Here is a 57,364-nt window from a genome sequence, read left to right as displayed (position 1 = left end):
GCGACAGCTACAAGCTGAACTATCGCGGTTTCGAGCAGGCGCCGAGCACCGCGTCGCAAACCGCGTGGGCGCTGCTTGGCCTGATGGCGGCCGGCGAGGTGAACAACCCGGCGGTGGCGCGTGGCATCGACTACCTGATCGCCGAGCAGAACGAAGAAGGCTTGTGGGACGAGACGCGCTTCACGGCGACGGGCTTCCCGCGCGTGTTCTACCTGCGCTACCACGGCTATCGCAAGTTCTTCCCGCTGTGGGCGCTTGCCCGCTATCGCAACCTGAAGCGCGACAACACCACGCGCGTGACGGTCGGGCTGTAACGCGTGGCGCCGCAATCCACCGGCTCGTTGCCCGTCATCGCCGTGACGGGGATGGCGTTCGAGGCGCGCATCGCACGCGGCGACGGCGTCGAAGCCGTCTTTGCCGCACGGGCCGACCGGCTCGAACGCGCGCTGACCGAGGCGACCGCACGCGGTTGCGCAGGCATCGTGAGCTTCGGCACGGCGGGTGGGCTCGCGCCCGACCTGGCGCCCGGCGCGCTCGTGGTCGCGAGCGCGATCGACGGGCCGTTCGGCCGCGTCGAGACCGACGCGGGCTGGAGCGCGCGGCTCGTCGCCGCGCTGCACGACACGCCCGTCTGGGCGCGCGTCACGCGCGGCACGATCGCGGCCGTCGGCGCACCGGTCATCAGCGAGCAGGACAAGACGTCGCTGCATCGCGCGAAGGACGCGCTCGCCGTCGACATGGAGTCGCATATCGCGGCGGCTTTCGCGGCGGCGCGCGGCGTACCGTTCGCGGTGTGCCGCGCGATCGTCGATCCGGCGTGGCGCACGTTGCCGCGCGCGGCGACGGCCGGCCTGCGCGATGACGGCAGCACGGCGATCCTGCCGATCCTGCGTGAACTGCTGAAGCAGCCGTCGCAGCTCGGCCCGCTGCTGCAGGTCGCGAGCGATGCGCGCGCGGCGCGCACGACGCTGATCCAGGCACGACACGCGTTCGAGCGTGCCGGTGCGATGCGGATCGCCTGAGCGACACGCGTCGCCTGTCTCGCCCTTCTCTCCCGTTTTCCGTTTCTCGCGGACAAAAAAAGAGCGCTGCATCTGAACTGCAGCGCTCTTTGTCTTTGCGGCGACGGCCGTTGCAGCGTTACTGCTGCACGGCCGGAGCGCTCGCAGGCGTCGCTGGTGCGGCCGCCGATGCCGCAGCCGGTGCAGCGGCCGAAGCAGCAGCAGGCGCACTCGCCGGCATCGCGTTGTCCGCGCCCGGATCGTCGTACTGCGGCAATCCCGGCGTGGCCGGTGCGTTGTTCGGCGTGGCGCCCGATGCGCCGCCCGCATCGCCCGGATCCTCGTAGTTCGGCAACCCCGGCACGGCAGGCGTTCCGGCCGGCACGGCGCCCGATTCACCCGGTTCGTTGTAGGTCGGCACCGTGGCCGACGACGACTGGCTGCGATACGTCAGCGACTTGCGCTGCTGCAGATACGCGTCGCGCACGAACGAATACGGATCGAGCGCGGCCTGCTTCAGCAGGTCGGTCGCGCCGAGCAGGTCCGAACGCGCGCTGATGAACTGCGCGATGTACATCGGGTTGCGCGCGGCCGGCTCGATGTAGTTCAGCAGGTTGAAGCGCACGTCCACCGCGCGGCCGACGCCGTCGCGGATCGTGCTCGGCCCGAACACGGGCAGCACGAGATACGGGCCGGACGGCATGCCCCAGCGCGCCATCGTCAGCCCGAAATCCTGGTGGTGCTTCGGCAACCCGGCCGGTGTCGCGATGTCGATCAGGCCGGCGACGCCGAACAGCGAGTTCATCGCCACGCGCATCAGATCCTGCGTCGCATCGGTGATGCGCAACTGCAGCAGGTTGTTGGCCATGTTGCCGAGATCGCCGAGGTTCGAGAAGAAGTTGCTGATCGCGGTGCGCACGGGCGTCGGCGTGACCTTCTGGTACCCCTTCGCGATCGGCTGGGCGATGTTCGTGTCGACGGTGTCGTTGAACTTGTACATCGCCCGGTTCATCGGCTCGAGCGGGTCGTTGGGGTTGCGGTTCGGTCCCGTCGCGCAGCCGGTCAGCGCCGCGCTGGCGGCAACGGTCGCCGCAATGATTCGCACCTTATTCATTGATTCCTTGCGATTGGTTCTTGGCGCGTTTGACGCGCGGTTTGCCCATCAGGACGGGCTGGAACACCACGGCGCCTATCAGCGTGCAGGTCAGGGCCAGCGCGAGCAGCTTGCCCATGCTCGACGTGCCCGGGTGGTGCGACAGCCACAGGCTGCCGAATGCGGTCGCCGTCGTCGCGGCGCTGAACAGGACGGCATGCGTGAGGCTCGAGTGCAGCAACCCGGTTTGCCCCGCGCGCCACGCCATCACGAAATACACCTTGAACGCGACGCCGACGCCGAGCATCAGCGGCAGCGCGATGATGTTCGCGAAGTTGAGCGACATGCCGAGCACGACGCACAGCTCGAGCGTCACGACGCCCGACACGAGCAGCGGCACCAGCGTGCGCAGCACGTCGCCGAAGCGGCGCAGCGTGACCCACAGCAGGACCGTGATCGAGATGATCGACCACAGCGCCGCATGCAGGAACGCGTTGATGATCGTGTCGGCCGAATGCAGGATCGAGATCGGCCCGCCGGTCGTGCCGGGTTCCGCGGCTTTCACAGCCTTCGCGAAGCGGCGCAGCATCGTGTCGTCGCCCGGGTCGACGCCCTTCGGCACCTTCGGCGAGATCTGCACGAGCGCATGGCCGTCCGGCGCGACCCAGTCACGCACGAGCTGCGGCGGCAGCGATTCGCGCGTGACGTCCTGCGGCTGCAGCAGCGACGCGAGCTGGTTGAGCGCGATGCGCAGCGTATCGGAGAACGCGCGTTCGGCGCGGTCGCGCGTCGCGGCATCCGCGGCGGCGAGCTTCGCGAGCGACGCCGACAGGTGCTGCGCGGCGGCCGCGCCCGGGCCCGGGTGATCTTCGGCCGCGTAGCTCAGCAGGTCCGACACGCGCTTGAGCGCGGCGACGCGCTGCGCGTCGGTCGCGGGCGGCGCGGGCGGCTGCGTCAGCGCGGGCAGCAGGTCGCTCGCGGCCGCGGCGATCGCCGCGCGCTTGGCCGGCTGGTCGGCGGGGATGAAGGTCGACAGCGTGGTCGTGCGGCCGACTTCGGGCAGCGCGTCGAGGCGCTTCGCGGCCGCATCGGCCTGCGCGAGCGACGGCGCGAGCAGCGTGACGTCGTTGACGGCGGCTTCCGGCGAATCCTTCAGGGCGAGCAGCGTCGCCATCGATTCGCTGTTCGGGTCCTTCAGGTGCAGCGGGTTGAAGTCGAAGCGCAGGAACGCGAGCAGCGGCAGCGCGCCGATCACGACCACGAGCGTGCCGATCAGGATCGGCTTGCGATGGCGGTCGAGGTAATCGTCGACCGGCGCGAGCCACGGGAAGCCCGGCGTCTTCGATTCGCCCGGCGGCGCGAACAGGCGCAGCAACGCGGGCAGCAGCGTGATCGTGGTGAGCAGCGCGACGAACATCCCGACGCCCGCGATCAGGCCGAGCTCGGACACGCCGCGATAGGCGGTGGGGATGAACGAGAAGAAGCTCGCCGCGACGGCCGCGGTGGCCAGCGCGAGCGGCATGCCCATCGAGTGCGCGGCGCCGATCAGCGCGTGGTCGATGCGCGGATCGCGGAAGCGCTCCTCGCGGTACTTCACGCCGTACTGGATCGAGAAATCGACGCCGAGGCCGACGAACAGCACCATGAACGCGACCGAGATCATGTTCAGCGAGCCGACCATCGCCAGGCCGAGCGCGGCGGTCACGACGAGGCCGACGAACAGCGTGACGAGCACCGAGCCGATCATCCGCTTCGAGCGCAGCGCGAGCCACAGGATCACGAGCACGGCGAGCAGCGTGAAGACGCCGTTGAGCGCCGCGCCGTCCTCGACCGACGCGAATTCGTCGTCGGCGAGCGGCTGTTCGCCGGTCAGGCGCACGACCGCGCCGTAGCGCTTCTCGAGGTCGATCGAACGGGCCGCGTCGCGGATCACCTGGCTGGTTTCCGCGCCGGCCTTCAGCGCGCCGTAGTTGACCACGGGCTGCACGGTGACGAACGCGCGCGCGGGCTGCCGCGCGGCATCGTTGTCGACCAGCGCGCGCCACGAGAACGCGGCCGGCTTGCCGGCCAGCACGTCGTCGACCGTCGCGGCGCTGCGGGCGAGCAGCTTCGCCATCGTCGGCAGCTTCACCTGGCCGGTCAGCAGCGGCTGGCCGAGCGTGGTGGAGAGCGTCGTGGCGAGCCCGGTCAGGCTCGGGTTCTTCGCGAGTTCGTTGACGAGCGGGCGCGCGCTCGCGAGCTGCGCGGTCGTATCGGTGACTTCCTGCGGCGACAGGAACAGCAGCCCGTTGTGCTCGAAGAACGGCCCGCCGCCGGGCTCGGCGACCTGGCCGATGCGGCCGGCGGCGGCATCCTTCTGCAGCGCGTCGGTCAGCGCCTGCGCGGCGGCATTCGCGAATTCGGGCGCGGGTGCCTCGACGACCGCGAGGATCGTGCCGTTGCGTTGCGGGAACGCTGTGTCGACGGCGTGGCCGAGCGCGGCAAATTGCGGTTCCGCATCGACGAGCTTGCTGATGTCGGTGTTGATCTTGAAATGCTGCGCGACATAGACGCCGCTGAGCGCGGCGATGACGAGCGACAGCACGACGACCCAGACGGGCCGGCGTACCGACCATGCAACGAGTCGGACGATGAGAGATGTCACCATGTGGCGGTGGGGAGCGGCTGGAAAGGGCAAAGTAGCCAAGTATACCGGCGCAGCGTGGCGGCGGTCGTGACGTTGGGGGTTACGAGAACGGAAGGAGATTTGTTCGCGACGGCGGAATCGATGCCGGTGGCCGGCCGGTTTGTAAGGGGATATTTACATAAACGGCGCCGCGCTGCTTCGACGCGCCGCCGCGAGCCTGTGACAAAGGATCTGAAAGGTAACAGTCGGTCACGGCGGCGCACCGAGGCGTCGGGCCCGGTATACTTTGCTCCGTCGGCCGGTGCAATGAACCGGTCGTTTTTTCTCATCGAGCGATATTCGTATGAAACGTCATCTGTTTGCTTTCGTCGCGGCGGCCGCCGTGTCGGTTTCCGCTTTCGCGCAGAGCGCGCCGGTCGATATCGTCCGCAACGCGGTCGAGGGCACCGTCAACGCGATGAAGGCCGATCCGGCCGCACGCGGCGGTGACATGGCGAAGGTCTCGGCAGTCGTCGAGCAGCGCTTCCTGCCCGCGACCAACTTCGAGCGCACGACCCGCATCGCGGTCGGTGACGCGTGGAAGCAGGCCACGCCGCAACAGCAGCAGGAGCTGTACAAGCAGTTCAGGCTGCTGATGACGCGCACCTACGCCGCGTCGCTCGCGCAGCTCGGCAGCCAGGACGCGAAGTTCTCGTTCAAGGCGGGCGGCGCGTCGGGCGCCGACGCGCTCGTCCAGTCGACGGTCACGACGCCGGGCGACAGCCAGTCGGTCGGCTATCGTCTCGGCAAGGTCGGCAACGACTGGAAGATCTACGACATCGACATGTCGGGCGCGTGGCTGATCCAGGTCTACCAGGGCCAGTTCAAGAGCCAGCTCGCATCGGGCGGCATCGATGGCCTGATCGCATATCTGCAGAAGCACAATTCGCGGACGAACTGACGGCCGCTGAGCGATCCGGATTCCGGATGCACGAAGGGCGCCCTCGGGCGCCCTTTTTCATGGCTGTGCGCTGGCGGCGCGTTACGCGCCGACGCCGAGCATCCGCAGGCAATCGTCGACCACCGCATCGACGAACGCGGCACGATCCGCTTCCGGCGCCGCGATGATGTGATCGGTCGCACCATGCACGCCCGCATAGATCAGCAGCGCGGTGACCTGCGGGTGCACGAGCCGCCAGGTGCCGGCCCGCGCGCCGCCGTCGAGAATCGCGCCGAGCTGGTCGAGGATCGCGTTCTTGTCGGCATTCGCGCGATCGTGGTGATGGTGGTTCGTGTAGACGATGTCGTGCGTGCGGTAGGTCGCCGCGTAGGTTTCGATGTTGGCGCGGATCCACGCGCGCAGGCGCGCGAGCCAGTCGTCGGCGTCGCACGCGTCCACCGCGTGCTGCAAACGGTCGAGGAACGACGCCGTGTAGCGCTGCGCGAGCGCGGCGAGCATGTCGGACTTCGATTCGAAGTAGTGATAGAACGTGCCTTTCGCGACCTGCGCGTGCTCGACGATCTCGCTGATGGTCGTCGCTTCCACGCCCTGCGCGAGGAACAGCGTCTCGGCCGCCGCCATCAGTTCCTCGAGGCGCACTTCCGCCGGCTTCGTGCGCGGCTTGCCTGCCGGCGTGTCGTGTTTCACTGTCCTGAGTCCTGCCTTGGTCCTGTCCGTCATCGCGCGGCTCGACCCCCGTTCATGCAAAGCCCGCAGTTTAGGCCAGCGTCCTGCTCACGGCCAACGCAATCCATTGACCGACGGTCGGTCGATATATATGATGAGAATCATTCTCATCTCGATGCCCGTCAAGGGCTGACCACCATGCCTCGCTACCGTCGCGCCGCACTCGTCCTGGCCGCCTGTCTCGGCACCTTTCTCGCCACGCTCGACATCAGCATCGTCAACGTCGCGTTGCCGACGCTGCAGACGGCGCTCGATACCGATATCGGCGGCCTCCAGTGGGTCGTCAATGCGTATGCGCTGGCGCTGTCCGCGTTCATGCTGTCGGCCGGGCCGCTCGGCGATCGCTACGGGCACAAGCGTGTTTGGCTCGCCAGCGTCGTCCTGTTCACGGTGGGATCGGTGGTCTGCGCATGCGCAGGCAGCATCGAGCCGCTGCTGATCGGGCGAGCGATCCAGGGGCTTGCCGGTGCGTTGCTGATACCGGGCGCGATGCCGATCCTCACGCATGCGTTTCCCGATGCGCGCGAGCGTGCTCGCGCGATCGGCGGGTGGTCCGCGTTTAGTGCGCTCGCGCTGATCCTCGGGCCGCTGGTGGGCGGCCTGCTCGTCGAGCATGGCGGATGGCAGAACATCTTCCTCGTCAACGTGCCGATCGGCATCGTGACCGTGCTGCTCGGCGCATGGGGCATTCCGGAGCGCCGGCATCCGCAGCATGCGGCGTTCGATCCGCTCGGCCAGGCATTGAGCGTGATCTGGCTCGGGTTGCTCACGTACGGGCTGATCGGCATCGGCGAAGCCGGCGCGTGGCACGCGAAAGTGCTCGCGCCGCTGGCGGGCGCCGCGGTGGCGTTCGTCGTGTTCGTGCGAGTCGAGACGCGTGTCGAGCGGCCGCTGCTGCCGGTCTGGCTGTTTCGCGACCGGCGGCTGGTGCGCGCCAATCTCGCGTCGTTCGTGCTCGGGTTCTCGGGGTACAGCAGCCTGTTCTTCCTGTCGCTGTTCCTGCAGCAGGCGCAGGGGCGCACGCCTGCCGAGGCCGGCTGGCAACTGATGCCGCAGTTCGTGATGACGGCGATCACGTCGATGCTGTTCGGGCGCATCGCGGCGCGTATTCCGTTGCATGCGCTGATGGTGGCCGGGTACGGCCTGATCGGCGCGATGCTCGCGGTCATGGCCGGCTTCGGTGCGGGCACGCCATATGGGCCGGTCGGTGTCGCGCTGGCGGTGCTCGGCGTCGGCATGGGGCTCGCGGTGCCCGCGACCGGCATGACCGTGATGGAACTGGCGCCGGCCGAACGCGCGGGCATGGCGTCGGCGACGATGAACGCGTTGCGCCAGACGGGGATGAGCATGGGCATCGCGGTGCTCGGCAGCATGATGAGCGTCGGTGCGCTGCACCGGATGACGGCCGCGATGCTGGTGGCCGGCAGCGCGCAAGCGGATACGCTCGCGCGACAGGCGGTGATGGAGCATGTGTTTGCGGCAGGGCAGCCGGCGCTGCTCGGTGCGTATCGGGATGCGATGGCGCACGGGTTTTCGATCGCGGTTTTGTGTTCCGGGATCCTTAGTATTGTGGTTGCGGCGATGCTGATGGTGCGGCGTGAAACGGAGAAGCAGCCGGGACGCGCGGCGGCGTGCGTGACGTCGTCACAGCCGGAGTGATGTGGCGTGCCGGCAGATCGAGCCTGTCGCAGCGGATCGAGGCGTCAGCTGAATGGCCCTACCGTCGCCGATGCTCGACCGCGAACTTGATCAGCTCGGCCTGCCCTTCTATCTCCAGCTTGCGCTTCAGATTGAGCCGGTGCGTCTCGACCGTGCGCACCGACAGCCCCGTCTGCTGCGCGATCTGCTTGCTCGACAGCCCTTCCGCCAGCGCGTCGAGGATGTCGCGTTCGCGCGGCGTCAACCGGTCGAGCGGCGACGCGGTCGCGCTCGCGTGGATCATCCGCGCGGCGAGCCCCTCGCTGAAGAACGTCTGGCCGGCCAGCACCGCGCCGATCGCACGCACGATCTCGCTCGCGGGCGAATCCTTCAGCAGGTAGCCGCTCGCGCCGGCACGCACGGCCTGCGTCACGTATTCGATGTTGTCGTGCATCGACAGCATCAGCACGCGGATGCCCGGAAAGCGCTCGTGGAACACGCCCGCGAGCGTGATGCCGTTCATCCCGTTCATGCCGACGTCCATCAGCGCGAGATCGGGTTCGAGCGACGCGGCAAGCGCGAGCGCCTCGTCGGCGTTGCCGGCTTCGCCGACCACGGACAGGTCGGCCGCTTCGAGCCGCATCCGCAAGCCGTCGCGCACGAGCGGGTGATCGTCGACGAGCAGCAGTCGGGCGACGGGCCGGGCAGTGTCGGGGGCGCTCATGCGTGAAAGTCTCCTGTGATGGGGCGCGTCATGACGCGGCGTCGGGCAGCGGCACGCGCGCGGCGACGATCGTGTGGCCGACCTGCGACGTGATCGTCAGCATGCCGCCGAGCGCGTCGAGGCGCTCGCGCATGTTGCGCAGGCCGATGCCGCGGCGCGCGTCGGCCTGCGAGCGTTCGGCGTCGAAGCCGCAGCCGTTGTCGGCGATGGTCAGCACGACGGATTGCGCACCGACGTCGAGCGTGACGGCCGCGCGCGACGCCTGCGCATGATGCACGATGTTGCTGAGCGCTTCCTGGGCGATCCGGAACAGCGCGGTGTTGACGGCTTCGGGCAGGGGCTGGGCGCCGCTGTGCGCGACCTGCGTATAGCCGATGTCGATGCCGCTTTCGGCGCCGAGCTCGCGCACCAGTTGCTCGAGCGCGGCCGCGAGGCCGAGGTCGTCGAGCATGGACGGACGCAACGCATGCGAGATGCGCCGCACTTCGCGCAGCGTGTCGCCGAGCCGTCCGACGCCCGATGCCAGCGCCTGCTCGGCTTCGGGCAGGCGGGCCGTGCCGCGTTCGAAGCGGGCGAGCGCGGATTCGAGCATCAGCTTCGCGGACACCATCATCTGGCTGATCCCGTCATGCAGCTCGCGCGACAGCCGCGCCCGCTCCTGCTCCTGCGATTCGACGACACGCTGCGCGAGCAGCTTGAGCTTCGCGTCGGCGCTGCGCGACTCGCTGACGTTCAGCACCAGCGCGCACACGACGATCGCCGCCGCGCCGGTGAGCGCGATCGCGGTCAGCCAGCTCATCGTGCGCTCGATGTTCGCGGACGCGCGTGCGTCGATGCGCTGCAGCGCGGTGTCGACGTCGTCGAGATAGATGCCGGTGCCGACCATCCAGCCCCAGCGCTCGAGCGCGACGACGTAGCCGAGCTTCGGCGCGACGCGGCCCGTCGACGGCCGTTGCCATGCGTAGCGCACGTAGCCGCCGCCGCTCGACGCCGCGCCGATCAGCTTCTGGATCGTCAGCGCGCCCTGCGGGTCGCGCATCGACCAGTAGTTATGGCCGACGCGCTCCGGCTCGCGCGGATGCATCAGCGAATTGCCATGCAGGTCGTACACGAAGAAATAGCCGTCGGGGCCGAAATCCATCTTCTGCAGCATCGCGAGCGCCTGCGTGCGCAGCAGCGCGTCGTCGCGCGCGTTGCGGCCGCTCGCGTCGTAGAGCGGCATGATCGCGCTCGTCGCCAGCTCGACGTAGTGCTTCAGCTCGACTTCCTTGCTCGACAGGTACGCGGCCTGGATCGTCGCGTGCTGCGTGCGCGCGAGGGACGTCGCCTGCTGGCGCACGCCGAAGCCGATGCCGGCGATCGCGAGCAGGAACGGCACGATGGCCAGAAGGAAGATCTTTGCCTTGAGTCTCATGGTGGTGCGAAGCGGACGTGCACCCGCGCGGGCCGGCCGGGTGCGTCAGCCGTGCGGCGGCATGTCGAGGCGACATTGTCGGCGATTTTGCGCACGGGCGGCCCGGCGGCCGCCCGGCCCTTGCTCGGCCCTTGCTCGGCCATCGCTCGGCCATCGCTCGGCCATCGCTCGGCGGCGGGGCGCGTCCGGCCGTTCAGGCCTGCCGCGCCGCGAGGCCGCCGGAAGCGGCCGGGTGCACGACGATGCGGTTGCGCCCGCCTTCCTTCGCGCGATACAGCGCGTCGTCGGCCAGCTTCAGCGCGCCCTGCATGTCGTCGTCGTGTTCCGGATAGCTGGTCGTCACGCCGATGCTCACCGTCAGGCGGCCGGCGGTACCGGCGTCGTGCCGGATGCCGAGATCGAGGATGCCGGTGCGGATCGTCTCGGCGATCGTCATCGCGCCGTCCGTGTCGATGTCGGGCAGCACCACGACGAATTCCTCGCCGCCGTAGCGCGCCGCGTAATCGGCCGGGCGGCGCAGGCAACCGGCGATGCAGTGGCCGACCGCGGCAAGCGCGTCGTCGCCGGCCTGGTGCCCTTGCGTGTCGTTGTAGCGCTTGAAGTAATCGACGTCGATGAACAGCAGCGACAGCGCGTGCTGCGAGCGCGCGGCACGGCGCCATTCGCGCGCGAGCGTGACGTCGAGCATCCGGCGGTTGTCGAGACCCGTGAGGCCGTCGGTGCGCGCGAGCGCCTGCAGTTCGGTTTCCGCGCGATGGCGCTTGCGCAGCTGCACGTCCAGCAGCAGCGACAGGCCGACGAAGCCGATCGCGAGCGCGACCATCGCGGAGCCGATCGGAATCGCACGGTCGTACCACGCGGCGTAGGTATCGGCTTCCGAGCGCGCGACCATGATGATGAGCGGCAGGTTCTCGAGGTGCCGGAACACGTACAGGCGCCGCACGCCGTCGATCGACGCGGTGTCGGCGAAGCTGCCTTCATTGGCGGTCATGAACCGCCGGAACGTGCTGGCGTGGCTGATGTCGCGGCCGACGATCTTCGGGTCGTACGGCTCGCGCGCGAGCATCCTGCCGTCCGTGTTGATCAGCGCGATCGAGCCGCGATCGCCCAGCGACAGGCGCGAGAACAGGTTCTGGAAATATTCGAGCCGGATCGACATCACGGCGACGCCGCCGAACGTGCCGTCGGGCTTCGTGATCCGCCGGCTGAGCGCGATGCTCGGCGAGCCGCCGCGCATCCGCGAGTGATACGGCGGGCTGACGTACAGGCCGGCGTCGGGGTGATCGCGGTGCACGACGAAGTACGGCTCGTTGCTGAAGTTGGCCTTGCGCGGCACGTCGCTCTTGCCGTCGACCTCGATGTCGCCCTTCGCGTCGAGCACGTAGATCCCGCCGAGGTACTTGGCGGTCGTCGCACGGTCGAACAGCACCTGGCGGCGCAGCGGCATTGGCAGCTTGACGACCTCGGGGTCGTTCTCCCCCTCGACGACGGCCTGCAGCGACAGCGAATAGATCTCGATATTGCGCTCGATGTCCCACGACGCCATCAGCGCCAGGTTCTGCTGCATCGCGATCGAGCGTTCGCGTGCATCGATGCGGCCTTCGTACAGCACGATCCCGCACAGGAGCAGCAGGACCAGCGCGATCAGCAGCCCGGTATAGAAGATCAGGTGGGGCAGCAGGAACCGGCGCAGATGAACGGCGACACGGCTCGTCAGGCCGGATTCGCTGGGCATTGCGTAGTCGGTTTCTGCCATGGTCGGTGGATCGGTGGGCATTGCCGCCGGGAGGCGGGCCGATGCGATTGTTCGTATGACGTGTCGGCGGCGATCCGTTACGCGACCATTCCGACGCCTTCCTGCCGGCCGGCGGGGAAAATGGACGCCGATTATCGGTAATCGCGGCCAGATATACCGGTAAATCAAGCATTCACTGGTGACATCTGCGCCGATTCAACGATCCGACGAATCGGGTAACGCGAATTCAACGGAGTATAACGCGCGCGTCCGCGTGCGCGGAAAATGTTGGGGGCCATTGATCCGGATCAAATTTCAGTGAATTCCCGGGCTGGTGAATATCGGGCAGCGCGTTTCAGCGCAAGGCTTTGCGGCATGTCGCCGCCGTTTCCATCCGGTGAGCGACACACGCAGGCGAAAAATGAAGGCATGCGATATGTGCCGATTATTCGTTTCAACGGCCGGGCGAACGCGAAAATGAAAACGGGCGGCCGTGGCGGCCGCCCGTTTCGTGAAGCACGCCTACGCTTAACCGCCGTGCCGTTGCGCCTTGAACGCGAGGCGGAACCGGTGCAGCAGCGGCTCGGTATAGCCGCTCGGCTGCGACGTGCCCTGCAGCGCGAGCGCGCACGCGGCCTTGAACGCGGTCGACTGGTCGTAGCCGGGCGCCATCGGGCGATAGTTCGGGTCGCCGGCGTTCTGCTGGTCGACGACGCGTGCCATCCGCTTGAACACGTCGAGCACGAACGCCTCGGTGATCACGCCGTGGCGCAGCCAGTTCGCGATGTGCTGGCTCGAGATGCGCAGCGTCGCACGGTCTTCCATCAGGCCGACGTCATGGATGTCGGGCACCTTCGAGCAGCCGACGCCCTGTTCGACCCAGCGCACGACGTAGCCCAGGATGCCCTGCGCGTTGTTCTCGACTTCGCTCAGGATCTCGGCCTCGCTCCACGCGGCGCGTTCGACGACCGGCACGGTCAGCAGGCCTTCGAGCAGCGCGTCGCGTTCGCTTGCGTACGGCGTCTTCTCGAGTTCCTGCTGGACGGCCTGCACGTCGACGAGGTGGTAGTGCAGCGCGTGGAGCGTCGCGGCGGTCGGCGACGGCACCCATGCGGTGTTCGCGCCGGCGCGCGGATGCGCGATCTTCTGCTCGAGCATCGCGTGCATCAGGTCCGGCATCGCCCACATGCCCTTGCCGATCTGCGCGCGGCCGCGCAGGCCGGCCGACAGCCCGGCGAGCACGTTGTTGCGCTCGTACGACTGGATCCACGCCGACGACTTCATGTCGCCCTTGCGGATCATCGGGCCAGCTTCCATCGCGGTGTGCATCTCGTCGCCGGTGCGATCGAGGAAGCCGGTGTTGATGAACGCCACGCGTGCGGCGGCCGCGGCGATACATGCGGCGAGGTTCACGCTGGTGCGGCGCTCCTCGTCCATGATGCCCATCTTCAGCGTGTTGCGCGGCAGGTTGTACAGATCCTCGATGCGCGCGAACAGCGTATCGGCGAACGCGACTTCGACCGGGCCGTGCATCTTCGGCTTCACGATGTAGATCGAGCCGGTGCGCGAGTTGCGCTTCGCCTTCAGGTCGTGCAGCGAGCACAGCACCGTGACGACGCCGTCGAGGATCCCTTCCGGAATCTCGTTGCCGTCGCGGTCGAGCACCGCGCCGTTGGTCATCAGGTGGCCGACGTTGCGCACGAACAGCAGCGAGCGGCCGTGCAGCGACAGCGTGCCGCCGGCGGGCGTGGTGTACTCGCGATCGGCGTTCAGGCGGCGCGTGAAGGTCTTGCCGCCCTTCGCGACTTCCTCGACCAGCGTGCCCTGCATCAGGCCGAGCCAGTTGCGGTAGAGCTGGACCTTGTCTTCCGCGTCCACCGCCGCGACCGAATCCTCGCAGTCGATGATCGTGCTGACCGCGGCTTCGAGCACGACGTCCTTCACGTGCGCGAGATCGGCACGGCCGATCGGCGTCGACGCGTCGATCTGGATCTCGAGGTGCAGGCCGTTGTGCTTCAGCAGGATCGCGGACGGCGCGTCGGCCGCGCCCTGGTAGCCGACGAACTGCGCCGGCTGCGCGAGGCCCACGACGCCCTTCGCGGTTTCGACGGCGAGCTGGCCGTCCTGTACGCGATAGCGCAGCGCGTCGCGATGCGAGCCGCTCGCGAGCGGCGCCGCGTTGTCGAGCACGTTGCGCGCGTAGTCGATCACGCGCTGGCCGCGCGTCGGGTTGTAGGCCGTGGTGCGTTCGGCGCCGCCGTCTTCAGGCAGCGCATCGGTGCCGTACAGCGCGTCGTACAGGCTGCCCCAGCGGGCGTTCGCGGCGTTCAGCGCATAGCGTGCGTTCGACAGCGGCACGACGAGCTGCGGGCCGGCCTGCGTGGCGATCTCGCTGTCGACGTTCGCGGTGGCTGCCGCGACGTTCGACGGGACCGGCACGAGGTAGCCGATCTGTTCGAGGAACGCGCGATACGCGGCGTGGTCGCGCACGGGGCCGGGGTGCGCACGGTGCCAGGTGTCGAGTTCCTGCTGCAGGCGGTCGCGTTCCGCGAGCAGCTCGCGGTTACGCGGCGCCAGGTCGTGCACCAGGGCCGAGAAACCGCTCCAGAACGCGGCCTTGTCGATGCCGGTGCCCGGCAGCGCTTCGTTTTCAATGAACTGGCTCAGCGCTGGCGCGACTTGCAGTCCTGCTTGGTCGATCATCGTTAATCCTCCCGGGGAAAAAATCGCGCGCGGCTTTGGCTGGTTACGCTGCGACGCTTTGTGTGCCGGCGCGGGCGATCTGCGCGTCCTGTTCGGACTTTACGCCAGACACGCCGATCGCGCCCGCGATCCGGCCGCCGACCGTGACCGGCACGCCGCCTTCGAGCAACCCCGTCAGCGGCGCGCTGAGAAACGCGGTGCGGCCACCGTTGATCATATCCTCATACGCCTTCGTCTCGCGCCGCCCGAGCGCCGCCGCGCGCGCCTTGTCCTGCGCGATATACGTGCTGGCCGGCGATGCACCGTCCAGGCGCGCAAAGGCGAGCAGGTGGCCGCCGTCGTCGACGACGGCGATCGACACGGCCCAGCCGTGGTGCTCCGCTTCCGCGCGGGCGGCGGCGAGCATGCGGTCGGCATCGGCGAGTTCGAGTTCGGGTTTCGTCTGCATGGCAATCCTCCGGAATCCGGTCAGTTGACGAGATGGTTGTCGACGAGCTCGATCCAGTGACGCACGGGCGTGCGGCCCGCGCCGTTCAGGTGAGTCTGGCAGCCGACGTTGGCCGTGACAATCAGGTCCGGCCGCGCGGCCTCGAGCGCGTCGAGCCGGTTGTCGCGCAGTTTCGTCGCGAGTTCGGGCTGTGTCAGCGAATACGTGCCGGCCGAGCCGCAGCACAGATGGCCGTCGGTGACATTCGTCAGATCGAAGCCGAGCCGCGTCAGGATGCGCTCGACCGCGCCGCCGAGGCGCTGCGCGTGCTGCAGCGTGCACGGGCAATGTACCGCGATGCGGCGTGGCGTCGACCCGGCCAGCGCGTCGAGCGGCTCGGCCGCGATCACCTCGGCCAGATCGCGTGCGAGCGCGCTGACGCGCTGCGCCTTCTCCGCATAGACGGGGTCGGAGCGCAGCAGGTCGCCGTATTCCTTGACGAATGCGCCGCAGCCGCTCGCCGTCAGCACGATCGCTTCCGCGCCGGCTTCGATCGCGGGCCACCAGGCGTCGATGTTGCGGCGTGCGCGGGCGAGGCCGGCCTCCTGCGCGTTCAGGTGATATTCGGTCGCGCCGCAGCAGCCGGCTTCGCGCGCGGGGCTCACGCTGATGCCGAGCCGGTCGAGCACGCGCGCGGCCGCCGCATTGGTGTTCGGCGACAGCGACGGCTGCACGCAGCCCTCGAGCATCAGCACGCGCCGCGCATGGTGCACGGGCGGGCGCGGTGCGGCCGCGGGGACGGCGGCCGGGATCTTGTCCTGCAGCGTGCCGGGCAGCAGCGGGCGCAGCGCGCGGCCGGCCTTCAGCAACGCGGCGAACGTCGCCGGGCGCGGCACGACATGCCGTAGCCCCGCACGCAGCAGGCGTTCGCGCGCGGGCCGCTGCGCGCGCTTCTCGGCTTCCGCGCGGCCGATGTCGAGCAGCGTGTGATAGCGCACGCCGGACGGGCAGGTCGTCTCGCAGTTGCGGCATGTCAGGCAGCGGTCGAGATGCTGCTGCGTGCGCTCGCCGCACGGCTCGCCTTCGAGCAGCTGCTTGATCAGGTAGATGCGCCCGCGCGGCCCGTCGAGCTCGTTGCCGAGCACCTGGTAGGTCGGGCAGGTCGCGTTGCAGAAGCCGCAGTGCACGCACGCGCGCAGGATCGCTTCCGCTTCGTCGGCCCGGGCGAGGGCCTTGCTTGCTTCGCTGAGATTGGTTTGCATCGGCGGGTCGGGATCGGGTTCGCGTCAGAAGTCGGCGTACAGGCGGCCGGGATTGAAAATCGCATGCGGGTCGAGCTGCGCCTTGAGCTGCCGGTGCACGCGCAGCAGCGCGGGCGGCAGCGGCTGGAACGGCTCGCGCGTCGTGCCCGGTGTGAAGCAGGTCGCGTGGCCGCCCCATTGCGCGGCGAACCGCTGCACGTCGGCCGGTGCGGTATCGCTCTTCAGCCAGCGCTGTGCGCCGCCCCAGTCGACGAGCTGCGCGCCGGGCAGTGCATCGAGCGGTGCTGAGGCCGGCGCCGACACGCGCCACAGCGGGCGCGGATCGTCGAAGAACGGCAGCGCCAGGTCGCGCAGCCGAGCCCAGAACGCATCGTCGCGATCGTCCATGCGTTCGCCGCCGATCGTGTCGCGTGCGGCTTTCACCGAACCCTCGCCGCCTTCGATCCGCACGCGCAGCACGCCGTCCGCATGGCATGCGCCGGCGAGCGGCAGCCCCGCGCGACGCCAGGCGGCGACGCGCGGCATGGCTTCGTCCACCGCAAGCTGTAACGCGAGATCGCCCGTCGCGCGCGGCTTCGGCAGCACCTTCAACGACACCTCGGTCACGACGCCGACACAGCCGAAGCTGCCCGCGAGCAGTCGCGATACGTCGTAGCCCGCGACGTTCTTCATCACCTCGCCGCCGAAGCGCAGGTGCTTCGCGTGGCCGGTGATCACGCGGCAGCCGAGCACGAAGTCGCGCACCGCGCCGGCCCACGGGCGGCGCGGGCCCGACAGCGCCGCCGCGAACATGCCGCCGACCGTTGCCGAGCCGCCGAACGTCGGCGGCTCGCACGGCAGCATCTGGCCGGCCGCGTCGAGCATTGCTTCGAGCTCGGCGAGCGGCGTACCCGCGCGCGCGGTGACGACGAGTTCGGTCGGGTCGTACGAGACGACGCCGCGATGCGTGCGCACGTCGAGCGTGCGGCCTTCGACGGGGCGGCCGAGGAACACCTTCGTGCCGGCGCCGCGGATGTGCAGCGGCTGGCGATCGTGGATCGCCGCGTCGATCTGCGCGACGAGCGCCGCGCTATCGTCGATCGATTCGATTTCGCGTCGCATCAGAAGCGCTCCAGTTCGGGAAACGGCAGCTTGCCGTGATGGACGTGCATCGCGCCGAATTCGGCGCAGCGGTGCAGCGTCGGAATGTTCTTGCCGGGATTGAGCAGGCCTTGCGGATCGAACGCGGCTTTCACCGCGTGGAAGAACGTGATCTCGTCGGCGTTGAACTGCACGCACATCTGGTTGATCTTCTCGCGGCCGACGCCGTGGTCGCCCGTGATGCTGCCGCCCGCCGCGACGCACAGCTCGAGGATCTTGCCGCCGAGCGCTTCCGCGCGGTCGAGCTCGCCGGGCCGGTTTGCGTCGAACAGGATCAGCGGGTGCATGTTGCCGTCGCCCGCGTGGAACACGTTCGCGACCGGCAGCCCGTATTCGGCGGACAGCGCGGCGATGCCTTCGAGCACACGCGGCAGTTCGCGGCGCGGGATCGTGCCGTCCATGCAGTAGTAGTCCGGCGACATGCGGCCGACTGCCGGGAATGCGTTCTTGCGGCCGGCCCAGAAGCGCTGGCGCTCGGCTTCGTCGCGTGCGACGCGGATCTCGGTCGCGCCCGCGTCGCGCAGCAGCGTGGCGACGCGTTCGGCGTCTTCGTCGACGTCGGTCGGCGAGCCGTCGAGCTCGCACAGCAGGATGGCCTGTGCGTCGACCGGGTAGCCCGCGTGGATGAAATCCTCGGCCGCGCGGATCGCGAGGTTGTCCATCATCTCGAGGCCGCCGGGGATCACCCCCGCGCCGATGATTCGCGCGACTGCCGCGCCGGCTTCGGCGACGTCGTCGAAGCTCGCCATCAGCACCTTCACGCTCGGCGGCTTCGGCAGCAGCTTCACGGTGACTTCCGTGACGATGCCGAGCATCCCTTCCGAGCCGGTGAACAACGCGAGCAGGTCGAAGCCGGGCGCGTCGAGCGCGTCGGCGCCGAGCGTGAGCGTATCGCCGTCGATCGTCAGGATCTCGACCTTCAGGATGTTGTGCACCGTGAGGCCGTATTTCAGGCAGTGCACGCCGCCCGCGTTTTCGGCGACGTTGCCGCCGATCGAGCAGGCGATCTGCGACGACGGATCGGGTGCGTAGTAGAGACCGTGTGGTGCGGCCGCCTGCGAGATCGCGAGGTTGCGCACGCCGGGTTGCACGCGCGCGATGCCGGCATCGGGGTCGATGTCGAGAATCCTGTTGAACTTCGCCATCACGAGCAGCAGACCTTTCTCGAGCGGCATCGCGCCGCCCGACAGCCCGGTGCCCGCGCCGCGCGCGACCACCGGCACGCCGAGCGCGGCCGCGACGCGCAGCACCGCGCGCACCTGCTCGACCGTGTCGGGCAGCACGACCGCGAGCGGCACCGTGCGGTATGCGGCGAGGCCGTCGCATTCGAACGGCTTGAGCGCCTCGCGTTCGTGCAGCACGTCGAGGCCGGGCGCCGCCGCATGCAGCGCGGCGACGAGTGTGTCGCGGCCGACGGTCGCGAGTGGGCCGTCGATCCGTTCGTCGTAGATGAAACTCATCGGGGTTGTCTCCGTCTCCTTCATGCGGCGGCCTCGCGATGGGCGGTGCGCCGGATGGACGGGATTCTTGGCGGGCGGCGCGCGTGTGTCCAGACGTGGCGAAGGTGGTCATACCAGTTTTTATGAGGCGGCCGGAAATATGCTGTATCGGTCGCCATAAAACTGAATGGCTAAAAGGGTTTGTGGGAAAATCGCCGATATCCTTCCGGAGTGGTCATACCAGTATGGAAACGCAGGATCGAGTGGGCCCGGCGCGGAACGTGGCCGACGTCGTTGCCGAGCGCATCGAGCAGCTGATCGTCGACGGCGTGCTGAAGGCCGGGCAGGCATTGCCGTCCGAACGGCGGCTGACCGAGAAGCTCGGCGTGTCGCGCACGGCCGTGCGCGAAGGGATGAAGCTGCTGCGTGCGCGGGGGATCATCGACACCACGCACGGCAAGGGCTCGTTCGTGGCGAGCCTGACCCCGCAACGCGAGATCACGCCGATGATGCATCTGCTCGGCTCGCAGCCGCGCACGCTGTACGACCTGTTCGAGGTGCGCGGGATGCTCGAGACGGAGGCCGCGCGGCTCGCGGCGCTGCGCGGGACGCCGGCCGATTTCATCCTGATCAAGCGTCGCTATGAAGAGATGACCGCGGCCGACGCGCAGGATCTCGACCCGGCCGCGCGCGCGAAGCTCGATCACGCGTTTCATCTGGCGATCTGTGAGGCTTCGCATAACCCGGTGCTGGTGAATACGCTGCAGTCGTTGACGGATTTGTTGCTGAGTTCGGTGTTTGCGTCGGTGAACAATCTCTATCACCGCGAGCCGTTGAAAAAGCAGATCGATCGGCAGCATGCGCGGCTCTATAACGCGGTGACGGGGCGGCTGCCCGATCAGGCGCGCAAGGCGGCGAGCGAGCATATCCGGCAATGCGTCGAGTATCTGCGCGAGATCGAGCAGGAGGAGCAGCGGCTGGTACGGTCGACGTTGAGGCTCGAAGGGTGGACGTGAGGTCGGCTATGCGTGGCGGTGTGTCTTGATGCGCATCACGCACAGTGGGTCGGCTGCAGACGCGTGTCACAGGGCTATGTCAGACTTGTGAGCCATTCTTCGTGTGGTCTCGCTGTTGTCTATCGTGATGCGTGGACGCTGTCGTGAGCGCAGTGCCTGACGGAATCACGCCGGGCGAACCGGTGCGCCACGCTTCCTGAACGGAGGACATCGCATGTCGAACCGGACCCACGACGACGGGCACGACGCCCGCCCCGCCAAAGCAGCGGAAGAATTCGCTGATGCGCAGCGCGACGCGTTGCTCACGTTGCTGAATGAGCTGCTGGAAGCCGAGCGCGCAGGTGCGCGGGTTGCGTCGGAGACCGTGGTGGAAATCGACGATCCCGAACTTCATCGGCTCGTGGCGAGTATTCGGCAGGATGAGGCGCACTGGTGTGCGGTACTGGTCGATGCGATTCGGTCGCTCGATGCGACGCCGACGCATGCTACTGGGGCGTTTTATGAGAAGGCGATGGCGATTGATGGTCTGCCGGAGCGGCTGGCGTTCTTGAATCGTGGACAGCGATGGGTTGTACGGAAGCTGCAGGCGTTACTGCCGACGCTTGCAGAGCCGGATATGCACCATGCGCTCACGCAGATGCTCGTGGCGCATGAGAAGAATATTGGGTCGGTTGACGCATTGCTGCGGCTCAAGGGGCGCGGATCGACGGGTTGAATCCGCAACCCTGAACAGCAACTCGAATGTTCTTGAAGCGGTCGCTGGATCCAACCAGAGGATCTGGCTTGGACTCGCGACCGGAATGTCATTCGAAATCGATCCTCAAGGCACTCTCGTCGACGTATTGCAGCTTCAAATCAACCAGGACCGCACTAGACAGTGCGATCGCCAACGCGATCTTCAGTTCTCGCGTGACACCGTTGAGATGAAAGGAAAACTCCCATCCCGGCACCGCATCGATCCAGGACACAAATAGATCATCGCCGTCGGGCTGCCAAAACTGAACGTTCTTTATTCCACCTGTCGCTCCTTCATCGACGATCTTGGCGCGGGATACTGCCATCTGCCGACCCTCATCGGTCCAATGAGTTATCTGACCGCTATCAGGATTGGCAAGCAGAAATCCGAGAGGTTGGACCAACGTCTCGACAAAACGAAAAGCTTCCGGAAATGGATTTTTCAGCAATACGACCAAGATAGGTTTTGCCATTGCGCCTGCGAACCCGAGTGTTGGATGTCTGCCGCTATCGTGACAAGACCTCGGTCGATTGTCGACGATTTCGATGATGGCGTCGAACGACCGTTTGGGGCCGTCCTGCGACCGCGTGCAATGGTCAGGAAGCGGTCACAGCTGAAGCCAGTCCGCGCGGCCGATGCCATAGACTTCCTCGCATTCGTCGTATATCTCGTCGAGTGAAAGAAATAAATGATCCGACGTCGGAAATGGCGCGTCCAGGGATTCGTACCGCATCAGTAGAAAGACGTCGTCGTCGAGTTGTTCGATCGCGACTTTCACGGTCGTGCCGTCGCTTTCGCCTCGATCATCAAGGGATTTTCGTGTCGGCGCCCAAATCAGCATAGGTGGCTCGTGTCCGTTGTACGTTGTGTCGTCAGGTGTGTCGAACAGGGTTGTTGGCCCGCGCCCCGGGATTGTCGACGATCGAAGCCACCGTGTCGAACACTTCGAACCTGCCGAAGGCGGCCATCGTGTATCGTGCTTCGCCGCTCTACGACAGCTCAAAAAAAAAGCCCGCCGAAGCGGGCAACCTCACGATGCGGAGGGGGAGATACGAATAAGCGTGGCCGCGTGCTTAACCTTTGGTCGCACCAAACGTCAGCCCTGCCACGAAATGCTTCTGCATCGCGAAGAACATCGCGACGGACGGCAACGCCGCCAGAATCGACCCGGCCGAGACGAGATTCCAAGACGTCGTCCATTGCCCCTTCAACGCGGCCACGCCTGCCGTGATCGGCGCGGCTTCATCCCCTTGCGTGAGACACAGCGCCCAGAAGTAGTCATTCCACACGAACGTAAAAACGAGAATCGCGAGCGCGGCCAGCGCGGGCCGAATCAACGGCAGCACGATCCGGTAAAACACCGTCCATTCCCCCGCCCCTTCGATCCTTGCCGCTTCGATCAACTCGAACGGCAACTGCTTGATGAAGTTGCGCAGGAACAGCGTGCAGAATCCGGTCTGGAACGCGACATGAAACAGAATCAGCGCCTCGACCGTATTGAACACGCCGAGCCGCAGCGACAAGTCCCGCACCGGAATCATCAACACCTGCACGGGCACGAAATTACCGGCGACGAACGTCCCGAACAGCGCCGTACTCCCGCGAAACTTGTAGGTCGCGAGCGCGAATCCGGCCATCGCCGCCAGCGCAATCGACCCGACAACGGAAGGCACCGTAATCTGCACGCTGTTCCAGAAGTAATGCAGCATCGGCGACGTCGTCAGCGCGTCGCGATAGTTCTCGATCATCGAGAAGTGCCGTGGCCAGCCCCAGTAGTGGCCTTCGACCAGTTCCTCGGTCGAGCGCACCGACGTGACGAACACGGCGATCATCGGCAGCAGCCAGATCAGCAGCGCAACCGGCAGCGACAACTTGTACAGCCTGCGCGAGACAGGCTTCCATTGGGCAACGGGAGTCGGAAACATGATGGCCACCGGTCAGGTTATTGCTCGTTGCGCAGCAGGCGGCGCAACTGGAACACGATGTAGACGAGCATGATCGCGAACAGCACGACCGCAATCGACGCGGAATAGCCGAGCCGGTAGTACTTGATCGCCTGGTCGTACATGTAATACGCGAGCACGGTCGAGCTCTCGAACGGGCCGCCGCTCGTCATCACCGAGATCAGGTCGAAGCTGCGCAGCGCGCCGATCACCGTGACGACGATCGCCATGAAGGTGGTCGGCCGCAGTTGCGGCAGCACGACGTGCCACAGCAGCGCGAAGCCGCGCGCGCCTTCCATCCGGGCGGCTTCGATCTGTTCCGGGTTGAGCGACGTGAGGCCGGTGAGGTACAGGATCATGCAGTACGCGGTCTGCGGCCACAGCGCGGCGAACACGATGCCGAACGTCGCGTAGCGCGCGTCGCCGAGCACCGGGATGCCGTGCCCGGCGATCAGCGCGAGCAGCCCGAACGTCGGATCGTAGAACCACGAGAAGATCAGCCCGACGACCACGCCGGACAGCACGAACGGCGCGAAGAACAGCGACTTCACGAGCCGGATGCCGGCCACCGCCTGGTTCAGGTACAACGCGAGCGCGAGGCCGAGCGGCGGCGCGAGCATGAAGAGCGCGAGCCAGATCACGTTGTTGCGCAGCGCGGTGTAGAACGTCGGCGCATGCAGCAGCTCCGCGTAGTTCGCGAGCCCGACGAAGGTGCGCTCGGTCATCCCGTCCCAGTTGTACAGGCTCAGCCACAGCGTCGACAGGATCGGCCAGATCACATAGACGGCCACCATCGCGCAGGCCGGCGCGAGAAAGAGCCATGCAGCGCGCTGTTGGCGCCGCACGGCAGGTGACGGGCGACGTGCGGGCATCGCGGTGGCGGCGGATGCGCCGCGCGGCGGCGGCGCGGCGCCCGCGCCGGCGGGCGGGGGGGACGTGATCGGACTGGACACGGCAAGCCTCCTGAACGGGCACGGCGGCACGAGGCCGCCGGTTGGGTCACACGGTCACTTCTTGTAGATGCGCTTGCGGGTCTGTTCGAGTTGCGCGAGCACCGTATCGAGCTGCGCGGGATTCGCGACGAACTGCTGCATGCCCTTCATCCCCTCGTCGGCCATTTCCTTCGTCATGTCGCGGTCGTAGAACTGCGCGACGCCGCCCTTCGTATCGGCAAGGATCCGGAAGCCGATACGCGAGATCGGATCGGCCGGCTCCGGCGACTTGCTGTTGGCCGACAGCGAGCCGAGCCCTTCCGCGAGCTTCGCGCCCATCTCGGGCGTTTCGACGAACGCGAGGAACGTGTGCGCGTCGGCCTTGTTCTTCGCCTTCGTCGGGATGTGCAGCGATTCGACCGGGCCGTCCTCGGCGGTCGGCACCTTCGGGTCGATGATCGGGAAGCGGTAGTAGCCCATTTCCTGCTTCACGTTCGGTGGAAAGCCCGCCGCGATGAAGGTGCCCATCAGCATCATCGCGGCCTTGCCCTGGAACAGGAACGGCTGCGCGCCGTCGAGATCGTAGGACAGCGCGTTGTCGATGAAGTAGCCCGCGTCGATCAGCGATTTCCACGTCGTGTAGACCTTCTTCACGCGCGGGTCGGTGTACGGCACGTCGCCGGCCATCAGCTGCTGGTGGAACACGTTGCCGTTCACGCGCAGGTCGAGATAGTCGAACCAGCCGGCGAGCGTCCATGCGTCGCGGCCGCCGACCGCGATCGGCGTGATGCCGGCCGCTTTCAGCTTCTTGCACGCGTCGAGAAACTGGTCCCACGTCTTCGGCTCGTCGGCGATGCCGACCTTGTGGAACAGGTCCTTGCGGTAGAACAGCCCCCACGAGTAGTAGACGGTCGGCGCCGCGTACTGCTTGCCGTTGTACGAGGATGCGTCGCGCGTCGACGCGTACATCGTGCCCCAGCCGTTCTTCGTCCAGTCGCCGCTCAGGTCCTCGAACAGCCCGCGCTTCGCGTAGTACGCCATCCGTTCGCCGGCGTGCCAGTTCACGACGTCCGGTGCGACGGTCGTGAGCCAGGCGGGGAGCTGCACCTTGTACGCTTCCTCGTCGACGAAGGTCGCCTTCACGTCGATGTCGGGATGCGCCTTGCGGAACGCGTCGAGCGTCGACTGCCAGACCGCGCGCTGGCTGGCGCCCTTGAACGCGATGTTGATCGTCAGCGTGCCGGCATCGGCGGGCGCCGTCATGCCGAGCGATGCCAATGCGACAGCGGCGGCCGTGGCGAGCCGGGCGGCGGTGCGAAGGGGGCGATGGGTCATGCGTGTCTCCAGTCCTGGGTGTCGTTGTGCGTGACCGGCGCGTCGTGGCGCCGGTCGCGGTTGCTACGAACGGCTTCGATACACGGCCACGTCTTGCGGCCCGACTTGCGCGGCGCCGAGCACGAACGCGGACGGCGGCACCGCGTCGATCGTGTGCGGCGCGTCGCCATAGTTGAAAACGTAGGTCAGGCCGCCGCGCCGGCTCACGCGTATGCCGTCGCCGAGCGGCGCGGGCGCGAGGCCGGCTTCGGCCGTGACATCGGCGAACAGCCGGGTGGTGGTCGCGTCGTCGAACAGCGCGGCCCAGTAGTGCAGCGTGCCGTGCGATACCCACGCCGGGTGGCCGTCGGCGAAGCGTGCACGCACGACGCTGTGCGTATCGTCGTGCAGCTCGACGAAGTCGCGCCAGTGGCGTGCGTTGCCTGCGAGCGGCGTGCCGTCGCGCAGCGTGCCGTCGATCCGCTCGGTCATGTTCGGCCGCAGCGATTCGACGCGCCACACGCGCACCGGCAGGATCGACGCCAGCGGGCCGGGCGGCAGCGTCGGCGGGATCTGCAGGTCGACGGTCTTCGAACCGGTGCGCGGGCCGAGCACGACATGCGCGCCGGAGGCGGCGAGCCGCGCGGCGAAATCGTTCGGCACGACCGGCAGCGGCGGCACGACGACGAGGCGGTAGCCGTCGAGCGGTGCGTGCGCGGAAACGATGTCGACGTCGAGGCCGAGCGAGCGCAGCGCCGAGTAGTACTCGAACGCGAAGCGCGGGTAATGGAAATCGGCGCCCTGCGGCTGCACTTCGAACAGCCACTTCGCTTCGTAATCGAAGACCAGCGCGACGGGGGCGCGTACGGCGCCGTCCGCATCCGCGCCGGCGTCGTGCACAGTCGCTATCTCGTGCGCGACGCGCTGCGCCTCGCGGCCGCCTTCGTCGAGCTTGTCATCGGGGGTATGCAGGCCCGCATGCATCTGCTCCTGCGCGAACGGCGCCTGCCGCCAGCGGAAGTACGACACGCAGCCGGCGCCGTGCGCGAATGCTTCCCAGCTCCACAGGCGCACCATGCCCGGCAGCGGCGCGGGGTTCCACTGCGCCCAGTTCACGGGCCCGGGCTGCTGCTCCATCACCCAGAACGGCAGCTTCGACATGCCGCGATAGAGGTCGTGATTGAACGACGCGAAGTCGGGATGCCCGGTGCGCAGCCAACGCGCCTTCACGTCGGGCGCGAACCATTGCTCCTCGAGCGCGCCGAGCGGATAGCTGTCCCAGGTCGCGATGTCGAGGTCGCGCGCGACTTCGTAGTGATCAAACTCGGTGAACAGCTGCATGAAGTTGTGCGCGACGCGGCGGCCCGGCGAATGCGCGCGGATCACGTCGACCTGCATCCGGTGATAGCGCGCGACTTCGTCCGACGCGAAGCGCCGGTAGTCGAGGCGATGCGACGGGTGGGCCTCGGTCACGGTGCCGACCGGTGCGTCGACCTCGTCGAAATGGCGATACTCCATGCTCCAGAACACGGTGCCCCACGCGCGGTTCAGCGCGTCGATCGTGCCGTAGCGCGCTTTCAGCCATTCGCGGAAGCGCACGAGCGCGGCGGGCGAGTAGCTGACGACCGTTTGATGGCAGCCCAGCTCGTTGTCGGTCTGCCAGTAGCGTACGGCCGGATGGCGGCCGTAGCGTTCGGCGACCGCGGTGCAGATCTGGCGCGACGCTTCGAGATAGGTCGGCGACGAGAAATCGTAGTGGCGGCGCGAGCCGAACGCGCGCGGCCGGCCGTCCGCGCCGATCGCGAGGATGTCGGGGTGGCGATCGACCAGCCATTTCGGCGGCGTCGCGGTTGGCGTGCACATCACGATCTCAAGGCCGGCCGCGCCGAGCACGTCGACCGCGCGATCGAGCCAGCCCCAGTCGTATTCGCCCGGCGAAGGCTCGATGCGGCTCCACGCGAATTCGGCGATCCGCACTTGCTCGATGCCGAGCGCTTTCATCCGGCGGGCATCGTCGGCCCACATCGTTTCCGGCCAGTGTTCCGGGTAGTAACAGACTCCGAGGCGCATGCCCGATCCTTATGCGTAATGGTGAACGTGGACGTCGGCGCACGCGGGCACCGCGCGGCCGTCTTCGGTGAAGAGATGGCAGGCCGCGGCCGGCGCATGCACACGCACGCGTTCGCCGCTGCGCACCTGCGCGTCGCCGGGCACCTTCGCGATGATCGAGTGGCCGCCGGGCTGGTCGAGATGCACGTAGGTCTGTTCGCCGAGGCGTTCGACGAGCGCGACGTCGCGCGCGAGCGCCGTCGTGTCGTGTGCGGCGCCGAGCGTCAGGTGTTCGGGGCGAATGCCGAGCGTCACGGTGGCGCCCGCACCGAGCGCCGAGCCGTCACGTGGCAGTACGAAGGTTTCGCCGGACGGCGTGAGCGTGACGGTCGTGCGATGCGCGTCGCAGGCGGTCACGACGGCCGGCAGGAAGTTCATGCGCGGCGAACCGATGAAGCCCGCGACGAAGCGGCTCGCCGGGTGGTGGTAGAGGTCGAGCGGCGCACCGACCTGCGCGATGCTGCCGTGCTGCGCGGTATCGGCGCCGGCGTGCAGCAGCACGATCTTGTCGGCGAGCGTCATCGCTTCGGTCTGGTCGTGCGTCACGTAGACGACGCTCGCGCGTTCGAACTGCCGGTGCAGCTTCGCGATCTCGATGCGGGTCTGGCCGCGCAGCGCGGCGTCGAGATTCGACAGCGGCTCGTCGAACAGGAATACGCCGGGCTCGCGCACGATCGCGCGGCCGATCGCGACGCGTTGCCGTTGTCCGCCCGACAGCGCCTTCGGCTTGCGATCGAGCAGCGTGTCGAGCTGCAGGATGCGCGCGGCATCGCGCACCTTCCGGTCGATCTCGGCCTTCGGCACGCGCGCGAGCTTCAGTCCGAACGCCATGTTCTCGTAGACCGTCATGTGCGGAAACAGCGCGTAGCTCTGGAACACCATCGCGACGCCGCGTTCGGCGGCCGGCACGTCGTCGACGCGGCGGCCGTCGATCGACAGCTCGCCCGCGCTCAGATCCTCGAGCCCGGCGATCATCCGCAGCAACGTCGACTTGCCGCATCCGGACGGCCCGAGGAACACGCAGAACTCGTGCGCGCCGATCTCCAGATCGACGTCGCGAATGACCGGCGCGTGATCGCCATAGGCTTTCTGCACGCGCCGCATCGAGATGCTCGCCATTGTCTCCGCTCCATGTTCTAATGCGCTTTCATCAGTGATTAAGCGCTTAATCATCGCGATCAAAAAAAGAGGCGATGCGATCGCGGCCGAGTCGCGCCCGTCGGTCGGGCGGCAGGGTGTGCGGCGATAGTGCGCCGCTTCGGTGAGCGAAGCAAATACTGGATAGACGTCTCATATAGTGAGCAAGAAATGGCAACCCTGGATGAAGTGGCGCGCCGCGCCGGCGTGACGGCCGCGACCGTGTCGAACGTGCTGCGCGACCGCGGCCGGGTGGGCGAGGCGACGCGGGCGCGGGTGCTGGAGGCCGTGGCGGCGCTCGGGTATCGCCCGCATCTCGCCGCGCGGGCGCTGGCGGAAGGGCGCGCGCCGACGGTCGCGCTGATGGTGTCGAGCATCGCGAACCCGTTCTATCCGGAGTTCGCGCTGGCGGTCGAGCGCGCGGTGCGGCGCAACGGGCAGTTCCTGATCGTCTGCAACACGAACGAAGATCCGTTGCAGGGGCGTGCGTATCTCGACCAGATCGCCGGCACGGTCTCCGAAGGCATTCTCGTGACCAATGCGAACCTGCATCTGCCGGATCTGCGCGACGTGGCGGCACGCGGCGTGCCGGTCGTGCTGTGTCTGTGGGAGCGGCCGGAGGCGCCGCCCGATGGATTGCCGTGCGTCGCGATCGATTTCCGCGAGGCGGGGCGGATCGCGACGCGGCACTTGCTCGAACTGGGTCACGAGCGCATCGGCGTGATCGTCGGCGGGTCGGCGAGCGGCGTGCAGGCGGCGCGCTACGACGGCTTCGTCGACGTGATGCGCGAAGCGGGGCTCGATGCGTCGATCGTCGCGGCCGAGCCCGATTCGATCGAAGGCGGCGTGCGCGCGGCGGGGTGGTTGCTCGATGCGCACCCACGGTTGACCGCGCTGGTCGCGACCAACGACCTGCCGGCGATCGGCGCGATGCATGTGGCGGCTGATCGCGGCCGGCGTGTGCCCGATGATCTGTCGATCGTCGGGATCACCGACATTCACCTGGCGAGCGACACGCGGCCCACGCTGACGACCGTCGCGATCCCGACCGCCGAGGCCGCCGGACTCGCGGTCGAACTGCTCAATGCGCTGCGCGAGGCGGGTGGTCACAGCGACGCGGCATCGCGCGTGCGGACCGCGTCGCTACCGAGGCTGGTGGTGCGGGGTACGACCGGGCGTGTGGCGGGCGGGGGCGCGACACCTTCGGTTTGACGCGTGGCGGCGGCGAGTAGGTTGAGGTCACTGTCGTGATCGTTGCGACCCGGTGTCGGGTGGCGCCCGCCTTGGCAAACGGCACACGGCGAGCGGCAAACGCACCGCCGTCCTCACCCGCCTTCGACGAGCTGCATCACGATGCTTCTAGCCGACTCCAGATGCGCGACCGTCATCGAGCGCGCCGCACGCGCATTGCGTTCGCGGCAGGCCTGCAGGATCTCCTCGTGCTCGACCTGGAACGACGGCGTATCGGCGAGCAGCGTGGCCTGCAGGCGCTCGTACCGTTCAACCTGGCTGCGCAGCTCCGCGATCGTCTTCAACTGCCGCGCGTTGCCGCAGCATGAATACAGCAGGGAGTGGAATTCGCGGTTCAGTTCGCCCTGCCGGCGCGGCACGGCCGCATCGCCAAGCAAACGATGGACGAGTTCGGCGCGCGCAAGCGTCTCGTCGTCGAGCCGCTTCACGCTCCGGTAGATCGCGTCGCCTTCGAGCAGCGTGCGCAGGTCGTAGATTTCCTGCACGTCCGACGCACTCAGCATGCGCACGACCGCGCCGCGATTCCTGAAGATGTCCAGCAAGCCTTCGCGCTCCAGGCGCTGGATCGCCTCGCGCATCGGAATCCGGCTGATGCCGAACCGGTCGGCCAGGTCGCGCTCGACGAGCCGCTCGCCGGCTTCCAGCTCGCCGTTGATGATCATGTCCCGCAACGAGGCGGCGACCGCGTCCGCCGTGGAATCGAGTTTGGCTTCCATGCCTGCATGTTCCGTCAATTTGGAATAATGGTATACCAAATGAGAATCCGGTGCCAAAATGGCGAGCGCAGGCGGGCTTCGCAAAGCGACATCCGGCCCGGCCGAAGCAACCCACATCAATGGAGAGCGAGATGGCATCTGGCGAACACACGTATCGCGTCGCAGTAGAGTGGACGGGCAATCGCGGCACCGGCACGTCGGGGTATCGCGAGTACGGCCGCGATCATCTGATCCGGGCCGGTTCCAAGCCGGATATTCCCGGTTCGTCCGACGCGGCGTTTCGCGGCGACGCCGCGCGCTGGAATCCGGAAGACCTGTTGCTGGCGTCGGCATCGGCGTGCCACAAGCTCTGGTACCTGCATTTGTGCTCGGAAGCGGGTATTCGCGTGCTTGCGTATGTCGACAACGCGGAAGGCACGATGGTCGACAGTGCCGATGAAGGCCGCTTCACGGAAATCGTGCTGCGCCCGCATGTGACGATCCAGGCCGGCGACGATCGCGAACGGGCGGCACATCTGCATCATGACGCGCACGCGAAGTGCTATATCGCGAACTCGGTCAACTTCCCGATCCGCTGCGAACCGGTGATCGAGTTCGCCGCCGCGTGACGCCGACACCCGCCTGAGTGAAATCGACGATGAAGCTCTTCTACTACCCCGGCAATGCCAGCATGGCGCCGCACATCGTGCTGGAAGAAATCGGCAAGCCGTTCGAACTTGAATTCGTCGACCGCACGAACGACCAGCACAAGTCGCCGGACTACCTCGCGCTCAATCCGAACGGGCTCATCCCGGTGCTGGTCGACGGCGACATGGTGCTGTACGAAGCCGCCGCCATTTGTCTGCATCTCGCCGATACACATCCCGAGCAGCGGCTTGCACCCGCACTCGGCACGCCGGAACGCGCGCAGTTCTACAAATGGCTCATGTGGCTCACCAACACGCTGCAGGCGACACTGATCGCGTATTTCTATCCGGAGCGCTGGGTCGATGTGGGCAACGCGGCCGGCGCCGCGCAGGTGAAGGCACACGCGGAGGCGAGAATCGCGGCGTTGCTGGATCAGCTCGACCGCCAGCTGGAGACGAGCGGCGGCCCGTGGCTGCTCGGTGCGCACTACACGGTGCTCGATCCGTATGCGCTGATGCTGTGCCGCTGGACGCGCGGCTTTGCCGAGCCGGCGCGGCAACGGCCGGTACTCGGCGGCTATCTGCAGCGGGTGATCGCACGCCCGGCGAGCCAGCGGGCGTTGCAGACCGAAGGGCTCGTGCAGCCCTGGGTGTAACGCGTCATGGCGGCAGCATGCGCGTCACTCGATGCGCATGCGTGCTGGGCGATCCGGGAACGGCAGCGGCCGCGACGTCGCGAACTCAGCGTCGGCGTCAGTGTCACAGCGCGACGCCATACACCTCCCGCGCCGCCGCGCGAATCGCATCGGCCATCATCGCGACGGCCGGCGAATGCAGCCGGTCGGTGCGCGTGATGATCCCGAAATCGTCCATCCGGCAATCCATCTCCAGCGGCAGCACCGTGACGATCCCGTGCCGCGCGTAGTAACGCGCGACGTCCTCGGCCAGCACCGCGATCATGTCGCTCTGTTCGAGCAGCTGCGTGATGAACAGCAGCGCGGACGTCTCGACGAGGTTCGCCGGCGGCGCGAGGCTCGCGCGCTGGAACACGAGATCGAAGCGGTGGCGCAGCACGCTGCCGGCCGGCGGTACGACCCACGCGGCGCGCTGCACGTCCGCGAGCGACAGCGGCGCCTGCGCGAGCAGCGGATGGCCGGGCCTCACGACCGCGGCGACCGACTCGCCGGTCAGCGGCTCGTAGCGCAGCCGCAGCTTGTCGTGTTCGGCGGAGAGCCGGCCGATCACGATGTCGATTTTTTCCTGCGCGAGATGTTCGAGCAGCACGTTGCTGGTGTCGATCTCGACCGACACGTGCAAGCCGGCATGCGTGCCCTTCACCGCGGCGACGGCCGGCGGCACGAGCCGCAGGCCCGGTGACGTGATCGCCCCCACCGCCACGTGCCCGAGATGGCCGGCCTTCAGCGCGGCCAGCTCCTCGTGCGCCTGGTCGAGGCTGCCGAGCGCCGCGCGCGCATGGCGGATCAGCGCGTCGCCGTAGAGCGTCGGCCGCATCCCGCGCGGCAGGCGCTCGAACAGCACCGCGCCGATCGATTCCTCGAGTTCGCGCAGCAGCTTCGACGCGGCCGGCTGCGTCATGTTCAGCGCGGCCGCCGCGCGGTGAATGCTGCCTTCGTCGGCGAGCGCGACGACCAGCAGAAGCTGGCGCGTCTTCAGGCGGCCACGGTTTCCCCACGGGCTGGCTTCGGGCATCGTACGGGTTTATATCGATATCGGAATCGATATCGTAATCGCCAAAAACGTCATTAGCCAGTTATCAAAATTCTGCCTAGACTGCGCCGGTATCCCGTCACCACAGGACTGACGATGTCGGCAACGAAACCCAGGCTGCGCTCCACCCAATGGTTCGGCACGAACGACAAGAACGGCTTCATGTACCGGAGCTGGATGAAGAACCAGGGCATCCCCGATCACGAGTTCGACGGCCGGCCGATCATCGGCATCTGCAATACGTGGTCCGAACTGACGCCGTGCAACGCGCACTTCCGCAAGCTCGCCGAGCACGTGAAGCGCGGAATCTCCGAGGCGGGCGGCTTCCCGGTCGAGTTCCCGGTGTTCTCGAACGGCGAATCGAACCTGCGCCCGTCGGCGATGCTCACGCGCAACCTCGCGTCGATGGACGTCGAGGAGGCGATCCGCGGCAACCCGATCGACGCGGTCGTGCTGCTCGCCGGTTGTGACAAGACGACGCCCGCGCTGCTGATGGGCGCGGCGAGCTGCGACGTGCCGGCGATCGTCGTGTCGGGCGGGCCGATGCTGAACGGCAAGCTGGAGGGCAAGAACATCGGCTCCGGCACCGCCGTGTGGCAACTGCACGAAGCGCTGAAGGCCGGCGAGATCGACGTTCATCACTTCCTGTCGGCGGAGGCCGGGATGTCGCGTTCGGCCGGCACCTGCAACACGATGGGCACCGCGTCGACGATGGCGTGCATGGCCGAGGCGCTCGGCGTCGCGCTGCCGCACAACGCGGCGATTCCGGCCGTCGATTCGCGCCGCTACGTGCTCGCGCACATGTCCGGCATCCGCATCGTCGAGATGGCGCTCGAAGGGCTCGTGCTGTCGAAGATCCTCACGCGCGCGGCGTTCGAAAACGCGATCCGCGCTAACGCGGCGATCGGCGGCTCGACCAACGCGGTGATCCACCTGAAGGCGATCGCGGGCCGCATCGGCGTGCCGCTCGAACTGGAAGACTGGATGCGCATCGGCCGCGACACGCCGACGATCGTCGACCTGATGCCGTCGGGGCGCTTCCTGATGGAAGAGTTCTATTACGCGGGCGGGCTGCCGGCGGTGCTGCGCCGGCTCGGCGAGGGCGGGCTGCTGCCGAACCCGGATGCGCTGACGGTGAACGGCAAGTCGCTGTGGGACAACGTGCGCGAAGCACCGAACTACGACGACGAAGTGATTCGCCCGCTCGACCGGCCGCTGATCGCGGACGGCGGCATCCGCATCCTGCGCGGCAATCTCGCGCCGCGCGGCGCGGTGCTGAAGCCGTCGGCGGCGAGCCCCGAGCTGCTCAAGCATCGCGGCCGCGCGGTGGTGTTCGAGAACCTCGACCACTACAAGGCGACGATCAACGATGAGGCGCTCGACGTCGACGCAAGCTCGGTGATGGTGCTGAAGAACTGCGGGCCGCGCGGTTATCCGGGGATGGCCGAGGTCGGCAACATGGGGTTGCCGCCGAAGCTGCTGCGTCAGGGCGTGAAGGACATGGTGCGGATTTCCGACGCGCGGATGAGCGGCACCGCGTACGGCACGGTCGTGCTGCACGTCGCGCCGGAAGCCGCCGCCGGCGGGCCGCTCGCAGCCGTGCGCAACGGCGACTGGATCGAGCTCGACTGCGAGGCCGGCACGCTGCATCTCGACATTACGGATGACGAACTGCAGCGCCGCCTGTCGGACGTCGATCCGACCGCGGCGCCGGGCGTGGCCGGCCAGCTCGGCAAGGGCGGCTACGCGCGGCTGTACATCGATCACGTGCTGCAGGCCGACGAGGGGTGCGACCTCGACTTCCTGGTCGGCACGCGCGGCGCGGAAGTGCCGAGCCATTCGCATTGAGCGGCTGCGCGGCAGCCGGTCGCGGGCTTTCCCGGCCTGCGCAACGTGAAACCGTAAACGCATGACGGCCGGTCGTCACCGAGGCCGAAGCAGGACGCGAACCATGACATCGAGCAGCACGCCGCGCTATCGTGGCATCTTCCCCGTCGTTCCGACGACGTTTACCGATACGGGTGAACTCGACCTCGCGAGCCAGAAGCGCGCGGTCGATTTCATGATCGACGCGGGCTCGGACGGGCTGTGCATCCTCGCGAACTTCTCCGAGCAGTTCGCGATTACCGACGACGAGCGCGACGTGCTCACGCGCACGATCCTCGAGCACGTCGCGGGCCGCGTGCCGGTGATCGTCACGACGTCGCATTACAGCACGCAGGTGTGCGCGGCGCGCAGCCTGCGCGCGCAGCAGCTCGGCGCAGCGATGGTGATGGCGATGCCGCCGTACCACGGCGCGACGTTCCGCGTGCCCGAAGCGCAGATCTTCGAGTTCTATGCGCGCGTGTCCGACGCGATCGCGATTCCGATCATGGTCCAGGACGCGCCCGCGAGCGGCACCGCGCTGTCGGCCTCGTTCCTCGCGCGGATGGCACGCGAGATCGAGCAGGTCGCGTACTTCAAGATCGAGACGCCGGGCGCCGCGAACAAGCTGCGCGAGCTGATCCGGCTCGGCGGCGATGCAATCGAAGGGCCGTGGGACGGCGAGGAGGCGATCACGCTGCTCGCCGACCTGCACGCGGGTGCGACCGGCGCGATGACGGGCGGCGGGTTTCCGGACGGCATCCGGCCGATCCTCGAAGCGTGGCGCGACGGCAGGCATGACGACGCCTATGCGCGCTACCAGGCCTGGCTGCCGCTGATCAACCACGAGAACCGCCAGTCCGGGATCCTCACCGCGAAGGCGCTGATGCGCGCAGGCGGCGTGATCGCGTGCGAGCGGCCGCGGCACCCGATGCCGGAACTGCATCCGGACACGCGCGCGGAACTGCTCGCGATCGCGCGCCGGCTCGACCCGCTCGTGCTGCGCTGGGCGCACTGAACGGTCACCGAACGATTCGCGAAGGAGGCATGCACGATGAGTGATCAGGTTTCGCTGGGGGTCGTCGGCATCGGCAAGATTGCGCGCGACCAGCATCTGCCGGCGATCGACGCCGAACCGGGTTTCAGGCTGACCGCGTGCGCAAGCCGTCACGCGGAAGTCGCCGGCGTGCGCAACTATCGCGACCTGCGCGCGCTGCTGGCCGCCGAGCGCGAGCTCGATGCCGTGTCGCTGTGCGCGCCGCCGCAGGTGCGCTATGCGCAGGCGCGCGCCGCGCTCGAAGCCGGCAAGCACGTGATGCTCGAGAAGCCGCCGGGCGCGACGCTCGGCGAAGTGGCCGTGCTGGAGGCGCTCGCGCGCGAACGCGGCCTCACGCTGTTCGCGACCTGGCATTCGCGCTGCGCGAGTGCGGTGGAGCCGGCCCGCGCCTGGCTCGCGACGCGCGCGATCCGCGCGGTGCAGGTGCGCTGGAAGGAGGATGTGCGGCGCTGGCATCCGGGGCAGCAATGGATCTGGGAGCCGGGCGGCCTCGGCGTGTTCGACCCGGGCATCAACGCACTGTCGATCGTCACGCGCATCCTGCCGCGCGAGCTCGTGCTGCGCGAGGCGACGCTCATCGTGCCGAGCGACGTGCAGACGCCGATCGCCGCTGAGCTCGATTGCGCGGATACCGACGGCGTGCCGGTGCGCGCGGAATTCGACTGGCGGCACGGCCCGGTCGAGCAATGGGAGATCGCGGTCGACACGGCCGACGGCGTGCTCGCGATCAGCCGCGGCGGCGCGCAGTTGTCGATCGCGGGCGAGCCGGTCGAGCTCGGGCCCGAACGCGAGTATCCGGCGCTGTATGCGCACTTCCATGCGCTGATCGCGCGTGGCGAAAGCGACGTCGACGTGCGGCCGCTGCGGCTCGTCGCCGATGCGTTCCTGTTCGGCCGGCGCGTGCAGGCCGACGCGTTCGGCCGCTGATCACGCGGGCGCGCCCCGGCGCGATCGCACACGACGAATCATTACGGCACAAGCCGATATCAAGGAGACACCGCATGAACCGCACGACTCACACGATTCGCCGCCATACCCTGCGCGCGCTGCTGGCCGCACTGTGCATCGCGCCGCTCGGCATGCAGGGTGCCGCGCGCGCCGACGCGCCGCTGAAGATCGGCTTCCTGGTGAAGATGCCCGAGCAGGCGTGGTTCATCAACGAGCAGAACGCGGCGTCCGCGCTCGGCCAGAAGGAGAATTTCTCGGTCGTGAAGATCGGCACGCCCGACGGCGAGAAGGTGCTGGCCGCGATCGACAACCTCGGCTCGCAGGGCGCACAGGGCTTCGTGATCTGCGCGCCGGACGTGCGCCTCGGCCCGGCGATCGCCGCGCGTGCGAAGCGCTACAACATGAAGTTCGTGACCGTCGACGACCAGCTCGTCGATTCGACCGGCAAGCCGCTGCCGAACGTGCCGCATCTCGGGATGTCGGCGACCAAGATCGGCAACCAGGTCGGCCAGGCCATTGCCGACGAGATGAAGCGGCGCGGCTGGAAGCCCGAGGAAGTCGGCGCGCTGCGGATCACGAACTACGAGCTGCCGACCGCGAAGCTGCGTACCGACGGCGCGACGCAGGCGCTGCTCGCGAGCGGTTTCCGCAAGGAGAACATCTTCGACGCGCCGCAGAAGACGACCGACGACGAAGGCGGCTTCAGCGCGGCCGCGCCGGTGCTAGCGCGCCATCCGAACGTGAAGAAGTGGGTGGTCTACGCGCTGAACGAGGAAACCGTGCTCGGCGCGGTGCGCGCGACCGAGCAGCTGCATATCCCGGCGGCCGACGTGATCGGCGTGGGCATCAACGGCGCGGGCGAGGCGTTCGCCGAATTCCAGAAGAAGGAGCCGACCGGCTTCTACGGGACGATCGCGGTCAGCTCGACGAACCACGGCAAGGACAGCACGCAGAATCTCGTCGAATGGATTCGCGGCGGCAAGACGCCGCCGGCCGACACGCAGACGAGCGGCAAGCTGATGACGCGTGCGAACTGGCAGGCCGTGCGCGCCGAGCTCGGCATCTGAGCGCACGAGGCGAGAACGCGATGACGACGCAGACGATGACGGCCGTATCCGGCAATGATCGCGACACCGGCGGCGATGCCGGCGCGTCGCCGCCGGGCGGCCCGCTGCTCGCGCTCGACGGCATCACGGTGACGTTCCCGGGCGTGCGCGCGCTCGACGCCGTGTCGCTGTCGGTGCGCGCGGGCGAAGTGCACGGGCTGATGGGCGAGAACGGCGCGGGGAAGTCGACGCTGCTGAAGGTGCTGTCCGGCGTGAACCAGCCGCAGGCCGGCACGCTGACGCTGAATGGCACGGTGCAGCGCTTCGCGTCGACGCGCGCGGCGCTGGAGGCCGGCATCGCGATCATCTACCAGGAGCTGCATCTGGTGCCCGAGCTGACGGTCGCCGAAAACCTGATGCTCGGGCAACTGCCGAGCCGGCTCGGCGTGGTCGACGAACGCACGCTCGCCGCGCGCGCGCTCGATGCGCTGGAGCGGCTCGGCGAGCACATCGATCCGGGCATTCCGGTGAAGTACCTGTCGATCGGCCAGCGCCAGATGATCGAGATCGGCAAGGCGCTGATGCGCGACGCGCGCGTGATCGCGTTCGACGAGCCGACGAGTTCGCTGTCCGCGCGCGAAACCACGCAGCTGTTCCGGATCATCCGCGCGCTGCGGGCGGAAGGCCGCGCGATCATCTACGTCACGCACCGGATGGAGGAAGTGTACGAACTGTGCGACCGCGTGACGGTGTTCCGCGACGGCCGCCGCATCGACACGTTCGATTCCGTCACCGATCTCGATCGCGACCGGTTGATCGGCTGCATGGTCGGTCGCTCGATCGAGGACGTGTACGGCTACCGGCCGCGCGCGGCCGGCGACGTGCTGATCGAGGCGAAAGGGCTGGCGGGGCCCGGGTTGTCCGAGCCCGTGTCGTTCACCGCGCGGCGCGGCGAGATCGTCGGCTTCTTCGGGCTCGTCGGCGCGGGCCGCTCGGAGCTGATGAAGCTGCTGTACGGCGCCGCGCGCCCGAGCGCGGGGCACGTCGAGCTGAACGGGAAGCGGGTCGCGTTCGGGAGCCCGCGCGACGCGGTGCGCGCCGGTCTCGCGCTGTGCCCGGAAGACCGCAAGCAGGAGGGCATCGTCGCGATCGCGTCGGTGGCCGACAACCTGAACATCAGCGCGCGCCGGCATTTCAGCCCGGCGCGGGTGCTGCTCGACGGGCGGCGCGAACGCGAACTCGCGCAGCGCTACATCGAGCGGCTCGCGATCAAGACCCGCGACGGCGACACGCCGATCGGCGCGCTGTCCGGCGGCAACCAGCAGAAGGTCGTGCTCGCGCGCTGGCTGGCCGAGCGCATCGACGTGTTCCTGATGGACGAGCCGACGCGCGGCATCGACGTCGGCGCGCGCGCGGAAATCTACAACCTGTTCTACGAACTCGCGGAAGCGGGCCGCACGGTGATCCTCGTGTCGAGCGACCTGGCCGAGGTGATCGGCGTGTCGGACCGGATCATCGTGATGAAGCAAGGACGGATCGCGGGCGAGGTCGCGAAGGCGCAGGCGACGCCCGACGCGCTGATCAAGCTCGCGCTGCCGCGCTAGCGCCCCGCAACGATCAACCGGATGCAAACGACATGAGCCAGGCAATGCAACCCCAACGCACTTCCCCGTCCCCCGATGCCGCCGTCGCACCTGCGCGAGCGCGCGGCGGCGTGTGGCAGCTGATCAACCGCTCCGGCATCGTGATGGTGTTTCTCGTGCTGTTCGCGACGCTGTCGCTGACCGTGCCGGACTTCCTCACGCCGCGCAACATCCAGGGCCTGCTGCTGTCGGTCACGCTGATCGGCTCGATCGCGGTGACGATGATGTTCGTGCTCGCGCTCGGCGAGGTCGACCTGTCGGTCGCGTCGATCGTCGCGTTCTCGGGCGTCGTCGCGTCGACGCTGATCACCGCGACGCACAGCGTCGTGCTCGGCATCGCGGGCGGCGTGCTCGCGGGCGGCGCGGTCGGGCTCGTCAACGGCGTGCTGATCGCGCGCTGGCGGATCAACTCGCTGATCGTCACGCTTGCGATGATGGAAGTCGTGCGCGGGCTCGCGTTCATCACGTCGAACGGCGACGCGGTGATGATCTCCGAGGAACGCTTCTTCGATCTCGGCGGCGGCTCGTTCCTCGGCATCTCGTATCCGATCTGGAGCAACATCGTCGGCTTCGTCGTGTTCGGCTTCCTGCTGCGCAAGACGGTGTTCGGCAAGAACGTGCTCGCGGTGGGCGGCAACGGCGAGGCCGCGCTGCTCGCGGGGCTGCCGGTGATGCGCATCAAGATCACCGTGTTCGTGCTGCAGGGGCTCGTGACGGGTTTTGCCGGCGTAATGCTCGCGTCGCGGATGAGCCTGGGTGACCCGAAGACGTCGGTCGGGCTCGAGCTCGGCGTGATTTCCGCGTGCGTGCTGGGCGGCGTGTCGCTGACGGGCGGCGTCGCGACGATCTCCGGCGTGCTGGTCGGCGTGCTGATCATGGGCTCCGTCCAGGACGCGATGAGCCTGCTGAACGTGCCGACGTTTTACCAATATCTGATACGCGGCGGAATTCTGTTGCTCGCGGTGCTGTTCGACCAGTATCGTCGCAACCAGCGGCGCGCGATGAAGATCTGATCCCTGGCGAACGCGCGGCCGCCTGCATAAGCGACAGATATCGGGAGACGGCATGCAACAGATTCATCCGGCCGGGCAGGCGACGCTGCTGGCGGACACCCGCAACACGCTCGGCGAAGGTGCGACGTGGTGCGACAGGACGCACGCGCTGTATTGGGTGGACATCGAAGGCGCGCAACTGTGGCGCTGCCGCGCGGACGGTTCGGACCTTACCCCGTGGGCGATGCCCGAACGACTCGCGTGCTTCGCGCTGACCGACGACCCGGACGTCCTGCTCGTCGGGCTCGCGACGCATCTCGCGTTCTTCAATCTGCGCAGCGGCGCGTTCACGCGGATCGTCGACGTCGAGCCCGATCTGCCGACGCGGCTGAACGACGGGCGCTGCGACGGCTCCGGCGCGTTTGTGTTCGGGATGAAGGACGAAGGCGCCGAGCCGCCGAAAGCGGTCGGCGGGTTCTACCGGCTCAATGCCGATCTCACGCTGGAGCGGCTCGCGTTGCCTGCGGCCGCGATTGCGAACAGCATCGGGTTCTCGCCGGATGGCACGAAGATGTATTTCTGCGATTCGCTGGTGCGCGAGATTTTTGTGTGCGATTACCGTGCGGGCGGCGATGTCGCGAACGTGCGGTCGTTTGCGCGGCTGACCGATGCGAACGGCGATCCGGACGGCTCGATCGTCGATCGCGACGGCGGCCTGTGGAATGCACAGTGGGGTGGGCGGCGGGTCGTGCGTTATGGGCCGGACGGGGGCGAGACGGATCGCGTTGCCGTGCCGACCGCGCAGCCGAGCTGTGTGGCGCTCGATGGTGAAGGTCGGTTGTACGTGACGAGTGCGCGTGTCGGGCTGAGCGACGATGCGCTGGCGGGCGACGCGCACGCGGGCGGCGTGTTCGTCGCGCAGACGCGGCACGCGGGGATGGCGACGGCGCGGTTTGCGGGGACACGTACTGGATGAATGGCGCGTGTGGACGGCAGGTTCTATCGGCTGGCAACCCGAAGTGGCGCAGAACGACGAAAGCCCCCGGCTTGTGAAGGTTCGGGGGCTTTTCTTTTGGACCCAATCACCACAATTAAAATAAAGGTAGTCGGGCACGAATCCAGTCCCATTTGGTAGGCGGAATCGAAACCAACTGCATCACATCACTGCTTGAGCTATCGTAATATACGATACCGCCAACACCATCTACCAATTCTCGCTCGGTTGCCGAATTTGCGTAGTATGAAAAATAGCGTTGAGCGCGCAATTCTCCAGCCCCATCGAAAAGCTGAAATCTCACTTCATGCCCATTCCGAATATTCGCGCCACACAATTTTGCGTAATATTCCACGCCTCCAAACTCTTTCTTTCCTCCATTCAGTTCTTTTTCAAAAAAATCACACCGACCATAATTGGGCCTGGTCATATGAATGGAGGCGCCAGTCAGCAAAAACACAAGAATGGCTAGCCCAGTGATTCTGATGGCGTTAATCTGCATATTTCACCAAGTTTTATTTCAATAGGTTTCTTCAGCTTCAGATAGACGGGTTTTGAATATATCATAAAGTCCCCGCCCATATGATGCTTGGTGCGCCACCGACTGTAGTCGGAGTTGTAGACCGGATAGAACACGTCAGGCTCTTTGAACTTTCCGAAAAAGCTTTTTCTCGTGTCTACGGGCTTGTTGATGCTTTTTACCCAGATATCCACATCAGTATCACGCTTTGGTGAGCTAGACGTCGACCCACTTATCATAGGCCCCGGCGCGATGATCACGCCGCGCTTATTCCAATGCCCCAGATATTGAATCCCATTAAATGAGTAATTGTCTTTCACGTAAACGTACATGTGCGTAATTTTTGCGATGGCATCCAGGCAATAAAAGTTGTTCGTTTTTTCGTATCTAAAGTATTTTTCACCGGAAATTTCAAGATTGCCTATGGCTGCGTATATATTAAAATTCGCCAGAGCTCCCGTCAGGTCGGTTGGTGTGAGATTTTCGAGCGTGTCCCAATTGCTGATCGAGGCAAGCTGAAATTGCCAATCGATATGAAATTGACGGATATCAGACAGAAATCGAGTCGTATTGATGTTGAGATCTGCCCCTCTGTAATCTGAGAACATCTTGTTAATTTTTGTCAGAATTTTTGTTCTTGCTTCGACTATAGCGGCGTCACGATAAATGTCGTCAGAAAGAAGTCTTTCATATTTTCTCCGAACGCTTCCAAATTTCAACGTCCAGTCAAGGGTTACACTATTGCTGTCTATTGGTTGAATTGATTTTGCATTATCATTGTAAGTGTGTTCGGAGCTGGCAAACCAAGCGCGTGCGAGTTTGGCTGATACTTTCCAGCCCAAGTTGTCCATCGCAATAGTTATATCTTGCAAATCAAAAGGCGGGGGATTTTCGCAAACTTCGGCCTCGTCTTGCTTTGGTGGTTCCTTGGTCTTTGGCGGTTGCTTTGGCTGCGGTGTTTCTGCTTGGTTCCGAGTTTTGGGCGGCTCCACTACCGGCTTTGGTGGCAGCGGAGGGGGAGGCGGCGGTTTTTCGCCTGGAGCTAGTCTATCGATTGATACAGTTTTTTGAGTCTCAAGCGGGATGCATCCTTGTGCGCCCTCGTACTTCTTCAACTCTGGTCCTAGCAAACCTTTTTGCGGTTTATAGTAAGGAATCTTTTTTACGTCAGCCATAAATAGATTTCGCCAATGGATTAATCGATTATTTCAGGGTGGTTGGTGATTAACAGAACCTCCGTCCCATATTGGTTCTTGTCGGTTCCAGTGTCGAAGTCGCTTCGCCCTGTGAAGGTTGGAATGAAGCTGTTCTTTTACCCCGTCGTGAAGTGCTGAACCATTTTCAAGATGAGAATCGATGTCTTTTGGTAATTTAATTAGTATGTCGGCCGGTAATTTCGTACTGATACGAGGTAACTGAGGACATGGAGGTGCGCTGAACGTGATGTCGCGACTATGCGTTCGCGCCCCGACGTACTGGTAAGATGGCCCGCAATTCCATCCCGCCCGCACCATGAGTTCCGCACCGACCAAGCCCGCGAATCCGAAGACCGCCGCGAAAACCGCCACGAAGCCCGCCGCCCGCGCGACGGGCGACAAGCCGAAGGCGCGCGTGCAGCAGCGCCTGACCTACGTGATCGGCGGTCTCGACCGGCTGCTGCGTCGCCACATGACCGACGCGCTCGCCCCGCTTGGCATCACGCTCGCGCAATACACGGCGCTGTCGGTGCTCGAGGCGCGCGGCGCATCGTCGAACGCGCAACTGGCCGAGCGCTCGTGGATCACGCCGCAATCGGCGAACGAAGTGATGAGCGTGATGGCCGCCCGCGGCTTCGTCACGCGCGAAGCCGACCCGTCGCACGGCCGCATCATCCTGCTGACGCTGACCGACGAAGGCGCGGCGATGCTGCGTGAATGCGAAGCAGTCCTGCGCCCGCTCGAGACGCGCATGCTCGGCGACGTCTCCGCCGACACCGCCGCGGACGTGCAGCGCGCGCTCGAACTGTTCTCGCGCAACCTGCGCGGCTGACCGCCTTCCGAACCTTCATCGCGCCGGCCCGTGCGGGCCGCGTTCGCGTTGCCGGTCGCCTGACCGTTCCCCGATTCCGTCGCCTCCTGCCGCTTTCCGCTCCGGGTTTACACCGGCGCGCGTGCCGCTTGCAATATCAGGTAGCCTGATATTAAATGAAGCCGTCCGCAGCAGGAATGCTGCGCACCGAATCGCACCGGAAACGAACGACAGGAACCGACATGAGCAAGTACGACAACCGCTGGCAGACCGTTGAAGTGAACGTGGAGGCTGGCATCGCGTGGGTGACGTTGAATCGCCCCGAGAAGCGCAACGCAATGAGCCCGACGCTGAACCGGGAGATGCTGGAAGTCCTCGACGCAGTCGAGTTCGACGACGAGGCGAAGGTGCTGGTGCTGACCGGCGCGGGCGCCGCGTGGACGGCCGGCATGGATCTGAAGGAGTACTTCCGCGAGATCGACGGCGGCTCCGACGCACTGCAGGAAAAAGTGCGCCGCGACGCATCGGAATGGCAATGGCGTCGCCTGCGGATGTACAACAAGCCGACGATCGCGATGGTGAACGGCTGGTGCTTCGGCGGCGGTTTCTCGCCGCTCGTCGCGTGCGACCTCGCGATCGCGGCCGACGAAGCCGTGTTCGGGCTGTCGGAGATCAACTGGGGCATCCCGCCCGGCAACCTCGTCAGCAAGGCGATGGCCGACACGGTCGGGCACCGCCGCGCGCTGCACTACATCATGACCGGCGACACGTTCACCGGCGTGGAAGCTGCCGACATGGGCCTCGTGAACAACAGCGTGCCGCTGGCCGAACTGCGTGACGCGACGATCGCGCTTGCGGCGCGGCTGATGGACAAGAACCCGGTCGTGCTGCGTGCGGCAAAACACGGCTTCAAGCGCTCACGCGAACTCACGTGGGAGCAGTGCGAGGATTACCTGTACGCGAAGCTCGACCAGGCGCAGCTGCGTGACCCGGAGCGCGGCCGCGAGCAGGGTCTGAAGCAGTTCCTCGACGACAAGACGATCAAGCCGGGCCTGCAGGCTTACAAGCGCTGACACACGCGCCGATGCAGCCGCCGGCGTCCCCGCCGGCGTAATCGCAAGAGACAGGCAAGGCAGGAGACGACATGACCGACAGACGGATGCTGATCGGCGGCGAGTGGTGCAACGCTCGCGACGGCCGCACTTTCGACCGATTCAACCCCGCGACGGGCGCGCTGGCGTCACGCGCGCCGGCGGCCGGCGTGGCCGACGCCGACGCGGCGATCGACGCCGCACACCGCGCGTTTCCCGCCTGGTCGGCGCTTGCGCCGACCGAGCGCCGCCGGCTGCTGCTGAAGGCGGCCGACCTGATGGACGCGCGCATCGACGCGTTCATCGCGACCGGCGTAGCCGAAACCGGCGCGACGCCGGGCTGGATCGGCTTCAACGTGACGCTCGCGGCGAACATGCTGCGCGAGGCCGCGTCGATGACGACGCAGATCGCCGGCGACGTGATTCCGTCCGACGTGCCCGGCAATCTCGCGCTCGCGATGCGCGTGCCGTGCGGCGTCGTGCTCGGCATCGCGCCGTGGAACGCGCCGGTGATCCTCGGCACGCGCGCGCTCGCGATGCCGCTCGCGTGCGGCAACACGGTCGTGCTGAAGGCATCCGAAGCGTGCCCCGGCGTGCATGCGCTGATCGGCGCGGTGCTGGACGAAGCGGGGCTCGGCGCGGGCGTGGTCAACGTGATCACGCACGCGGCGGCCGACGCACCCGAACTCGTCGAGCGGCTGATCGCGCATCCGCACGTCAAGCGCATCAACTTCACCGGCTCGACGCATGTCGGGCGCATCATCGCGCGCCATGCGGCGGCGCACCTGAAACCGGTGCTGCTCGAACTCGGCGGCAAGGCGCCCGTGCTCGTGCTGGACGATGCCGATCTCGACGCGGCCGTCGACGCGATCGCGTTCGGCGCATTCTTCAACCAGGGGCAGATCTGCATGTCGACCGAGCGCGTGATCGCGGCGCGGCCGATTGCAGACGCGCTCGTCGAACGCCTCGCCGCGAAGGCGCGCACGCTGGTCGCGGGCGATCCGCTGGCCGGCCATCCGCTCGGCACGATGGTCGACGCGGCGGCCGCCGCGCGTGCGGCGGCGCTCGTCGAGGATGCGCGGGCGCATGGCGCGAATTTGCCGCTCGGCTGTCGCGTCGAAGGTGCGACGATGCAGCCGGCGATCGTCGACGGCGTGACGCGCGACATGCGGCTGTATCGCGAGGAATCGTTCGCGCCGGTCGTCGCGATCCTGCGCGCGGACAGTGACGACGAAGCGGTCGCGCTCGCGAACGACAGCGAGTTCGGGCTGTCGGCGAGCGTGTTCAGCCGCAACGTCGCGCGCGCGATGGCGGTCGCGCGCCGGATCGAATCGGGGATCTGCCACATCAACGGGCCGACCGTGCACGACGAGGCGCAGATGCCGTTCGGCGGCACGAAGGCAAGCGGCTACGGCCGCTTCGGCAGCCGTGCATCGATCGCCGAATTCACCGAGCTGCGCTGGATCACCGTGCAGACCACGCCGCGTCACTACCCGATATGAGCGAGGCGACGATGAATGTAGCGAAGCCTCCGGGTGATGCCGCACAAGATACCGGCGGCGTGCGTTATCGCGCGGCGGCCGTCGCCGTGGGCGCGGCCGAGATTCGTCGCGCGGAAAACGGCGCGTGGTACCTGCGTTCGCGCGAACCGCTCGGCGACTACCCGACGCGCCTGACCGACTGCCTCGTGAACGGCGCGCAAGCACACCCCGATCGCGTGCTGGCCGCGAAGCGCGGCGACGACGGCCGCTGGATCGAGATCACCTACGCGCAGATGCTCGAACGCGCCCGCGCGCTCGGACAGGGCCTCGTCGATCTCGGGCTGTCGGCCGAGCGACCGCTCGCGGTGCTGTCGGGCAACGACCTCGAGCATCTGCAGCTGATGTTCGCGGCGATGCTGGCCGGCGTGCCGTATTCGCCGATCTCGCCCGCGTATTCGCTGGTGTCGACCGACTACGGCAAGCTGCGTCATACGCTCGGCGTGCTGCGGCCGGGCGCGGTGTTCGTCGCCGAGCGCGCGCCGTTCGCGCGTGCGCTCGACGCCGTGTTGCCGGCTGATGCGGCGCTGATCGTCGCACACGACGACGATGCCAGTGTCGACGCCGACGGAAAAGGCCGCGCGGTGCCGCTCTCGCGCCTGCTCGCCACCCCCCCGCGCACGATCGACGCGATCCACGCGGCGATCGGCCCCGATCACCTCGCGAAGATCCTGTTCACGTCCGGATCGACGAAGCAGCCGAAGGCCGTGCCGACCACGCACCGGATGCTGTGCAGCAACCAGCAGATGCTGCGCCAGACGATGCCCGAACTGACATGCGAACCGCCGGTGCTGGTCGACTGGCTGCCGTGGAATCACACGTTCGGCGGCAGTCACAACCTCGGCATCGCGCTGTACAGCGGCGGCACGCTGTATATCGACGACGGCCGCCCGATGCCGGGCCGCTTCGACGAAACCGTGCGCAACCTGCGCGAGATCGCGCCGACGATCTACTTCAACGTGCCGAAAGGCTGGGAAGAACTGACGGCCGCGCTCGAACGCGATGCCGCGCTGCGCGACACGTTCTTCTCGCGCGTGAAGCTGTATTTCTTCGGCGGCGCGGGCCTGTCGCAGGCCGCGTGGGACCGGCTCGACCGCGTGACCGAAGCGCATTGCGGCGAGCGGATCCGGATCATGGCCGGCCTCGGGATGACGGAGGCCTCGCCGTCGTGCCTGTTCACGACCGGGCCGCTGATGCGCGCCGGCTATATCGGGCTGCCCGCGCCCGGCTGCGACGCGAAGCTCGTGCCGTGCGGCGGCAAGCTCGAACTGCGTTTCAAGGGGCCGAACGTGATGCGCGGCTACTGGCACGCGGACGTCGATCCGCGCGACGTGTTCGACGACGAAGGCTATTACCGCAGCGGTGATGCGGGCGTGTTTGCCGATCCCGAGCGGCCGGAACTCGGATTGATGTTCGACGGGCGGCTGACCGAGGATTTCAAGCTGAGCAGCGGCACCTTCGTCAGCGTCGGGCCATTGCGCGCGAACGCGGTGTCGAGCGGCGCGCCGTACGTGCAGGACGTGGTCGTCACCGGCATCAATCGCGACGACATCGGGCTGCTGGTGTTTCCGCGCGTCGACGCGTGCCGCGCGTTGGCGGGGCTCGCCGCCGATGCTTCGGTGACCGACGTGCTGCGCGCGCCGGCCGTGCGCGCGGTGTTCGAACAATGGCTCGTCGAGCTGAACCGGCAGGCGAGCGGCGGTTCGACGTTCGTCGCGCGCATCCGGCTGATCGACACGCCGCCGTCGCTCGACCTCGGCGAAGTGACCGACAAGGGTTCGCTGAACCAGGCCGCCGTGCAGAAGCATCGCGCGGCGACGATCGACGCGCTGTACGACCCGGCGCGGCGCGATCCCGACGTGATTTACGCGTAAGCAGTAAGCGCGAGCAGTAAGCATCAACAAGCACGCACAACGACCGGCCGGCCACGACACCGGCAGGCATGCTTGCGGCCAGTGAATCAGGCTGCCTGATAAAGGCGGCCGTTCAGACGACACCTCGCGCGCCGCTTCGCCACTGGCCGGCGACGGCGCGCGGTGGCCGTTGCATGGTCGACCGATTACAAGACATGGGACTGGAGACACGATGAACACCTACGTAGCGGAAAAATCCACGGTCGCGACCACGCTCGCGCTGTGTTTCGCGATCGCACTTCTCGAAGGGCTCGACCTGCAGTCGGTCGGCGTCGCCGCGCCGCGCATGGCGCGCGAATTCGGGCTGTCCGTATCGCAGATGGGCATCGCGTTCAGCGCGGGCACCTTCGGGCTGTTGCCGGGCGCGATGCTCGGCGGGCGGCTCGCCGACCGGATCGGCCGCAAGCGCGTGCTGATCGCATCGGTCGTGCTGTTCGGGCTGCTGTCGATCGCCACCGCGCAGGTATCGACGTTCGCGATGCTCGTCGTCGTGCGCGTGCTGACCGGCATCGGCCTCGGCGGCGCGATGCCGAACCTGATCGCGCTGTCGTCCGAAGCGGTCGAGCCGCGCTCGCGCAGCAGCGCGGTGGCCACGATGTACTGCGGGATCCCGTTCGGCGGCGTGATCGCGTCGGTGATCGGCGTGCTGCTCGCGGGCGACACCGAATGGCGACACATCTTCTACGTCGGCGGCGTGGGGCCGCTGCTGCTCGTGCCGCTGCTCGTGTGGTTCCTGCCGGAATCGCGTGCGTATCTCGACGTCGCCGGCACGCCGGCCGCGCGATCCAGCGTCGCGCGTACGCTGTTCGGCGACGGCCGCACCACATCGACGGTCGCGCTGTGGGTCAGCTACTTCTGCACGCTGATCGTCCTCTACTTCCTGCTGAACTGGCTGCCGTCGCTGATGGCCTCGCGCGGGCTCGATCGCGCACACGTCGGCCTCGTGCAGATCGCGTTCAACGTCGGCGCGGGGCTCGGCGCACTCGGCATCGGTGCGGCACTCGACCGGATGCGCGCGTCGCGCGTGGTCGGCGGCATGTACGTGGGGATCGTGCTGTCGCTCGCCGCGCTCGCGGCGGCGCCCGGTTTCGCGTCGCTCGCGGCCGCCGCGTTCGCGGCCGGGATGTTCGTCGTCGGCGGGCAGTCGGTGCTGTACGCGCTCGCGGCGATCTACTACCCGACCGCGATGCGCGGCACGGGTGTCGGCGCGGCGGTGGCAGTCGGCCGGCTCGGTTCCGTCGTCGGGCCGCTCGCGGCCGCGACGCTGCTGGCCGCCGGCCGCAGCGCGCCGGTCGTGATCGGCGCGAGCATTCCCGTCACGCTCGTCGCGGCCTTCGCTGCATTCGTGCTGATTCGCCGCCCGCAAGCCGGCGACTGATGGTTCGTTTTTTCAATGCGCGCCGTCAGAGCGCGCTTACTCAAGGTCTGGAGACGCAACGATGAAGACGAAGACAAGGAACGGCCTGCTGGCCGCCGGAGCGTGCTGCGCATTTGCCGCGCCGGTCGCGCATGCGCAGTCGAGCGTGACGCTGTACGGGATCATCGATACGGGCGTCGAATACGTGTCGCACGCGAACGCGGCAGGCGACCACGTCGTGCGGATGCCGGGCGTGACGGGCGAGCTGCCGTCGCGCTGGGGGCTGCGCGGCACCGAGGATCTCGGCGGCGGCTATCAGGCGGTGTTCACGCTCGAAAGCGGCTTCAACGTGCGCGGCGGCGATCTCGGCCAGGGCGGCCGGTTGTTCGGGCGGCAGGCATTCGTCGGGTTGAAGAGCGGCTTCGGCACGCTCGCGTTCGGGCGCCAGTACACGATGACCTACCTCGCGCTGCAGGGCGCGGACATCATCGGCCCTGACATCTACGGGCTCGGCTCGTTCGACGCGTACGTGCCGAATGGCCGCGCCGACAACGCGGTGACCTACGTCGGCGCGTATCGCGGCGTGACGTTCGGCGCCGCGTATTCGTTCGGCCGCGACGGCGCGGGCACCGGCAACTCGCCGGGGCAGGGCACGTGCGCGGGGCAGGTGCCGGGCGACGCGGTGCAGTGTCGCAACTGGTCGGTGATGCTCAAGTACGACAGCGCGTACTTCGGTGCGGCGGCGTCGTACGAGGAGCAGCGCGGCGGCACCGGCGCAGCCGCGAACTTCTTCGACGGCGTGGCGCCCGTTCCCTTCACCAGCAGCGGCGGCAAGGACGCGCGCACGCACGTGAGCGCGTACGCACAGGCGGCCGGCGCGAAGATCGGCGCGGGCTGGATCGGGCGGCGCGTGTCGACCGGTTCGCCGGCCGCGGCCGGTGCGCATTCGGATTTGTTCTTCGTCGGCGCATCGTATGCGGTGAAGCCGGATTTCGTCGTCGACGGCGAAGGCTACCGGATCGTCAACAGCGCGCACGACACACGCGCGACGATGGCCACGCTGCGCGCGACCTATCTGCTGACCAAGCGCACGGCCGTTTATGCGCAATCGTCGTATCTGTGGAACAGCGCGCATGCGCGCTACTCGGTCAGCGGCGGCGGGCCCGGCACGACGCCCGGCGCGGGGATGGGGCAGCTCGGCGCGATGGTCGGCGTGCGGCACATGTTCTGATTCACCGGCGTGACGAACCGAACGGGAGTTATCTTGAACAGGAAATCTGCATTCCTCTGTATTGCGCCGCTGTCCGCCGCCGCGATGCTCGCCGGTTGCGGCGGCGACGATTCGGTGAATTCCGCACCGACGCACCTGAGCGCCGCGACACCGGCCGCGATGGCGCAGACCTGCGACGCGCTCGCCGCGAAGCTCGCGTATGCGAACACGTCGTTCACGTCGGTGACGACCGCGGCCGCCGGCGCGCTCACGGTGGCGGGCAAACCGATCGCCGAGCACTGCGTGATCGCAGGGAAGATGAACGAGCGCGTGAGCACGGTCGACGGCAAGACCTATGCGATCGGCTTCGAAATGCGCTTGCCGAAGGCGTGGAACGGCCGCTTCTTCTACCAGGCGAACGGCGGCCTCGACGGCAACGTCGTGACCGCGACCGGCGAGATCGGCGGCGGCGGGCCGCTGACCGACGCGCTGAACCAGGGCTTCGCGGTGATCAGCTCGGATTCCGGGCACAGCGCCGCGCAGAACCCGTTGTTCGGCCTCGATCCGCAGGCGCGCATCGACTACGGCTACGGCGCGGTCGACGCGCTCACGCCGATGGCGAAGCAGGTGATCCGGCTCGCGTACGGCAAGGCGCCCGATCGCAGCTATTTCGGCGGCTGCTCGAACGGCGGCCGTCACGCGATGGTCACGGCGGTGCGCAACCCGGCCGACTACGACGGCATCATCGCGGGCGATCCGGGCTTTCATCTGCCGAAAGCGGCGATCGGCGAGATGTACGGCGCGCAGCAGTTCGCGAAGATCGCATCGGCGACCGGCTCGAACGGGTTGCCGGATATCCGCAGCGGCTTCAATGACGCGGAGCGGCAGTTCGTCGGCGCGAAGATCCTCGAGAAATGCGATGCGCTCGACGGCGCGGCCGACGGGATGGTGCAGGACGTCGCCGCTTGCCAGGCGCATTTCAGCGTCGATGCGGACATCCCGACCTGCGCGAACGGCACGCGCACGGGCGCATGCCTGACGACCGCGCAGAAGACCGCGCTCGGGAACGTGTTCACGGGTGCACGCAACAGCGCGGGCACGGCGCTCTACGCGGGCTTTCCGTACGATCCGGGCATCGCCGGCGGCGGCTGGGCCGCGTGGAAGCAGTCGAATTCGATCACGCTCGACCCGGCCGCGATGGCGTTCACGTTCATGTCGCCGCCAAAAACCGCCGCGGCGCTCGCGAACCTGCCCGGTTTCGCGCTCGGCTTCGACATGGACAACGACGCGCCGGCGATCTTCGCGACCAGCGGCGTGTACACGCAATCCGCGTGGACGTTCATGACGCCGCCCGACGAAACCAACCTGTCCGCGCTGAAGGCGCGCGGGGCGAAGCTGCTCGTCTATCACGGCACCGGTGACCCGGTGTTCTCGTTCGACGACACGCGCGACTGGTACGCACGGGTCGCGCAGGCGAACGGCGGCGATGCGTCGGATTTCGCGCGCTTCTATCCGGTGCCGGGGATGAACCACTGCTCGGGCGGGCCGGCGGCCGACCAGTTCGACCTGCTGACGCCGCTCGTCGCGTGGGTCGAGCAGGGGCAGGCGCCCAATGCGGTGGTGGCCACCGCGCGCGATGCGACGAACGTGGCGCCGAATGCTGACGTGCCCGCGTCATGGGGCGCGGGACGTACGCGGCCGCTGTGTCCGTATCCGCAGGTGGCGCGCTACAACGGGTCGGGCGACGTGAATTCGGTGGCGAGCTTCAGTTGCCGCTGACGTAGCCGTCGATGGGAGGTGGCCGGCGCATGCATTCGCGCGCCGGTCGCCTCATGTGTGCAACCGCTCACTTACTCGCCCGGCTCGACCGGCACCTCGAGCCCGACCTTCACGCGGCTCATGCTCACCAGCGTCTTGAACCGCTTCACGTTGTTGTTCGCGAAGAACAGCTCGCGCGTGAGCGCGTTGTACTGATCCATGTTGCGTACGGCCAGGATCAGCACGAAATCCCATTCCCCCGTCACGTAGTAGCACTGCTGGATCTGCGGGCAGCGCTCGAAGGTGCGCTTCATCGCGTCGAGCTGGTCGATCTGCTCGCTTTCGACCTCGACGTTGACGACGATCGTCAGCGGATGATCGACCTTGTCCGGCGCGACGACAGCGGTGTAGCGCTCGATCACGCCTTCGTCCGCGAGCCGTTTCAGGCGCCGGTTCACGGCCGCGGTCGACAGGTTGACGCGCGCGCCGAGCTCGCTTTGCGGCGTCTGCGCGTCGCGCTGGATTTCCATCAGCAGCTTGCGATCGAACGCATCGAGTGGGGTGGTCATGATGGCGCGTGAAACCTCGAAAGAATGAGAAATTTTTGCGTGGCAGTCGCTAATTTGGCGATTTTATTGACCCGCATGCGCAATATTATTTTTCGAACCGGCGGCGCGTGCAACCCGTGCGCGCCCGACCCGAACCGACTCACGGAGTGCTGCCCGCGATGCTGATCGCCAACCCCCGCGCCTCGCGCGCCGCCTATCCCCACGCGCTGCGCCGCGTGATGAACATCGCATCGGCCGACGAAAGCGGCGCGTGGCTGTCGCACTGGCCGCTCGTCGGCAACGCGCGCACGCCGCTGCGCGCGCTGCCGGATCTCGCCGCGCGGCTCGGCGTCGCGAGCGTCAGCGTGAAGGACGAGTCGTGCCGCTCGCCACTCGGCAGCTTCAAGGCGCTTGGTGCGCCGATCGCATTGGTGCGGCTCGTGAAGCGCCTGCGACGCACGCAGGATCTCGATCCGCAAGGGCTCGTCACCGGCCGCTACGCAGCGGAACTGGCCGACCTGACGGTGATCAGCGCGACCGACGGCAATCACGGCCGCGCGCTCGCCGCCGCCGCGCGTGCGATCGGCTGCGGGTGCGTGATCGTGCTGCACGCGAACGTCGACGCCGAGCGCGAACGCGCGATCTCCGCGTACGGCGCGCGGATCGTGCGCATCGAGGGGAACTACGACGAGTCGGTTGTCTGCGCGGCGCAGCTTGCGCAGGCGAACGGCTGGTATGTCGTGTCCGATACGTCGTACGACGGCTACGAAGCGATTCCGCGCGACGTGATGCAAGGCTATGGCGTGATCGCCGCCGAGGCCGCCGCACAGGCGGCGCACGACGACGGGCGCCCGTTCACGCATGTGCTGCTGCAGGGTGGCGTGGGCGGCCTCGCCGCGGGCGTCGCGAGTTACCTGTGGGAGCGCGACGGCGTGCAGCGGCCGCGTTTCATCGTCGTCGAGCCGCGCCAGGCCGATTGCCTGTACCAGAGTGCGCTCGCTGGGCGCGCGTCCAGGGCGACCGGCAGCGTCGATTCCGTGATGGCGGGGCTCGCGTGCGGCGAGGCGTCGCCGCTGGCGTGGGACTTCCTCGAGATGTGCATCGACTACTTCATGCTGATCGACGACGAGGACGCGGTGCAGGCGATGCGCGGCCTCGCGGCCGGCAGTGAACGCGACGTGCCGCTCGTGGCGGGCGAATCGGGCGCGGCCGGCGTCGCGGGGCTCGAGGTGCTGATGCGCGACCCTGCGCTCGCACGGCAGGTGGGGCTCGATGCGCATTCGCGCGTGCTGGCGATCAATACGGAAGGCGCGACGGCGCCGTCCGTGTACCGGAACTGCGTCGGCGAAACGGCCGATGCCGTGCTCGCGCGGCAGCGCGCCTGGCGGGACCGCGCGGCCGTGGCGGCCTGAACGACATCCCGACCGATCCCGATCGACCACGACTGACGAGGCCAACGCCATGGACGCAACCGAAGAAAGCACGCTGCAGGGGCAACTGAAGACCTGGCGCCGCCACTTGCACCAGCATCCGGAGACGGGGTTCGAAGAGGTGAACACGTCGGACTACGTCGCGCGCATCCTGACGACGCTCGGGCTCGACGTGCATCGCGGGATCGGCGGCACGGGGCTCGTCGCGAACCTGACAGCCGGCACCGGCAAGCGCGCGATCGGCATCCGCGCGGACATGGACGCGCTGAACATCGCCGAGCACGCGCCGGGCCGCGAACACGCGTCGCGCACGCCCGGCAAGATGCATGCGTGCGGGCACGACGGCCACATGTCGATGGTGCTCGGCGCCGCGCAGCTGCTGGCCGAGCGCAAGGATTTCGACGGCACCGTGCGTTTCATTTTCCAGCCGGCCGAGGAGCACGGCCGCGGCGCGAAGGCGATGATGGCCGACGGGCTGTTCGAGCGCTTTCCGGTCGACGCGATCTTCGGCGCGCACAACATGCCGGGCATGCGCGCGGGCACGTTCTCGACGCGTGCGGGCGGCATCATGGCGAGCGAGGACAATTTCGTGATCCGGATCGACGGGCGCGGCACGCATGCGGCGCGCCCGCACATGGGCATCGATCCGATCGTGATCGGCGCGCAGGTCGTGCTCGCGCTGCAGACGATCGTGTCGCGCAATCTCGATCCTGGCCAGCAGGCCGTGATCTCGTGCACGGAGTTCATCACCGACGGGCTGCGCAACGTGCTGCCGTCGACGGTGACGATCAAGGGCGACACGCGCAGCTATTCGCGCGACGTGCAGGCGCTGCTGGCCACGCGGATGCGCGAGATCAGCGAAGGGATCTGCCGCACGCACGGCGCGACCTGCACGTTCGAGTACACGCACGAGTTCGCGCCGACGGTGAATTCGCCGGAGTGGGTCGACACGGCCGTGCGGGCCGCGGCGCAGGTGGCGGGCGCGGAGAACGTGGACGCGAACGTCCAGCCGATGATGATCTCGGAAGACTTCGGCGCGTTCTTGCAGGCGGTGCCCGGCAACTTCGTCTTCATCGGCAACGGGGAGGCGGCAGGGCGCGGCGGCGTGCCGCTGCATAACGCGGGCTATGACTTCAACGACGAGATCCTGTCGATCGGCGCGCGGTATTTCGAGGCGGTGGCGCGGCAGGCGTTGAAGGCGGCGTAGCGCATCGCTGCATGAGGCGAATGCGACGGGAAACGGCTCGCTGTGCGGCGGTCCGTTTCACTGTCACGCGACACGAGCGACGCCGCAGCCGCAGGCAACACATCGTGGCCGCGCTCGCGCGATGTGTTGCCTGCCGCGAATGTCACGCCATCACACCAGCTCGCCGAGACACGCGTCGAACTGCGCGACGAGCCGGTCGACATCATCGGCCGTCGTCTGCGGACACACGAGCATCATGTTGTGGAATGGCGTGATCAGCACGCCGCGATTCAGCAGGTACAGGTGCACGATGTGCTCGAGTTCGCTGTCGAGCTGCGCGCCGGCGATCGTGCCGTTGCGCGGCGGCGTGGGGGCGAACTGGAACTCGGTGCGCGCGCCGATGCGCGTCACGCACCACGGCAGTTCGTGTTTCGCGATCGCCTGCTCGAGCCCGGTCGCCAGCCGCGCGGCGAGTTCGAACATGTGCGCATAGGCCGCGTCGGTCGCGACTTCGGCGAGCGTCGCACGCATCGCATGCATCGCGAGCATGTTCGCGGTGAGCGTCGTGCCGATCCCCGAGTGGCCGGGCGGCGCGTTCAGCTTCGCCTGCTTCGCGCGTTCCGCGAATTCGGCGCTGAACCCGTACACCGCGCACGGCACGCCGCCCGCGATCGGCTTGCCGACCACCAGCATGTCCGGCTCCAGATCGTGCGCGACCGCATAACCGCCCGGGCCGCTGCTGATCGTGTGGGTTTCGTCGATCACGAGCAGCGTGCCGTGGCGGCGCGTCAGTTCGCGCGCGGCCTCCCAGAAGCCCGGATCGGGCAGCACCATCCCGATGTTCGTCATCGCGGGCTCGGCGAGCACGCAGGCGACATCGCCGCCTTTCAGCGCGGCTTCGAGCGCGGCGAGGTCGTTGAATTCGACGACGCGCGTGTTCGCGAGCAGGTCGTACGACTGCCCGAGCAGGCTGTCGCGCTGCACGGGGCGGCCGTCGACGAGATCGACGAAGACGTCGTCGACCGTGCCGTGATAGCAGCCGTTGAACACGACGATCGTGTTGCGGCCGGTGGCCGCGCGCGCCCAGCGCAGCACGAAGCGGTTCGCGTCGCTCGCGCTCAGCGCGAATTGCCAGACCGGCAGCCGGAAGCGGCGCGCGAGTTCGCGCGACACCCACGCGGCATCCTCGCTCGGCAGCATCGTCGTGTAGCCGCGCGTGGCCTGCTCGACGAGTGCCCGCGCGACGGGTTCGGGCGCATGGCCGAACATCGCACCGGTGTCGCCGAGGCAGAAGTCGGCGTAGCGGTGGCCGTCGACGTCGGTGAAGGTCGCGCCGCGCGCTTCTTTCACATACAGCGAGAACGGCGTCGACCAGTCCTGCATCCAGTGCAACGGCACGCCGAACAGCAAGTGCTCGGACGCTTCCGCGGACAGGGCGCGGGAGACCGGCATGGCTTCGGTGAATGCACGGCGCTCGCGATCGAACAGCGCGCGGGCGCGGATGAGGTCGACTCCGTGGCGGGAAGGCAAAGGCAGCTCCTGGGCAGTGAGGATGACGAAGACGATAGCGCGGAGCGCGGGGGGCTGAATAGAGGCGGAATTACCGAGGCGGACGCAGGTGCTCGGACGCGGCGATTCAATGATGCGCATGTTGAAGTGCGAGCAGCACGAAGACCCGGCTCATTTTTTCCATTCGATTCAATTTGATTGGTAGATAGCATAGGTAAATAAAAAACGGAAATCGGCATAAAGGTTTCCATGTATTTGATTCCGGTTTTTCGCAACCTATCGTTGACGCATGTCGTTGCGTGAATATGTCCACATGGCTAGGTGAATACTGCCTTACGGGAGGGTGACGGCAGGGTGGGCAGGCCGGCGAAAGGGCAT

Annotated in this window: 48 protein-coding genes and 1 pseudogene (1 of these 49 only partly in view); 25 read left to right on the top strand and 24 right to left on the bottom strand. The window is 67.3% G+C overall.

The window, feature by feature from the left end; genetic code table 11:
* Positions 1-314, top strand: partial view of a squalene--hopene cyclase gene (gene shc, locus QZM35_RS25810; RefSeq protein ID WP_089433545.1) — the final stretch only. Its footprint begins 1,660 nt before the window's first position; 314 of the gene's 1,974 nt are visible here — the last part of the coding sequence; its start codon lies beyond the left edge, outside the window; the stop codon is at positions 312-314.
* Positions 315-365: 51 nt separating this feature from the next.
* Positions 366-1,022: a phosphorylase gene (locus tag QZM35_RS25805; protein ID WP_241022391.1), complete on the top strand. Its 657-nt coding sequence runs from the start codon at positions 366-368 to the stop codon at positions 1,020-1,022.
* 118 nt (positions 1,023-1,140) lie between these two features.
* Here the strand turns inward: QZM35_RS25805 and QZM35_RS25800 are convergent, their stop codons facing one another.
* The gene (locus QZM35_RS25800) at positions 1,141-2,115 is read right to left on the bottom strand and encodes a VacJ family lipoprotein (protein ID WP_301777056.1); all 975 of its coding nucleotides are present in this window, start codon (positions 2,113-2,115) and stop codon (positions 1,141-1,143) included.
* Positions 2,108-4,741, bottom strand: coding sequence for an MMPL family transporter (locus QZM35_RS25795; protein ID WP_089433544.1), 2,634 nt, complete (start codon positions 4,739-4,741; stop codon positions 2,108-2,110). Before QZM35_RS25795 ends, QZM35_RS25800 begins: the two co-directional genes overlap by 8 nt.
* Positions 4,742-5,063: 322 nt before the next feature.
* Between QZM35_RS25795 and QZM35_RS25790 the strand changes: the two genes are divergently transcribed.
* Positions 5,064-5,660 (top strand): phospholipid-binding protein MlaC, encoded by a 597-nt coding sequence (locus QZM35_RS25790; RefSeq protein WP_089428733.1) that lies wholly within the window; start codon positions 5,064-5,066, stop codon positions 5,658-5,660.
* An 81-nt stretch (positions 5,661-5,741) separates the two neighbouring features.
* On the opposite strand, the gene QZM35_RS25785 is transcribed toward QZM35_RS25790, so the two are convergent.
* Positions 5,742-6,380 carry a TetR/AcrR family transcriptional regulator gene (locus tag QZM35_RS25785; protein ID WP_089428734.1) on the bottom strand — a complete coding sequence of 213 codons (639 nt, stop codon included), beginning with the start codon at positions 6,378-6,380 and terminating at the stop codon, positions 5,742-5,744.
* Positions 6,381-6,524: 144 nt separating this feature from the next.
* Between QZM35_RS25785 and QZM35_RS25780 the strand changes: the two genes are divergently transcribed.
* Positions 6,525-8,045 (top strand): MFS transporter, encoded by a 1,521-nt coding sequence (locus QZM35_RS25780; RefSeq protein WP_301777055.1) that lies wholly within the window; start codon positions 6,525-6,527, stop codon positions 8,043-8,045.
* A 58-nt stretch (positions 8,046-8,103) separates the two neighbouring features.
* Here QZM35_RS25780 and QZM35_RS25775 read toward each other — a convergent pair whose 3' ends face one another.
* The 8 genes from QZM35_RS25775 to glcD all read right to left on the bottom strand — a co-directional run bounded on the left by QZM35_RS25775 (position 8,104) and on the right by glcD (position 18,889).
* Positions 8,104-8,748, bottom strand: a complete 645-nt coding sequence (locus QZM35_RS25775) for a response regulator transcription factor (protein WP_043186307.1) — start codon at positions 8,746-8,748, stop codon at positions 8,104-8,106.
* A 28-nt stretch (positions 8,749-8,776) separates the two neighbouring features.
* The gene (locus QZM35_RS25770) at positions 8,777-10,162 is read right to left on the bottom strand and encodes a cache domain-containing protein (protein WP_301777054.1); all 1,386 of its coding nucleotides are present in this window, start codon (positions 10,160-10,162) and stop codon (positions 8,777-8,779) included.
* Between the two features lie 193 nt (positions 10,163-10,355).
* Complete coding sequence (locus QZM35_RS25765; protein ID WP_301777053.1) at positions 10,356-11,918, bottom strand: sensor domain-containing diguanylate cyclase; 1,563 nt, start codon at positions 11,916-11,918, stop codon at positions 10,356-10,358.
* Between the two features lie 507 nt (positions 11,919-12,425).
* On the bottom strand, positions 12,426-14,600 hold the full coding sequence (locus QZM35_RS25760) for a malate synthase G (protein WP_089433539.1): 2,175 nt from the start codon (positions 14,598-14,600) through the stop codon (positions 12,426-12,428).
* Between the two features lie 43 nt (positions 14,601-14,643).
* Positions 14,644-15,048, bottom strand: a complete 405-nt coding sequence (locus QZM35_RS25755; protein ID WP_089428739.1) for a heme-binding protein — start codon at positions 15,046-15,048, stop codon at positions 14,644-14,646.
* Positions 15,049-15,068: 20 nt separating this feature from the next.
* Positions 15,069-16,289 (bottom strand): glycolate oxidase subunit GlcF, encoded by a 1,221-nt coding sequence (gene glcF / locus QZM35_RS25750; protein WP_301777052.1) that lies wholly within the window; start codon positions 16,287-16,289, stop codon positions 15,069-15,071.
* A gap of 24 nt (positions 16,290-16,313) precedes the next feature.
* Positions 16,314-17,390, bottom strand: a complete 1,077-nt coding sequence (glcE, locus tag QZM35_RS25745; RefSeq protein ID WP_301777051.1) for a glycolate oxidase subunit GlcE — start codon at positions 17,388-17,390, stop codon at positions 16,314-16,316.
* A complete protein-coding gene (gene glcD, locus QZM35_RS25740; protein WP_301777050.1) occupies positions 17,390-18,889 on the bottom strand; it encodes a glycolate oxidase subunit GlcD in 1,500 nt (499 codons plus the stop codon). Before glcD ends, glcE begins: the two co-directional genes overlap by 1 nt.
* A gap of 224 nt (positions 18,890-19,113) precedes the next feature.
* Between glcD and glcC the strand changes: the two genes are divergently transcribed.
* Both glcC and QZM35_RS25730 read left to right on the top strand, forming a co-directional pair.
* A complete protein-coding gene (gene glcC, locus QZM35_RS25735; protein ID WP_089428743.1) occupies positions 19,114-19,884 on the top strand; it encodes a transcriptional regulator GlcC in 771 nt (256 codons plus the stop codon).
* Between the two features lie 277 nt (positions 19,885-20,161).
* A pseudogene (locus QZM35_RS25730) lies at positions 20,162-20,599 on the top strand (DUF6306 domain-containing protein); the annotation flags it as partial.
* A gap of 88 nt (positions 20,600-20,687) precedes the next feature.
* Here QZM35_RS25730 and QZM35_RS25725 read toward each other — a convergent pair.
* The 7 genes from QZM35_RS25725 to QZM35_RS25695 form a co-directional block, all read right to left on the bottom strand.
* A complete protein-coding gene (locus QZM35_RS25725; protein ID WP_301777048.1) occupies positions 20,688-21,092 on the bottom strand; it encodes a hypothetical protein in 405 nt (134 codons plus the stop codon).
* A 135-nt stretch (positions 21,093-21,227) separates the two neighbouring features.
* Positions 21,228-21,461 carry a hypothetical protein gene (locus QZM35_RS25720; RefSeq protein ID WP_143329911.1) on the bottom strand — a complete coding sequence of 78 codons (234 nt, stop codon included), beginning with the start codon at positions 21,459-21,461 and terminating at the stop codon, positions 21,228-21,230.
* A gap of 232 nt (positions 21,462-21,693) precedes the next feature.
* The gene (locus tag QZM35_RS25715; protein WP_046548796.1) at positions 21,694-22,545 is read right to left on the bottom strand and encodes a carbohydrate ABC transporter permease; all 852 of its coding nucleotides are present in this window, start codon (positions 22,543-22,545) and stop codon (positions 21,694-21,696) included.
* Between the two features lie 17 nt (positions 22,546-22,562).
* On the bottom strand, positions 22,563-23,516 hold the full coding sequence (locus QZM35_RS25710; RefSeq protein ID WP_089433533.1) for a carbohydrate ABC transporter permease: 954 nt from the start codon (positions 23,514-23,516) through the stop codon (positions 22,563-22,565).
* A 54-nt stretch (positions 23,517-23,570) separates the two neighbouring features.
* Positions 23,571-24,830, bottom strand: coding sequence for an ABC transporter substrate-binding protein (locus QZM35_RS25705; RefSeq protein ID WP_089433532.1), 1,260 nt, complete (start codon positions 24,828-24,830; stop codon positions 23,571-23,573).
* A gap of 63 nt (positions 24,831-24,893) precedes the next feature.
* Positions 24,894-26,879 carry a beta-galactosidase gene (locus QZM35_RS25700; RefSeq protein WP_301777047.1) on the bottom strand — a complete coding sequence of 662 codons (1,986 nt, stop codon included), beginning with the start codon at positions 26,877-26,879 and terminating at the stop codon, positions 24,894-24,896.
* 9 nt (positions 26,880-26,888) lie between these two features.
* The gene (locus tag QZM35_RS25695) at positions 26,889-28,037 is read right to left on the bottom strand and encodes an ABC transporter ATP-binding protein (RefSeq protein ID WP_089475927.1); all 1,149 of its coding nucleotides are present in this window, start codon (positions 28,035-28,037) and stop codon (positions 26,889-26,891) included.
* Between the two features lie 189 nt (positions 28,038-28,226).
* Here QZM35_RS25695 and QZM35_RS25690 point away from each other — a divergent pair, with 189 nt between their 5' ends.
* Positions 28,227-29,267, top strand: a complete 1,041-nt coding sequence (locus QZM35_RS25690; protein WP_301777046.1) for a LacI family DNA-binding transcriptional regulator — start codon at positions 28,227-28,229, stop codon at positions 29,265-29,267.
* 113 nt (positions 29,268-29,380) lie between these two features.
* Here QZM35_RS25690 and QZM35_RS25685 read toward each other — a convergent pair whose 3' ends face one another.
* A complete protein-coding gene (locus QZM35_RS25685; protein WP_089428751.1) occupies positions 29,381-30,022 on the bottom strand; it encodes a GntR family transcriptional regulator in 642 nt (213 codons plus the stop codon).
* 131 nt (positions 30,023-30,153) lie between these two features.
* On the opposite strand from QZM35_RS25685, the gene QZM35_RS25680 reads away from it, so the two are divergent.
* The gene (locus QZM35_RS25680) at positions 30,154-30,630 is read left to right on the top strand and encodes an OsmC family protein (RefSeq protein ID WP_089428752.1); all 477 of its coding nucleotides are present in this window, start codon (positions 30,154-30,156) and stop codon (positions 30,628-30,630) included.
* A 29-nt stretch (positions 30,631-30,659) separates the two neighbouring features.
* Positions 30,660-31,304, top strand: coding sequence for a glutathione S-transferase family protein (locus tag QZM35_RS25675; RefSeq protein ID WP_301777045.1), 645 nt, complete (start codon positions 30,660-30,662; stop codon positions 31,302-31,304).
* Between the two features lie 103 nt (positions 31,305-31,407).
* On the opposite strand, the gene QZM35_RS25670 is transcribed toward QZM35_RS25675, so the two are convergent.
* Positions 31,408-32,358, bottom strand: coding sequence for a LysR substrate-binding domain-containing protein (locus QZM35_RS25670; RefSeq protein WP_089428754.1), 951 nt, complete (start codon positions 32,356-32,358; stop codon positions 31,408-31,410).
* 114 nt (positions 32,359-32,472) lie between these two features.
* Here QZM35_RS25670 and QZM35_RS25665 point away from each other — a divergent pair, with 114 nt between their 5' ends.
* The 7 genes from QZM35_RS25665 (at position 32,473) to QZM35_RS25635 (ending at position 40,901) form a co-directional block, all read left to right on the top strand.
* Positions 32,473-34,224: an IlvD/Edd family dehydratase gene (locus QZM35_RS25665; RefSeq protein WP_089428755.1), complete on the top strand. Its 1,752-nt coding sequence runs from the start codon at positions 32,473-32,475 to the stop codon at positions 34,222-34,224.
* Between the two features lie 103 nt (positions 34,225-34,327).
* Complete coding sequence (locus QZM35_RS25660; RefSeq protein WP_301777044.1) at positions 34,328-35,257, top strand: dihydrodipicolinate synthase family protein; 930 nt, start codon at positions 34,328-34,330, stop codon at positions 35,255-35,257.
* Between the two features lie 36 nt (positions 35,258-35,293).
* Positions 35,294-36,223 carry a Gfo/Idh/MocA family protein gene (locus tag QZM35_RS25655; protein ID WP_089428757.1) on the top strand — a complete coding sequence of 310 codons (930 nt, stop codon included), beginning with the start codon at positions 35,294-35,296 and terminating at the stop codon, positions 36,221-36,223.
* A 74-nt stretch (positions 36,224-36,297) separates the two neighbouring features.
* Entirely contained in the window at positions 36,298-37,311 is a 1,014-nt protein-coding gene (locus QZM35_RS25650) for an arabinose ABC transporter substrate-binding protein (protein ID WP_089428758.1), read from the top strand.
* A 20-nt stretch (positions 37,312-37,331) separates the two neighbouring features.
* Positions 37,332-38,894 (top strand): L-arabinose ABC transporter ATP-binding protein AraG, encoded by a 1,563-nt coding sequence (araG, locus tag QZM35_RS25645; RefSeq protein WP_301777043.1) that lies wholly within the window; start codon positions 37,332-37,334, stop codon positions 38,892-38,894.
* Between the two features lie 32 nt (positions 38,895-38,926).
* Positions 38,927-39,946, top strand: a complete 1,020-nt coding sequence (araH, locus tag QZM35_RS25640; protein WP_089475916.1) for an L-arabinose ABC transporter permease AraH — start codon at positions 38,927-38,929, stop codon at positions 39,944-39,946.
* Between the two features lie 52 nt (positions 39,947-39,998).
* Positions 39,999-40,901 carry an SMP-30/gluconolactonase/LRE family protein gene (locus tag QZM35_RS25635; RefSeq protein WP_301777042.1) on the top strand — a complete coding sequence of 301 codons (903 nt, stop codon included), beginning with the start codon at positions 39,999-40,001 and terminating at the stop codon, positions 40,899-40,901.
* A 115-nt stretch (positions 40,902-41,016) separates the two neighbouring features.
* Here QZM35_RS25635 and QZM35_RS25630 read toward each other — a convergent pair whose 3' ends face one another.
* On the bottom strand, positions 41,017-41,421 hold the full coding sequence (locus QZM35_RS25630; RefSeq protein WP_143329910.1) for a hypothetical protein: 405 nt from the start codon (positions 41,419-41,421) through the stop codon (positions 41,017-41,019).
* On the bottom strand, positions 41,388-42,614 hold the full coding sequence (locus tag QZM35_RS25625; protein WP_301777041.1) for a DUF6402 family protein: 1,227 nt from the start codon (positions 42,612-42,614) through the stop codon (positions 41,388-41,390). The genes QZM35_RS25630 and QZM35_RS25625 overlap by 34 nt, the downstream gene beginning before the upstream one ends.
* Positions 42,615-42,951: 337 nt before the next feature.
* Between QZM35_RS25625 and QZM35_RS25620 the strand changes: the two genes are divergently transcribed.
* The 7 genes from QZM35_RS25620 (at position 42,952) to QZM35_RS25590 (ending at position 52,334) form a co-directional block, all read left to right on the top strand.
* Entirely contained in the window at positions 42,952-43,467 is a 516-nt protein-coding gene (locus tag QZM35_RS25620) for a MarR family winged helix-turn-helix transcriptional regulator (protein WP_301777040.1), read from the top strand.
* Positions 43,468-43,688: 221 nt separating this feature from the next.
* A complete protein-coding gene (locus tag QZM35_RS25615) occupies positions 43,689-44,519 on the top strand; it encodes a p-hydroxycinnamoyl CoA hydratase/lyase (protein WP_301777039.1) in 831 nt (276 codons plus the stop codon).
* A 71-nt stretch (positions 44,520-44,590) separates the two neighbouring features.
* Positions 44,591-46,039 (top strand): aldehyde dehydrogenase, encoded by a 1,449-nt coding sequence (locus QZM35_RS25610; RefSeq protein ID WP_301777038.1) that lies wholly within the window; start codon positions 44,591-44,593, stop codon positions 46,037-46,039.
* A gap of 11 nt (positions 46,040-46,050) precedes the next feature.
* A complete protein-coding gene (locus QZM35_RS25605) occupies positions 46,051-47,949 on the top strand; it encodes a feruloyl-CoA synthase (protein ID WP_301777037.1) in 1,899 nt (632 codons plus the stop codon).
* Between the two features lie 211 nt (positions 47,950-48,160).
* Positions 48,161-49,366, top strand: a complete 1,206-nt coding sequence (gene mhpT, locus QZM35_RS25600) for a 3-(3-hydroxy-phenyl)propionate transporter MhpT (protein WP_089433518.1) — start codon at positions 48,161-48,163, stop codon at positions 49,364-49,366.
* Positions 49,367-49,427: 61 nt separating this feature from the next.
* Positions 49,428-50,576: a porin gene (locus QZM35_RS25595; protein WP_089428768.1), complete on the top strand. Its 1,149-nt coding sequence runs from the start codon at positions 49,428-49,430 to the stop codon at positions 50,574-50,576.
* 33 nt (positions 50,577-50,609) lie between these two features.
* On the top strand, positions 50,610-52,334 hold the full coding sequence (locus QZM35_RS25590) for a tannase/feruloyl esterase family alpha/beta hydrolase (RefSeq protein ID WP_301777036.1): 1,725 nt from the start codon (positions 50,610-50,612) through the stop codon (positions 52,332-52,334).
* Positions 52,335-52,405: 71 nt separating this feature from the next.
* Here the strand turns inward: QZM35_RS25590 and QZM35_RS25585 are convergent, their stop codons facing one another.
* Positions 52,406-52,882, bottom strand: coding sequence for an Lrp/AsnC family transcriptional regulator (locus tag QZM35_RS25585; protein ID WP_089428770.1), 477 nt, complete (start codon positions 52,880-52,882; stop codon positions 52,406-52,408).
* Positions 52,883-53,040: 158 nt separating this feature from the next.
* Here QZM35_RS25585 and QZM35_RS25580 point away from each other — a divergent pair, with 158 nt between their 5' ends.
* Both QZM35_RS25580 and QZM35_RS25575 read left to right on the top strand, forming a co-directional pair.
* Positions 53,041-54,273: a diaminopropionate ammonia-lyase gene (locus QZM35_RS25580; RefSeq protein ID WP_089433563.1), complete on the top strand. Its 1,233-nt coding sequence runs from the start codon at positions 53,041-53,043 to the stop codon at positions 54,271-54,273.
* Positions 54,274-54,322: 49 nt separating this feature from the next.
* On the top strand, positions 54,323-55,498 hold the full coding sequence (locus QZM35_RS25575; protein WP_301777035.1) for a M20 aminoacylase family protein: 1,176 nt from the start codon (positions 54,323-54,325) through the stop codon (positions 55,496-55,498).
* A 150-nt stretch (positions 55,499-55,648) separates the two neighbouring features.
* Here QZM35_RS25575 and QZM35_RS25570 read toward each other — a convergent pair whose 3' ends face one another.
* The gene (locus QZM35_RS25570; protein WP_089433514.1) at positions 55,649-57,007 is read right to left on the bottom strand and encodes an aspartate aminotransferase family protein; all 1,359 of its coding nucleotides are present in this window, start codon (positions 57,005-57,007) and stop codon (positions 55,649-55,651) included.
* Between the last annotated feature and the right edge of the window lie 357 nt (positions 57,008-57,364).

Origin of the sequence: Burkholderia sp. AU45274 (genome assembly GCF_030482505.1) — a bacterium.
Taxonomy (GTDB): Bacteria; Pseudomonadota; Gammaproteobacteria; order Burkholderiales; family Burkholderiaceae; genus Burkholderia.
This window is presented reverse-complemented; position numbering and strand designations above follow the sequence as displayed.

What these genes read in the sequence shown, in the direction of transcription:
- glcC (WP_089428743.1), top strand. Translation starts at nt 19,114, where the DNA reads ATGGAAACGCAGGATCGAGTGGGCCCGGCGCGGAACGTGGCCGACGTC.
- QZM35_RS25725 (WP_301777048.1), bottom strand. Translation starts at nt 21,092, where the DNA reads ATGGCAAAACCTATCTTGGTCGTATTGCTGAAAAATCCATTTCCGGAA.
- QZM35_RS25705 (WP_089433532.1), bottom strand. Translation starts at nt 24,830, where the DNA reads ATGACCCATCGCCCCCTTCGCACCGCCGCCCGGCTCGCCACGGCCGCC.
- QZM35_RS25670 (WP_089428754.1), bottom strand. Translation starts at nt 32,358, where the DNA reads ATGCCCGAAGCCAGCCCGTGGGGAAACCGTGGCCGCCTGAAGACGCGC.
- QZM35_RS25805 (WP_241022391.1), top strand. Translation starts at nt 366, where the DNA reads ATGGCGTTCGAGGCGCGCATCGCACGCGGCGACGGCGTCGAAGCCGTC.
- QZM35_RS25695 (WP_089475927.1), bottom strand. Translation starts at nt 28,037, where the DNA reads ATGGCGAGCATCTCGATGCGGCGCGTGCAGAAAGCCTATGGCGATCAC.
- QZM35_RS25715 (WP_046548796.1), bottom strand. Translation starts at nt 22,545, where the DNA reads ATGTTTCCGACTCCCGTTGCCCAATGGAAGCCTGTCTCGCGCAGGCTG.
- QZM35_RS25675 (WP_301777045.1), top strand. Translation starts at nt 30,660, where the DNA reads ATGAAGCTCTTCTACTACCCCGGCAATGCCAGCATGGCGCCGCACATC.
- glcE (WP_301777051.1), bottom strand. Translation starts at nt 17,390, where the DNA reads ATGCGACGCGAAATCGAATCGATCGACGATAGCGCGGCGCTCGTCGCG.
- QZM35_RS25685 (WP_089428751.1), bottom strand. Translation starts at nt 30,022, where the DNA reads ATGGAAGCCAAACTCGATTCCACGGCGGACGCGGTCGCCGCCTCGTTG.
- QZM35_RS25680 (WP_089428752.1), top strand. Translation starts at nt 30,154, where the DNA reads ATGGCATCTGGCGAACACACGTATCGCGTCGCAGTAGAGTGGACGGGC.
- QZM35_RS25770 (WP_301777054.1), bottom strand. Translation starts at nt 10,162, where the DNA reads ATGAGACTCAAGGCAAAGATCTTCCTTCTGGCCATCGTGCCGTTCCTG.
- QZM35_RS25665 (WP_089428755.1), top strand. Translation starts at nt 32,473, where the DNA reads ATGTCGGCAACGAAACCCAGGCTGCGCTCCACCCAATGGTTCGGCACG.
- QZM35_RS25775 (WP_043186307.1), bottom strand. Translation starts at nt 8,748, where the DNA reads ATGAGCGCCCCCGACACTGCCCGGCCCGTCGCCCGACTGCTGCTCGTC.
- QZM35_RS25620 (WP_301777040.1), top strand. Translation starts at nt 42,952, where the DNA reads ATGAGTTCCGCACCGACCAAGCCCGCGAATCCGAAGACCGCCGCGAAA.
- QZM35_RS25635 (WP_301777042.1), top strand. Translation starts at nt 39,999, where the DNA reads ATGCAACAGATTCATCCGGCCGGGCAGGCGACGCTGCTGGCGGACACC.
- QZM35_RS25800 (WP_301777056.1), bottom strand. Translation starts at nt 2,115, where the DNA reads ATGAATAAGGTGCGAATCATTGCGGCGACCGTTGCCGCCAGCGCGGCG.
- QZM35_RS25610 (WP_301777038.1), top strand. Translation starts at nt 44,591, where the DNA reads ATGACCGACAGACGGATGCTGATCGGCGGCGAGTGGTGCAACGCTCGC.
- QZM35_RS25575 (WP_301777035.1), top strand. Translation starts at nt 54,323, where the DNA reads ATGGACGCAACCGAAGAAAGCACGCTGCAGGGGCAACTGAAGACCTGG.
- QZM35_RS25630 (WP_143329910.1), bottom strand. Translation starts at nt 41,421, where the DNA reads ATGCAGATTAACGCCATCAGAATCACTGGGCTAGCCATTCTTGTGTTT.
- QZM35_RS25790 (WP_089428733.1), top strand. Translation starts at nt 5,064, where the DNA reads ATGAAACGTCATCTGTTTGCTTTCGTCGCGGCGGCCGCCGTGTCGGTT.
- QZM35_RS25720 (WP_143329911.1), bottom strand. Translation starts at nt 21,461, where the DNA reads ATGCTGATTTGGGCGCCGACACGAAAATCCCTTGATGATCGAGGCGAA.
- QZM35_RS25625 (WP_301777041.1), bottom strand. Translation starts at nt 42,614, where the DNA reads ATGGCTGACGTAAAAAAGATTCCTTACTATAAACCGCAAAAAGGTTTG.
- QZM35_RS25655 (WP_089428757.1), top strand. Translation starts at nt 35,294, where the DNA reads ATGAGTGATCAGGTTTCGCTGGGGGTCGTCGGCATCGGCAAGATTGCG.
- araH (WP_089475916.1), top strand. Translation starts at nt 38,927, where the DNA reads ATGAGCCAGGCAATGCAACCCCAACGCACTTCCCCGTCCCCCGATGCC.
- QZM35_RS25765 (WP_301777053.1), bottom strand. Translation starts at nt 11,918, where the DNA reads ATGGCAGAAACCGACTACGCAATGCCCAGCGAATCCGGCCTGACGAGC.
- glcD (WP_301777050.1), bottom strand. Translation starts at nt 18,889, where the DNA reads ATGAGTTTCATCTACGACGAACGGATCGACGGCCCACTCGCGACCGTC.
- QZM35_RS25650 (WP_089428758.1), top strand. Translation starts at nt 36,298, where the DNA reads ATGAACCGCACGACTCACACGATTCGCCGCCATACCCTGCGCGCGCTG.
- QZM35_RS25595 (WP_089428768.1), top strand. Translation starts at nt 49,428, where the DNA reads ATGAAGACGAAGACAAGGAACGGCCTGCTGGCCGCCGGAGCGTGCTGC.
- QZM35_RS25690 (WP_301777046.1), top strand. Translation starts at nt 28,227, where the DNA reads ATGGCAACCCTGGATGAAGTGGCGCGCCGCGCCGGCGTGACGGCCGCG.
- QZM35_RS25760 (WP_089433539.1), bottom strand. Translation starts at nt 14,600, where the DNA reads ATGATCGACCAAGCAGGACTGCAAGTCGCGCCAGCGCTGAGCCAGTTC.
- QZM35_RS25795 (WP_089433544.1), bottom strand. Translation starts at nt 4,741, where the DNA reads ATGGTGACATCTCTCATCGTCCGACTCGTTGCATGGTCGGTACGCCGG.
- glcF (WP_301777052.1), bottom strand. Translation starts at nt 16,289, where the DNA reads ATGCAAACCAATCTCAGCGAAGCAAGCAAGGCCCTCGCCCGGGCCGAC.
- QZM35_RS25785 (WP_089428734.1), bottom strand. Translation starts at nt 6,380, where the DNA reads ATGACGGACAGGACCAAGGCAGGACTCAGGACAGTGAAACACGACACG.
- QZM35_RS25580 (WP_089433563.1), top strand. Translation starts at nt 53,041, where the DNA reads ATGCTGATCGCCAACCCCCGCGCCTCGCGCGCCGCCTATCCCCACGCG.
- QZM35_RS25605 (WP_301777037.1), top strand. Translation starts at nt 46,051, where the DNA reads ATGAATGTAGCGAAGCCTCCGGGTGATGCCGCACAAGATACCGGCGGC.
- QZM35_RS25780 (WP_301777055.1), top strand. Translation starts at nt 6,525, where the DNA reads ATGCCTCGCTACCGTCGCGCCGCACTCGTCCTGGCCGCCTGTCTCGGC.
- QZM35_RS25615 (WP_301777039.1), top strand. Translation starts at nt 43,689, where the DNA reads ATGAGCAAGTACGACAACCGCTGGCAGACCGTTGAAGTGAACGTGGAG.
- QZM35_RS25755 (WP_089428739.1), bottom strand. Translation starts at nt 15,048, where the DNA reads ATGCAGACGAAACCCGAACTCGAACTCGCCGATGCCGACCGCATGCTC.
- QZM35_RS25660 (WP_301777044.1), top strand. Translation starts at nt 34,328, where the DNA reads ATGACATCGAGCAGCACGCCGCGCTATCGTGGCATCTTCCCCGTCGTT.
- QZM35_RS25585 (WP_089428770.1), bottom strand. Translation starts at nt 52,882, where the DNA reads ATGACCACCCCACTCGATGCGTTCGATCGCAAGCTGCTGATGGAAATC.
- QZM35_RS25700 (WP_301777047.1), bottom strand. Translation starts at nt 26,879, where the DNA reads ATGCGCCTCGGAGTCTGTTACTACCCGGAACACTGGCCGGAAACGATG.
- mhpT (WP_089433518.1), top strand. Translation starts at nt 48,161, where the DNA reads ATGAACACCTACGTAGCGGAAAAATCCACGGTCGCGACCACGCTCGCG.
- araG (WP_301777043.1), top strand. Translation starts at nt 37,332, where the DNA reads ATGACGACGCAGACGATGACGGCCGTATCCGGCAATGATCGCGACACC.